The organism is Stutzerimonas chloritidismutans, from assembly GCF_038562055.1.
Lineage (GTDB): Bacteria > Pseudomonadota > Gammaproteobacteria > Pseudomonadales > Pseudomonadaceae > Stutzerimonas > Stutzerimonas chloritidismutans_A.
The window spans coordinates 1-57671 of sequence record NZ_JBCFXD010000003.1; the positions used below are offsets into that span (position 1 = coordinate 1).

At 57.2% G+C, this 57671-nt stretch carries 53 protein-coding genes, 3 tRNA genes and 2 pseudogenes (1 of these 58 running past the window's edge); 30 read left to right on the top strand and 28 right to left on the bottom strand.

Features of this window, described 5'->3' with window-relative positions; translation table 11 throughout:
- The 4 genes and pseudogenes from lnt to AAGW23_RS06610 form a co-directional block, all read left to right on the top strand.
- A partial coding sequence (gene lnt / locus AAGW23_RS06595) for an apolipoprotein N-acyltransferase (RefSeq protein WP_342405519.1) occupies positions 1-581 on the top strand: 581 nt, incomplete at its 5' end.
- Positions 582-688: 107 nt separating this feature from the next.
- Complete coding sequence (gene lspA, locus AAGW23_RS06600; RefSeq protein WP_028697018.1) at positions 689-1156, top strand: signal peptidase II; 468 nt, start codon at positions 689-691, stop codon at positions 1154-1156.
- 83 nt (positions 1157-1239) lie between these two features.
- Positions 1240-1383: a hypothetical protein gene (locus tag AAGW23_RS06605; RefSeq protein ID WP_342405520.1), complete on the top strand. Its 144-nt coding sequence runs from the start codon at positions 1240-1242 to the stop codon at positions 1381-1383.
- Between the two features lie 32 nt (positions 1384-1415).
- Positions 1416-2408: pseudogene (locus AAGW23_RS06610) on the top strand (ISL3 family transposase); the annotation flags it as partial.
- A gap of 35 nt (positions 2409-2443) precedes the next feature.
- On the opposite strand, the gene AAGW23_RS06615 reads toward AAGW23_RS06610, so the two are convergent.
- From AAGW23_RS06615 to AAGW23_RS06650, 8 genes are all read right to left on the bottom strand, one after another.
- Positions 2444-5413, bottom strand: a complete 2970-nt coding sequence (locus tag AAGW23_RS06615) for a Tn3 family transposase (protein ID WP_342405521.1) — start codon at positions 5411-5413, stop codon at positions 2444-2446.
- A 2-nt stretch (positions 5414-5415) separates the two neighbouring features.
- Complete coding sequence (locus AAGW23_RS06620; RefSeq protein WP_342405523.1) at positions 5416-5976, bottom strand: recombinase family protein; 561 nt, start codon at positions 5974-5976, stop codon at positions 5416-5418.
- A 129-nt stretch (positions 5977-6105) separates the two neighbouring features.
- Entirely contained in the window at positions 6106-7065 is a 960-nt protein-coding gene (locus tag AAGW23_RS06625) for a DUF3330 domain-containing protein (RefSeq protein WP_003090696.1), read from the bottom strand.
- 26 nt (positions 7066-7091) lie between these two features.
- Positions 7092-7328: a broad-spectrum mercury transporter MerE gene (gene merE, locus AAGW23_RS06630; RefSeq protein WP_003090697.1), complete on the bottom strand. Its 237-nt coding sequence runs from the start codon at positions 7326-7328 to the stop codon at positions 7092-7094.
- The gene (gene merD, locus AAGW23_RS06635; protein WP_003090698.1) at positions 7325-7690 is read right to left on the bottom strand and encodes a mercury resistance co-regulator MerD; all 366 of its coding nucleotides are present in this window, start codon (positions 7688-7690) and stop codon (positions 7325-7327) included. Before merD ends, merE begins: the two co-directional genes overlap by 4 nt.
- Positions 7691-7707: 17 nt before the next feature.
- Positions 7708-9393, bottom strand: coding sequence for a mercury(II) reductase (gene merA / locus AAGW23_RS06640; RefSeq protein ID WP_342405633.1), 1686 nt, complete (start codon positions 9391-9393; stop codon positions 7708-7710).
- A gap of 71 nt (positions 9394-9464) precedes the next feature.
- On the bottom strand, positions 9465-9740 hold the full coding sequence (merP, locus tag AAGW23_RS06645; RefSeq protein WP_000732290.1) for a mercury resistance system periplasmic binding protein MerP: 276 nt from the start codon (positions 9738-9740) through the stop codon (positions 9465-9467).
- A gap of 15 nt (positions 9741-9755) precedes the next feature.
- Positions 9756-10106 carry a mercuric transport protein MerT gene (locus tag AAGW23_RS06650; protein WP_001294666.1) on the bottom strand — a complete coding sequence of 117 codons (351 nt, stop codon included), beginning with the start codon at positions 10104-10106 and terminating at the stop codon, positions 9756-9758.
- A 71-nt stretch (positions 10107-10177) separates the two neighbouring features.
- Here AAGW23_RS06650 and AAGW23_RS06655 point away from each other — a divergent pair, with 71 nt between their 5' ends.
- Complete coding sequence (locus AAGW23_RS06655; RefSeq protein WP_000414383.1) at positions 10178-10612, top strand: mercury resistance transcriptional regulator MerR; 435 nt, start codon at positions 10178-10180, stop codon at positions 10610-10612.
- Between the two features lie 54 nt (positions 10613-10666).
- Positions 10667-10978 (top strand): annotated as a pseudogene (locus tag AAGW23_RS06660) (transposase); the annotation flags it as partial.
- A 290-nt stretch (positions 10979-11268) separates the two neighbouring features.
- On the opposite strand, the gene AAGW23_RS06665 reads toward AAGW23_RS06660, so the two are convergent.
- On the bottom strand, positions 11269-11454 hold the full coding sequence (locus AAGW23_RS06665) for a helix-turn-helix transcriptional regulator (RefSeq protein ID WP_138487292.1): 186 nt from the start codon (positions 11452-11454) through the stop codon (positions 11269-11271).
- 336 nt (positions 11455-11790) lie between these two features.
- On the opposite strand from AAGW23_RS06665, the gene AAGW23_RS06670 reads away from it, so the two are divergent.
- From AAGW23_RS06670 to AAGW23_RS06715, 10 genes are all read left to right on the top strand, one after another.
- A complete protein-coding gene (locus tag AAGW23_RS06670; RefSeq protein WP_342405653.1) occupies positions 11791-12693 on the top strand; it encodes a hypothetical protein in 903 nt (300 codons plus the stop codon).
- 105 nt (positions 12694-12798) lie between these two features.
- Positions 12799-15987, top strand: coding sequence for a helicase-related protein (locus AAGW23_RS06675; protein ID WP_342405654.1), 3189 nt, complete (start codon positions 12799-12801; stop codon positions 15985-15987).
- Between the two features lie 3 nt (positions 15988-15990).
- Positions 15991-16743, top strand: a complete 753-nt coding sequence (locus AAGW23_RS06680; protein WP_342405656.1) for a DUF4391 domain-containing protein — start codon at positions 15991-15993, stop codon at positions 16741-16743.
- A 134-nt stretch (positions 16744-16877) separates the two neighbouring features.
- Entirely contained in the window at positions 16878-18905 is a 2028-nt protein-coding gene (locus AAGW23_RS06685; RefSeq protein WP_342405657.1) for a site-specific DNA-methyltransferase, read from the top strand.
- Between the two features lies 1 nt (position 18906).
- Positions 18907-19542, top strand: a complete 636-nt coding sequence (gene darT / locus AAGW23_RS06690; RefSeq protein ID WP_342405658.1) for a type II toxin-antitoxin system toxin DNA ADP-ribosyl transferase DarT — start codon at positions 18907-18909, stop codon at positions 19540-19542.
- Positions 19543-19556: 14 nt separating this feature from the next.
- Positions 19557-20615, top strand: a complete 1059-nt coding sequence (gene darG / locus AAGW23_RS06695; protein WP_342405659.1) for a type II toxin-antitoxin system antitoxin DNA ADP-ribosyl glycohydrolase DarG — start codon at positions 19557-19559, stop codon at positions 20613-20615.
- A gap of 111 nt (positions 20616-20726) precedes the next feature.
- On the top strand, positions 20727-23741 hold the full coding sequence (locus AAGW23_RS06700) for a type III restriction-modification system endonuclease (RefSeq protein ID WP_342405660.1): 3015 nt from the start codon (positions 20727-20729) through the stop codon (positions 23739-23741).
- A 30-nt stretch (positions 23742-23771) separates the two neighbouring features.
- Positions 23772-25790 carry an ATP-binding protein gene (locus tag AAGW23_RS06705; RefSeq protein WP_342405662.1) on the top strand — a complete coding sequence of 673 codons (2019 nt, stop codon included), beginning with the start codon at positions 23772-23774 and terminating at the stop codon, positions 25788-25790.
- Positions 25791-26023: 233 nt separating this feature from the next.
- Positions 26024-27865 (top strand): ATP-dependent nuclease, encoded by a 1842-nt coding sequence (locus AAGW23_RS06710; RefSeq protein WP_342405663.1) that lies wholly within the window; start codon positions 26024-26026, stop codon positions 27863-27865.
- Complete coding sequence (locus AAGW23_RS06715) at positions 27862-29625, top strand: ATP-dependent helicase (protein WP_342405665.1); 1764 nt, start codon at positions 27862-27864, stop codon at positions 29623-29625. The genes AAGW23_RS06710 and AAGW23_RS06715 overlap by 4 nt, the downstream gene beginning before the upstream one ends.
- Positions 29626-30023: 398 nt before the next feature.
- On the opposite strand, the gene AAGW23_RS06720 is transcribed toward AAGW23_RS06715, so the two are convergent.
- The 10 genes from AAGW23_RS06720 to AAGW23_RS06765 form a co-directional block, all read right to left on the bottom strand.
- Positions 30024-30100 (bottom strand) — tRNA-Pro (locus AAGW23_RS06720).
- 80 nt (positions 30101-30180) lie between these two features.
- Positions 30181-30537 carry a MerR family transcriptional regulator gene (locus AAGW23_RS06725; RefSeq protein ID WP_025242142.1) on the bottom strand — a complete coding sequence of 119 codons (357 nt, stop codon included), beginning with the start codon at positions 30535-30537 and terminating at the stop codon, positions 30181-30183.
- On the bottom strand, positions 30518-30820 hold the full coding sequence (gene ihfA / locus AAGW23_RS06730; protein ID WP_003282572.1) for an integration host factor subunit alpha: 303 nt from the start codon (positions 30818-30820) through the stop codon (positions 30518-30520). The genes AAGW23_RS06725 and ihfA overlap by 20 nt, the downstream gene beginning before the upstream one ends.
- A gap of 3 nt (positions 30821-30823) precedes the next feature.
- Positions 30824-33202 carry a phenylalanine--tRNA ligase subunit beta gene (gene pheT / locus AAGW23_RS06735; RefSeq protein ID WP_342405676.1) on the bottom strand — a complete coding sequence of 793 codons (2379 nt, stop codon included), beginning with the start codon at positions 33200-33202 and terminating at the stop codon, positions 30824-30826.
- 37 nt (positions 33203-33239) lie between these two features.
- Positions 33240-34256: a phenylalanine--tRNA ligase subunit alpha gene (gene pheS, locus AAGW23_RS06740; RefSeq protein WP_342405677.1), complete on the bottom strand. Its 1017-nt coding sequence runs from the start codon at positions 34254-34256 to the stop codon at positions 33240-33242.
- Between the two features lie 165 nt (positions 34257-34421).
- Positions 34422-34778, bottom strand: a complete 357-nt coding sequence (gene rplT, locus AAGW23_RS06745) for a 50S ribosomal protein L20 (protein ID WP_019339387.1) — start codon at positions 34776-34778, stop codon at positions 34422-34424.
- 27 nt (positions 34779-34805) lie between these two features.
- Complete coding sequence (rpmI, locus tag AAGW23_RS06750) at positions 34806-35000, bottom strand: 50S ribosomal protein L35 (protein WP_019339386.1); 195 nt, start codon at positions 34998-35000, stop codon at positions 34806-34808.
- 62 nt (positions 35001-35062) lie between these two features.
- Positions 35063-35614, bottom strand: coding sequence for a translation initiation factor IF-3 (gene infC / locus AAGW23_RS06755; protein WP_019339385.1), 552 nt, complete (start codon positions 35612-35614; stop codon positions 35063-35065).
- Positions 35614-37536, bottom strand: coding sequence for a threonine--tRNA ligase (gene thrS, locus AAGW23_RS06760; RefSeq protein WP_342405683.1), 1923 nt, complete (start codon positions 37534-37536; stop codon positions 35614-35616). Before thrS ends, infC begins: the two co-directional genes overlap by 1 nt.
- 223 nt (positions 37537-37759) lie before the next feature.
- Positions 37760-37836 (bottom strand) — tRNA-Val (locus AAGW23_RS06765).
- A 171-nt stretch (positions 37837-38007) separates the two neighbouring features.
- Here AAGW23_RS06765 and AAGW23_RS06770 point away from each other — a divergent pair.
- Positions 38008-39291 (top strand): FAD-binding oxidoreductase, encoded by a 1284-nt coding sequence (locus AAGW23_RS06770; RefSeq protein ID WP_342405684.1) that lies wholly within the window; start codon positions 38008-38010, stop codon positions 39289-39291.
- Between the two features lie 4 nt (positions 39292-39295).
- Here the strand turns inward: AAGW23_RS06770 and AAGW23_RS06775 are convergent, their stop codons facing one another.
- Positions 39296-40243 carry a PA2778 family cysteine peptidase gene (locus AAGW23_RS06775; protein WP_342405685.1) on the bottom strand — a complete coding sequence of 316 codons (948 nt, stop codon included), beginning with the start codon at positions 40241-40243 and terminating at the stop codon, positions 39296-39298.
- Entirely contained in the window at positions 40243-40644 is a 402-nt protein-coding gene (locus tag AAGW23_RS06780) for a PA2779 family protein (RefSeq protein ID WP_342405686.1), read from the bottom strand. Before AAGW23_RS06780 ends, AAGW23_RS06775 begins: the two co-directional genes overlap by 1 nt.
- 166 nt (positions 40645-40810) lie before the next feature.
- Here AAGW23_RS06780 and AAGW23_RS06785 point away from each other — a divergent pair, with 166 nt between their 5' ends.
- Complete coding sequence (locus tag AAGW23_RS06785; RefSeq protein WP_342405687.1) at positions 40811-41113, top strand: I78 family peptidase inhibitor; 303 nt, start codon at positions 40811-40813, stop codon at positions 41111-41113.
- 110 nt (positions 41114-41223) lie between these two features.
- Here AAGW23_RS06785 and AAGW23_RS06790 read toward each other — a convergent pair whose 3' ends face one another.
- Positions 41224-42252, bottom strand: coding sequence for an acyltransferase (locus AAGW23_RS06790; RefSeq protein WP_342405688.1), 1029 nt, complete (start codon positions 42250-42252; stop codon positions 41224-41226).
- Between the two features lie 407 nt (positions 42253-42659).
- Between AAGW23_RS06790 and mobA the strand changes: the two genes are divergently transcribed.
- From mobA to AAGW23_RS06805, 3 genes are all read left to right on the top strand, one after another.
- On the top strand, positions 42660-43262 hold the full coding sequence (gene mobA, locus AAGW23_RS06795) for a molybdenum cofactor guanylyltransferase MobA (RefSeq protein ID WP_342405689.1): 603 nt from the start codon (positions 42660-42662) through the stop codon (positions 43260-43262).
- Between the two features lie 45 nt (positions 43263-43307).
- Positions 43308-43529 carry a YgdI/YgdR family lipoprotein gene (locus AAGW23_RS06800; protein ID WP_342405690.1) on the top strand — a complete coding sequence of 74 codons (222 nt, stop codon included), beginning with the start codon at positions 43308-43310 and terminating at the stop codon, positions 43527-43529.
- A 100-nt stretch (positions 43530-43629) separates the two neighbouring features.
- A tRNA-Pro gene (locus AAGW23_RS06805) sits at positions 43630-43706 on the top strand.
- A 172-nt stretch (positions 43707-43878) separates the two neighbouring features.
- Here AAGW23_RS06805 and AAGW23_RS06810 read toward each other — a convergent pair.
- Positions 43879-44121, bottom strand: coding sequence for a glutaredoxin family protein (locus AAGW23_RS06810; protein WP_102836248.1), 243 nt, complete (start codon positions 44119-44121; stop codon positions 43879-43881).
- A gap of 406 nt (positions 44122-44527) precedes the next feature.
- Between AAGW23_RS06810 and AAGW23_RS06815 the strand changes: the two genes are divergently transcribed.
- The 6 genes from AAGW23_RS06815 (at position 44528) to AAGW23_RS06840 (ending at position 49720) form a co-directional block, all read left to right on the top strand.
- Positions 44528-45772: an OprD family porin gene (locus AAGW23_RS06815; protein WP_342405691.1), complete on the top strand. Its 1245-nt coding sequence runs from the start codon at positions 44528-44530 to the stop codon at positions 45770-45772.
- Positions 45773-45991: 219 nt separating this feature from the next.
- Positions 45992-46396: a DUF883 family protein gene (locus AAGW23_RS06820; protein WP_342405692.1), complete on the top strand. Its 405-nt coding sequence runs from the start codon at positions 45992-45994 to the stop codon at positions 46394-46396.
- Between the two features lie 20 nt (positions 46397-46416).
- On the top strand, positions 46417-46797 hold the full coding sequence (locus AAGW23_RS06825; RefSeq protein ID WP_148926190.1) for a phage holin family protein: 381 nt from the start codon (positions 46417-46419) through the stop codon (positions 46795-46797).
- Positions 46794-47096: a hypothetical protein gene (locus AAGW23_RS06830; protein ID WP_342405693.1), complete on the top strand. Its 303-nt coding sequence runs from the start codon at positions 46794-46796 to the stop codon at positions 47094-47096. The genes AAGW23_RS06825 and AAGW23_RS06830 overlap by 4 nt, the downstream gene beginning before the upstream one ends.
- A gap of 192 nt (positions 47097-47288) precedes the next feature.
- Positions 47289-48620 (top strand): deoxyguanosinetriphosphate triphosphohydrolase, encoded by a 1332-nt coding sequence (locus AAGW23_RS06835; protein ID WP_342405694.1) that lies wholly within the window; start codon positions 47289-47291, stop codon positions 48618-48620.
- 5 nt (positions 48621-48625) lie between these two features.
- Positions 48626-49720, top strand: a complete 1095-nt coding sequence (locus AAGW23_RS06840; protein WP_342405695.1) for an FUSC family protein — start codon at positions 48626-48628, stop codon at positions 49718-49720.
- Here AAGW23_RS06840 and AAGW23_RS06845 read toward each other — a convergent pair.
- Positions 49710-50054, bottom strand: coding sequence for a YggL family protein (locus AAGW23_RS06845; protein WP_342405696.1), 345 nt, complete (start codon positions 50052-50054; stop codon positions 49710-49712). The genes AAGW23_RS06840 and AAGW23_RS06845 overlap by 11 nt on opposite strands.
- A 333-nt stretch (positions 50055-50387) precedes the next feature.
- Between AAGW23_RS06845 and dacB the strand changes: the two genes are divergently transcribed.
- Complete coding sequence (dacB, locus tag AAGW23_RS06850; RefSeq protein WP_342405953.1) at positions 50388-51797, top strand: D-alanyl-D-alanine carboxypeptidase/D-alanyl-D-alanine endopeptidase; 1410 nt, start codon at positions 50388-50390, stop codon at positions 51795-51797.
- Between the two features lie 133 nt (positions 51798-51930).
- Here dacB and rlmKL read toward each other — a convergent pair whose 3' ends face one another.
- Positions 51931-54111 (bottom strand): bifunctional 23S rRNA (guanine(2069)-N(7))-methyltransferase RlmK/23S rRNA (guanine(2445)-N(2))-methyltransferase RlmL, encoded by a 2181-nt coding sequence (rlmKL, locus tag AAGW23_RS06855; RefSeq protein WP_342405697.1) that lies wholly within the window; start codon positions 54109-54111, stop codon positions 51931-51933.
- Positions 54112-54463: 352 nt separating this feature from the next.
- On the opposite strand from rlmKL, the gene rmf reads away from it, so the two are divergent.
- A complete protein-coding gene (gene rmf, locus AAGW23_RS06860; RefSeq protein WP_082082129.1) occupies positions 54464-54679 on the top strand; it encodes a ribosome modulation factor in 216 nt (71 codons plus the stop codon).
- Positions 54680-54769: 90 nt separating this feature from the next.
- Here the strand turns inward: rmf and AAGW23_RS06865 are convergent, their stop codons facing one another.
- Together AAGW23_RS06865 and AAGW23_RS06870 are read right to left on the bottom strand one after the other, a co-directional pair.
- Positions 54770-55810, bottom strand: coding sequence for a quinone-dependent dihydroorotate dehydrogenase (locus AAGW23_RS06865; RefSeq protein ID WP_342405698.1), 1041 nt, complete (start codon positions 55808-55810; stop codon positions 54770-54772).
- A 107-nt stretch (positions 55811-55917) separates the two neighbouring features.
- Positions 55918-56139: a DUF2835 domain-containing protein gene (locus tag AAGW23_RS06870; RefSeq protein WP_102836239.1), complete on the bottom strand. Its 222-nt coding sequence runs from the start codon at positions 56137-56139 to the stop codon at positions 55918-55920.
- Positions 56140-56307: 168 nt separating this feature from the next.
- Between AAGW23_RS06870 and AAGW23_RS06875 the strand changes: the two genes are divergently transcribed.
- Positions 56308-57231, top strand: coding sequence for a DUF6685 family protein (locus tag AAGW23_RS06875; protein WP_342405954.1), 924 nt, complete (start codon positions 56308-56310; stop codon positions 57229-57231).
- A 132-nt stretch (positions 57232-57363) separates the two neighbouring features.
- Here AAGW23_RS06875 and AAGW23_RS06880 read toward each other — a convergent pair whose 3' ends face one another.
- A protein-coding gene (locus tag AAGW23_RS06880) for an NAD-glutamate dehydrogenase (protein WP_342405699.1) crosses the window boundary here: on the bottom strand, positions 57364-57671 show its 3' portion. It continues 4540 nt past the right edge of the window; only the last 308 of its 4848 coding nucleotides appear in the window; the start codon falls outside the window, past its right edge; its stop codon occupies positions 57364-57366.

Genomic DNA, 57671 nt, shown 5'->3' on the forward strand with positions numbered 1-57671 from the left:
ACGCCGTGGTAAGCCTCTCCGATCCCTCAGGCTTCTACTACAAACGCCACCTGGTGCCCTTCGGTGAATATGTTCCGTTTCGGGATCTTTTGGGGTCGGCCCTCGACGTGCTCGGGGCGCCCATGTCCGACTTCACACCGGGACGGGAAGCGCACGTCCTGAATGCAGCAGGGGTGCCCGTAGGGGCACTCATCTGCTACGAGGCGGTCTTTGGTGCCGAAGTCACAGAACTTCTGCCCGAAGCGCAGTTACTGGTGAATGTCAGTAACGATGCCTGGTTCGGCAGCTCGCTCGGCCCTTTCCAGCACTTCCAGATGGCACGCATGCGTGCCATCGAAACCGGCCGAGACCTTCTTCGAGCCACGAACACCGGTATCACAGCAGCCATCAATCATGAGGGCAAAGTGCTCAAGCGTGCTCCGCAGTTCGAAGTGGCCACCCTCAGCGCCGAAGTGACACCGCGAACTGGCGCGCCCCCTTATGTGCGCTGGCGGGATTGGCCTGTCCTTGGCCTGACCGCACTCGGACTCGGCCTGCTCCTGCTCCGTCGAATTCGTCGGCATCATCGGTTGGGTACATGACGCTTGTTATTTAGCAGCGAGCAAATTCTAGATTGGGTCAGGAGGAAGGGGATATGTCTACTTATGGCAGTCGGCTCGCAGAGAAAGCCCACGAGCCGGGAAAGGCGATGCGCTGGCTGTGGCTCTCGCTCCTGTTACTGTTTGTCGATCAGGCGAGCAAGTACCTTGCCAGCACCATGCTAGCGCATGGTGAAAGCGTGCCTGCCGCACCCTTCTTCAATTGGGTCCACCGCCACAATACGGGGGCGGCCTTCAGCTTTCTCGCCGATGTCGGCGGTTGGCAGCAGCCGCTTTTCATCGGACTGGCCCTGGTTATCTCGATATTACTGGTGTACTGGCTTTGGCGTTCACCACGCGTACTGAGTTATCGGCTCGCCCTCAGTGCGATCCTCGGCGGCGCGTTGGGCAATGTCGCAGATCGCTTGCGGTTAGGCTACGTAGAGGATTTTCTCGATTTTCACTATGCCCAGTGGCACTGGCCATCGTTCAACCTAGCGGACGTATGGATCTTCCTCGGTGTCGCCCTCTTTATTTGGGCGGAAATACGACATCAACCAGGCAGCCGCCGCCGCTGAATCGCCTAGCGTCTTCGCTATCGCATGCTTGACTTCCGGAATAGGCGCGTCCTGGGTAAAGCCATTGAGTTGTTTGCTAAACCGTGAGTAAAAAGGAATTCAGCATTGCTGCTGCTTTTGTGGTCGCATCCGGTATGCCATTAGAAATAGCGATTCCAGCCGCATTTTTTGCAGTGATCCAGATGATCACCTCACCTATTGCGGCCAAGATTCTCGCACCAGGCTGAAAAGCTCCAGAAAAACGACTGAAGAATGTTTGATGACTAATCTACCTGTCAATATATTGCACCTTCATGAGTATAACGTTTGTGATATTACAGAGAGCGAGCATGACTTTCATTTCCAAGTGGAAGCTAAAACTCCTCTTGCTTGCGAGGAATGCGGCGTAGAAGGTGAGTTCGTCAGGTTCGGGAAGCGCGACGTGGCTTACCGTGACATGCCTATTCACGGAAAGCGGGTTACGCTCTGGGTGGTCCGTCGTCGCTATACCTGCCGGGCGTGCGGGAAGACGTTCCGGCCTGAGCTACCGAAAATGGCGGACAACCACCGCATGACACGGAGGCTTTACAATCACGTTGAAAAGGAGGCTTTCAACCACCCCTACGCCTACGTGGCTGACACCACGGGCCTCGACGAGAAGACCGTCCGCGAAATCTTCAAGAAGAAGGCCGAGCTCCTGGCGGCCTGGCACCGCTTCGAGACACCCCGTTGCCTGGGGATCGACGAACTGTATCTGAACCGCCGCTACCGCTGCATTCTGACCAACCTGGAGGAACGTACCCTGCTGGATCTGCTGCCTGGTCGCCAGCTGGAGGCGGTGACAAGGCGCCTCATGTGCATGACCGACCGCCATCAGGTGGAGATCGTCAGCATGGACATGTGGAAGCCCTACCGTCGTGCCGTCCAAGCGGTGCTGCCTCAGGCCCGCATCGTGGTCGATAAGTTCCACGTCGTGCGGATGGCCAATGAGGCCTTGGAGAAGATCCGCAAAGGCCTCAGGAAGGAGTTGACAATCGGTCAGCGTCGAACTCTCAAAGGAGACCGGAAGATACTCCTGAAGCGGGCTCACGACGTCTCAGACTACGAACGGCTCATCATGGAGACCTGGACCGGGGGCTTCCCCCATCTCCTGGCGGCCTACGAGCACAAGGAGCGGTTCTTCCACATCTGGGACTGCACCAACCGACGTGATGCAGAGAAGGCTCTAGCTTCCTGGATTGACGGCATCCCACAAGGGCAGAAGGAGGTCTGGAAGGGGTCGCCTCAGAAAACGGAAAATAAAGCACGCTAAGCCGGTTGCAACGGTCGTAGCGGCCTGAACTTGCCCGCGCCGATCTTGGCGCTGCTGCGCCAGAGGTAATCGCCGGTCAGGTTGATGTGTTCCCAGCCGAGCGGCGACAGGTATTGCAATAGCGCGTCATCGACAGCATGCCCGTTGCCACGCAACGCATGTGCTGCGCGCTCCAGATAGACCGTGTTCCACAACACGACGGCCGCCGTCACCAGGTTGAGGCCGCTGGCCCGGTAGCGCTGCTGCTCGAAGCTGCGGTCGCGGATTTCGCCCAGACGGTTGAAGAATACGGCGCGGGCCAGCGCGTTGCGCGCTTCGCCCTTGTTCAGTCCAGCGTGGACGCGGCGGCGCAGCTCCACGCTTTGCAACCAGTCCAGGATGAACAGCGTGCGTTCGATGCGCCCCAGCTCGCGCAGGGCGATGGCTAAGCCGTTCTGGCGCGGATAGCTGCCGAGTTTCCGAAGCATCAGCGAGGCTGTCACCGTGCCCTGCTTGATCGAGGTCGCCAGCCGCAGAATTTCATCCCAGTGGGCACGAATAGCCTTGATGTTCAGCTTGTCGCTGCTAATCATCGGTTTGAGCGCATCATAGGCGGTATCCCCCTTGGGGATGAACAGCTTGGTGTCACCCAGGTCGCGGATGCGCGGCGCGAAGCGGAAGCCCAGCAGGTGCATCAGGGCGAAGACATGATCGGTGAAGCCCGCCGTGTCGGTGTAGTGTTCCTCGATGCGCAGGTCGGACTCGTGGTACAGCAGGCCGTCGAGTACATAGGTCGAGTCGCGCACGCCGACATTAACCACCTTGGTGTGGAACGGCGCGTACTGGTCGGATATATGGGTGTAGAAGGTTCGCCCAGGGCTGCTGCCATATTTCGGGTTGATGTGGCCGGTACTCTCGGCCTTGCTCCCGGTTCGGAAGTTCTGGCCGTCCGACGATGACGTGGTGCCGTCACCCCAATGTTCGGCGAAGAGATGCCGGCATTGGGCGTTCACCAATTCAGCCAGCGCTGTCGAATAGGTTTCGTCGCGGGTATGCCAGGCTTGCAGCCAGGCGAGCTTGGCGTAGGTCATGCCGGGGCAGGACTCGGCCATCTTGGTCAGGCCCAGGTTGATCGCGTCGGCCAGGATGGTGGTCAGCAGCAGGTTTTTGTCCTTGGCCAGGTCGCCCGATTTCAGGTGTGTGAAATGGCGGGTGAAGTCCGTCCACTCATCGACTTCGAGCAGCAGTTCGGTGATCTTGACGTGTGGCAGGATCATGGCTGTCTGGTCGATCAGCGCCTGCGCGGTGTCGGGTACCGCCGCATCCAGCGGCGTGATCTTCAGGCCCGACTCGGTGATGATCGCATCCGGCAGGTCGTTGGCCGCTGCCATGCGGTTGACCGTGGCAAGCTGCGCTTCAAGCAGCGTCAGGCGGTCGTGCAGGTACTGGTCGCAGTCGGTGGTCACGGCCAGCGGCAATTCACTGGACTGCTTGAGATTGGCGAATTTCTCAGGCGGCACCAGGTAGTCCTCGAAGTCCTTGAATTGGCGCGACCCCTGCACCCAGATATCGCCCGAGCGCAGCGAGTTCTTCAGCTCCGACAGCGCGCACAGTTCGTAGTAGCGCCGGTCGATACCCGCGTCAGTCATCACCAGCTTCTGCCAGCGCGGCTTGATGAAATCGGTCAGGGCATCAGCGGGCACCTTGCGGGCGTTGTCGGTGTTCATGCCACGCAGTACCTCGATGGCATCGAGCACGTTCTTGGCGGCGGGTGCGGCCCGCAGCTTGAGCACGGCAAGGAATTCCGGCGCGTAGCGGCGCAAGGTGGCGTAACTTTCGCCGATGCGGTGCAGGAAATCGAAGTCATCGGGCTGAGCGAGCTTCTGCGCCTCGGTGACGCTTTCGGCGAAGGCATCCCAGGACATGACGGCCTCGATGGCGGCGAACGGATCGCGGCCAGCTTGCTTGGCCTCGATCAGCGCCTGGCCGATGCGCCCGAACAGCCGCACCTTGGCGTTGATCGCCTTGCCGGATGCCTGAAACTGCTGCTGATGCTTGTTCTTGGCGGCGTTGAACAGCTTGCCCAGGATGCGGTCGTGCAAGTCGATGATTTCGTCGGTGACCGTGGCCATGCCCTCGATGGCCAGCGCCACGAGGGTGGCGTAGCGCCGTTGCGGCTCGAACTTGGCTAAGTCGGCGGGCGTCATCTGGCCACCCTCACGGGCGATCTTGAGCAGGCGGTTCTGGTGCACCGACCGCTCGATACCGGAAGGCAGATCGAGCGCCTGCCACGCCTTGAGGCGTTCGATGTGTTCCAGCATGTGCCGCGAGTTCGGTTTAACCGGCGACTGGCGCAGCCAGGCCAGCCAGGTCGTCTTGCCGTTGTCCCGGCGCCTGAGCAGATCGTCGAGGCGGCGGCGATGCGTGTCCGACAGTGGTTCGGCCAAGGCGTCATAGATGCGCCGGTTGGCGCGAGTGATGGCCTCGGCGCTAGCGCGCTCGATGGCGTTGAGCGCGGGCAGGATGATCGACTGTCGCCGCAGATGCTCAACCAAGGTGCTAGCCAGCACGATGCCTTTGTCGGTTTGCATGGCCAGGTCGGTCAGCGTGTGCACGGCCTGCCGGTAGTGGCTCATGGTGAACGGCTGGAAGCCAAACACCGTTTGCAGCTCGACCAGGTGCTCGCGCCGGGTCTGCTCCCGCTGCCCGTACTCATCCCAGCTTTCGACGCCGACCTTGAGTTGGTCGGCGACCAGCTTCAACAAGGGCGGGAACGGCGGCTGATCGACCCCAAGGATGACGCCGGGAAAGCGCAGGTAGCAGAGCTGCACGGCAAAGCCCAAGCGATTCGCAGGCCCGCGCCGCTGGCGGATGATGGAGAGATCGGTATCGCTGAACGTGTAATGTCGAATTAGGTCGTCCTTGGTGTCCGGCAACGCCAACAGGCTTTCCCGCTCGGCGGCGGACAGTATGGAACGACGAGGCATATTTATTGATCCAATTTCAAGTATTGATACAGGGTCTCCCGGCTGACACCAAATTCACGGGCCAGCTTCGCTTTTTGCTCGCCCGCCGTGACGCGCCGTTTCAGTTCAGCAATCTGTTCACCGCTCAGAGACTTCTTTCGGCCTCGGTAGGCTCCGCGTTGCTTAGCGAGCGCGATGCCTTCGCGCTGCCGCTCACGGATCAAGGCCCGCTCGAATTCGGCGAATGCCCCCATCACCGACAACATCAGGTTTGCCATCGGTGAGTCCTCGCCGGTGAAGGTCAGGCTTTCCTTGACGAACTCGATGCGTACGCCGCGCTTGGTCAGTTTTTGTACGAGGCGGCGCAGGTCATCGAGGTTGCGCGCCAGCCGATCCATGCTGTGCACCACCACGGTGTCGCCTTCGCGCACGAAGGCCAGCAGCGAGTCGAGTTCAGGCCGCTGGGTGTCCTTGCCCGATGCCTTGTCGGTGAACACCCTGCCAACTTCGACCTGCTCCAATTGCCGTTCCAGGTTCTGGTCGAAGCTGCTGACCCGGACGTAGCCAATGCGTTGACCCTGCAAGATGCCTCCCAACCTCAAAATGTCAGGAAGAACTCTATGACTTTTAGTCGCAGGTGTCAATAAACGCGAAAGCTAACTCTATTCTGACGTTGCAGAGTGGTCTATCCTGACATCAGGATAGGGTATGCCTCAGTCTGACAGTGATGAGTCGCAGGCGTTCGGATCGGCATCGGTTTCGCTCCCGGTCTTGGCGCGCGCCTGGAAGCGCTGATAGCACTCCAGCCCGCAGAAGTGCTCGACGTATTCCGCGCCTTCCGGGGTGAAGGCGGCATCGAGCGGGATTTCCTTGCAGCACACGCAGCAACTGGTGGCAGTCGGATCATTTGCATTCATGGTGGCACCCCTCCATTGACTGACGAAGACGGCGAATGCCGCCGCCGGCATCGGCTTGGCGAACAGGAAGCCTTGTCCTGTGTCGCAGTCCGCTTGTCGCAACAAATCAAGACTCGCCGATGTTTCCACGCCTTCGGCCACTACTTCCATGCCAAGCCCATGCGCAAGCTGAATCACGGTGCGCACGATGGTCTGGTCGCGGTGGTCGTTGGCGAGTCCGGCGACAAACGATTGGTCGATCTTGAGCGTGCTGATGGGGCAGCATTTCAGGTGTTGCAGGCAGGAATAGCCGGTGCCGAAGTCGTCGGCGGCGAAGCGCACACCGATCTGTCGCAAAGCTTCCAGGGCGGGGAAGATCGCCGGATCACCGAACGCAACCGATTCGGTCAGCTCAATTTCAAGATACGCGGCGGGCAACCCGGCATCGGCCAGCACGCCCTTTACCCACTTGTCGAAATCTGGCCCCACTTGGCTCGCCGAAACATTGACGGCCAGCCGGAACGGTTGCCATGCCAGCACCCGCCAGTCGCGCATTTGACGGCAGGCTGCGCCCAGCACCCATGCGCCGATTTCCGGCATCAGGCCGGACGATTCGATCACGGGCAGGAACTGGCCCGGCGGCAACAGTCCGAGCGTCGGATGACGCCAGCGCAACAGGGCTTCCGCGCCGACAATCTGCTCACTGCGCAAATCGACAATCGGCTGGTAGTGCAGCTCAAGCTGCCCGCGCTCGACCGCCTGCGCCAGTTGCGCCACTGTCCATTCAATTGGCTGGGAAGCGCTCATGATCGACCTCTGAAGGCCCGCAGCAGCCGCGTCACAGACAGGACAAACAAGCCGGTCAGCGTGAGGGCTGCAATACCCCAGTGCTCGCCGATGAACGCGCCGGCCGTCGTGCCGGCCAGCACAATGGCGAGAATCGGCAAATGACAGGGACAGGTGAGCACCGCCAGCGCACCCCACAGGTAGCCGGTGAACGGCTTGTGTGTCTCGGTCGGCAAGCGCTCGGGGCTGTTCATGGCAGACTCTCCGCTTGCTGGGCCGGCGCGGTCGGCATCGCGGCCAACTGCACTTCCAGATCGGCCAACGCTTCGCGTCGGCGTTCGACGAACTGACTCAGCACGGCAAGCTGTGCGGCTGTTTCATCGCAGTCCGCCGCATCCAGCGCCCGGCACAACCGCGCCAATGCGTCCAGGCCGATGCCCGCCTCAAAAGCGGCCCGCACAAAGCACAGCCGCTGCAAGGCGGCGTCATCGAACAAGCCGTAGCCGCCCGTGGTGCAGGCGACTGGCCGCAGCAATCCGCGCAGCAGGTAGTCGCGCACGATATGCACGCTCACCCCGGCCTCAAGGGCCAGTCGGGACACTGTGTAGGCGTTCATCGAACACCTCCTTTTCCTTATCCGGCGCAGCAGGACAGTTGCTTCACGTCCTTGCTGAAGGTCTGCGCCGCGAGCTTCAAGCCCTCGACCATCGTTAGGTAGGGGAACAACTGGTCGGCTAGTTCCTGCACCGTCATGCGGTTGCGAATGGCGAGAACAGCCGTCTGGATCAGTTCGCCCGCTTCCGGGGCCACCACCTGTACGCCAATCAGCCGTCCGCTGCCTTCCTCGATGACCAGCTTGATGAAGCCGCGGGTATCGAAGTTGGCGAGCGCACGCGGCACGTTGTCGAGCGTCAGCGTGCGGCTGTCGGTTTCGATGCCATCGTGGTGCGCTTCCGCCTCGCTGTAGCCCACGGTCGCCACTTGCGGGTCGGTGAACACCACGGCCGGCATCGCGGTCAGATTGATGGCGGCGTCGCCGCCGGTCATGTTAATGGCCGCACGAGTGCCGGCCGCTGCCGCCACATAGACGAACTGCGGCTGGTCGGTGCAGTCGCCGGCCGCGTAGATGTTCGGGCTACTGGTGCGCATGCCCTTGTCGATGACGATGGCCCCCTGCGCATTGACGGCTACCCCCGCCGCTTCCAATGCCAGGCTGCGCGTGTTCGGTGTCCGGCCGGTGGCGACCAGCAGCTTGTCGGCGCGCACTTCGCCCTGTCCAGTGGTCAGCACGAATTCGCCGTCCACATGGGCGACTTGGCTGGCTTGCGTATGTTCCAGTACCTTGATTCCTTCGGCACGGAAGGCGGCTGTGACGGCCTCGCCGATGGCAGGGTCTTCGCGGAAGAACAGCGTGCTGCGCGCAAGGATCGTGACCTGGCTACCCAGCCGGGCGAAGGCTTGCGCCAGTTCCAGCGCCACCACCGACGAGCCGATGACGGCCAGGCGTTCGGGAATGGTGTCGCTGACCAAGGCCTCGGTCGAAGTCCAGTAGGGTGACTCTTTCAGGCCCGGAATCGGCGGCATGGCCGGACTGGCACCCGTGGCGACCAGGCAGCGGTCGAACATCACGACGCGCTCACCACCCTCGTTCAAACTAACGATAAGGCTCTGGTCGTCCTTGAAACGCGCTTCACCGTGCAGAACGGTGATGGCTGAATTGCCGTCCAGGATGCCTTCGTACTTGGCATGACGGAGTTCTTCGACACGGGCCTGCTGCTGGGCCAGCAGCCGCTCGCGCAAGATCGTCGGCGGTGTGGGTGGCATGCCGCCGTCGAATGGGCTTTCCCGGCGCAGATGGGCGATGTGGGCGGCGCGGATCATGATCTTGGACGGCACACAACCGACGTTGACGCAGGTGCCGCCGATGGTGCCGCGCTCAATCAGCGTGACCTGCGCGCCTTGCTCGACGGCCTTCAGTGCTGCCCCCATCGCGGCTCCACCGCTGCCGATCACGGCGACTTGCAACGGGCGCTCGCCGCCGCTGCCCTTGTCGGCGGCACCCATCCAGCCGCGCACCTTGTCGAACAGCCCAGTGCGGTTGTCGGTCGGCGGGGCATCGGCGAGCATCGCTTTGTAGCCCAGGCCAGCCACGGCGGCGGTCAGTGCGTCCGGCGCTGTGCCTGGATCAAGGGCGAGCTGGGCCGCGCCCTTGGCATAGGACACTATGGCAGATTGGACGCCGGGTACTTTTTCCAGCGCTTCCTTGACGTGCGCCGCGCACGAGTCGCAGGTCATGCCGGTGATTTTTAGATGGGTCATGCGACAGATCCTTTTTCGTTTGTGGTAGCAGACAAGGGCGTCAGATGTGCTGCGCTGCCGTTTTCAGTGCCTCACTTCTTGACGCTGGACGGATAGCCTGCGTCTTCGGTGGCCTTGGTCAGCTTCTGCACGCTGGTCTTGGCATCATCGAAGGTGACAACCGCTTCGCGTGTCTCGAAGGTCACGTTAACTTTGCTGACGCCTTCGACCTTGGAAATCGCCTTCTTGACGGTGATCGGACAAGCGGAGCAGGTCATGCCCGGTACGGACAGCGTGACGGTCTGGGTGGCGGCCCACACGGGGGCAACAACGGCAGCGATGGCGAGAGAGGCAAACAGTTTTTTCATGATGAACTCCTGTGATTAATAGAAAAATGGCATGACGTAGGGAAATCCGAGCGCGACCAGAACCAGCGCGGCCACGACCCAGAAAATGAGCTTGTAAGTAGCGCGCACTTGGGGAATCGCACACACATCCCCTGGTTTGCAGGCTTGCGCCGGTCGGTAGATGCGCCGCCAGGCGAAAAACAGCGCCACCAACGCCGCGCCGATGAAGATCGGGCGATAAGGTTCCAACACCGTCAAGTTGCCGATCCAAGCGCCGCTGAACCCCAGGGCGATCAGAACCAGCGGCCCCAGGCAGCAAGCCGAGGCGAGGATGGCGGCTAGCCCGCCAGTGAAGAGCGCCCCGCGCCCGTTTTGAGGTTCAGACATACGCTTGTCCTTTCAAATCTGGATTGGATAGCTTAAGCTTACTTCCGTACCAATGTACGGAGTCAAGCGATATGGAAAAAAATTTGGAGAATCTGACTATTGGCGTTTTCGCCAAGGCGGCCGGGGTCAACGTGGAAACAATCCGGTTCTATCAGCGCAAGGGCTTGTTGCCGGAGCCGGACAAGCCCTATGGCAGCATCCGCCGCTATGGCGAGGCGGATGTGACGCGGGTGCGCTTCGTGAAATCAGCCCAGCGGCTCGGATTCAGCCTCGACGAGATCGCAGAGCTGCTGAGGCTGGATGACGGCACCCACTGCGAGGAAGCCAGCAGCCTGGCCGAGCACAAGCTTCAGGACGTGCGCGAAAAAATGACCGACCTGGCGCGCATGGAAACCGTGCTATCCGAACTTGTGTTCGCCTGCCATGCGCGGCAAGGGAACGTTTCTTGCCCGCTGATTGCTTCGCTGCAAGGGGAGAAAGAGCCGCGTGGTGCCGACGCGGTGTAGCCGAGGGTAGTTACGCCTTAGCGTGCTTTATTTTCCGTTTTCTGAGACGACCCCTGGAAGGATCTCGTCAGTGCTGTCAGTGGCTGGCGTGAAGAGATGCTGACCTACTTCGAGACTGACATCCCGATCACCAACGCCTTCACGGAGTCGATCAACCGCCTGGCTAAGGACAAGAACCGCGATGGCCGAGGCTACTCATTCGAGGTGATGCGGGCCCGGATGCTCTACACCACCAAGCACAAGAAGAAGGCGCCGCAGACCAAGGAATCCCCGTTCCTGGGCAGGGCTACAATGACCTACAGCATGGGCCTCCCCGAGCCCGAAAAGAACTTCGGCGTCGATCTATCAACCTTCTGGGAGGATTAAGGGTTCGAGGGGGCAAGGAAGCTCTATCTACCACTTAATCCGGATACCCCATTTTTTTTGCCCCGCGGCCAACTAACGCTTCCTGGCTGACTGGTAAACCGCTTCCCGCTCACGCTTGCCCACGCTCACGACCAGCACAACCACCCGCTCATTCTCGACCCGAGACCAATTGATAGCCAGCTGTGCGCAGCTTGATCTTGTAGTTTCCCGGCAACTGAGGGCACCGGCCTGAACCTTGGGTGTTTCAAGACGCTCACCCACGGTATGGCTGCTTAGGAGGGCCGAGCCAATCAGACCCTACCGCGCTCTTCGATTCTCGACTGGATCCACGCGTTTACCTCGCATTCAATCCAGCCAACACATCGCCCAGTGAGGGGCACAGGTCTAGGAAACTCGCCTGAGCCAATGAGCTTATAGATTGTTGATCTGGCGAGCCCCGTAGTGAGAATAACCGCACTCAACCGCAACACTTTCATGACAAACCATACTCCGATTGTTACTTTCAGAGCAGGTTGGACTAAGTTCCTGCATTCAAGCCACAAACCACCTGGAAGGCTTAAGCAAAGGGCATGCACGAGACCAAAATCCCTTTCGGTGAGCGTGACGGCATTCTCTATCGGGCGCGTGAGGTCGAGAACGGGCTTCGGTGTGGCTGCGTATGCCCGGGCTGTAAGCAGCCGTTAAACGCAGCCAACAATGGCGAGAAAGTCATTCCACACTTCCGCCATGCGAAATCGAACGACTGCTTTGATGGCTTCCGCGAAGGCGTCAGACGCGCTGCGGTCGCGCTAATCGCTCAGCACAAACAGCTCATGCTCCCAGCGCTGATAGAAACAGTCAGAGTGGCTACACAATGTGGCCGGCTGCTGGAGGAAAAGGTCGAGCTGCAGCCGGTGGTCACCACTGCAGAGAGCGTTGAGCGGTTCGTCGACTTGGACGGCATGAGAGGTCATGCCGTCCTGCATCAATCCGATAGGCGACTGATCATCCGAATCAAGCTCTCCTCACGGATGGAGCATGAGCGTTATCGCCTGCTCAAAGGCCTTGATCACTCCAGCATGGAGATCGATCTCAACCACCTGACACTGGAGCAAATCAATGATCCGGCCAGCTTCGAGCACGCTGTTCTACACGACCCAGAAAACCGAAATTGGATCCGATCTATACGCGGCGAAAGGCTCGCGGCAATCGCGCAGCAAAAGCTTCAGTCACTTGCGGTCGAACTGAATGCTCAGTGGCAACTCGAACAGGCCGAGCGCGATGCTGCAGAGAAAGCCCGACAAATTGAGCACGACAAAGAGAAAGCCGAATTGCTGCTTGCACTCGAAGCCCATAGAGCCAGGCAGCTTCAAATCGCGGTCGAGCAATCGGCCACAGAGCAGGACAACACTGCGCAGGGCCGAGCTGAGCTGATCGCGGGAACCATGCTGAAAGCTCTACAGGTCTGGGGAGGGAAAGCCGTTGAATGCACAGCCTGCCATTTGCTCAGCCCACCTGAGTCCCAGTTCTGCCTTTACTGCGACGCGTCTACCAGCAAGGTAAACCCCGTGACGTTATCGCCGGATATACCCTCAACCATTCACAAACGTATGCGCTGCTCAGCGAAGCCCACCATGTCGATGAAATCGGTGCCTCGCCTACTCCTAAGGCCCGACTTGAAGGCCAGTGCAGACATCCTAATCACACCCGTCTTACAGAAAGATGCCACGCAGTAGCCGCTGACCACATGCTGGCGCGCTGCCATACAGACACTGCGCCACGCATAGAAACCCGTTTATGATGCCTCGCAAACTGTGAATCACTGCGCAAGGGAGCACGCAATGAGGTTGATTCAGAACGCTGGCCAAGACCGAGTTATCGATTTGCTCAATGAGCGAATGAAACCGGATCACCAGCTGGCCTGTGCATCCCCGGCGCTGTCCTTGTTCGCTTTCTCTGAGCTGGCCAAATCCCTCGGCCAGCTCCACAAGGTCCAACTGATCCTGCCATCCGGCAGCGAGAGCCTGGAGTTGCTTGGCGGTGAAGCGGACCGCGCTACACGCAATCGCCTCATTGCCCGAAGTCTGGCCCGTCGCTGCCACCAGTGGCTGCACGCCAAGGTCGAACTGAAGCGCGCAAGCTCAGTCATTCCGCAAGGTATCGGTTTGCTGAGAGATGCTGCTGGCACTCCCGACCAGGTGGTCATGGGCTCCTTCGCCCTGACCACCGATGGCCTCGGTATAACGCCGGGCAATCCCATGAGCCTGATCCAGGCCAGCGAGTCGCCCCAGGAAGCAGCCATGTTTGCGCCTTGGTTTGATAACCAATGGCAAACCCTGAACACCCGCCCCAGCGATAAAACCGAGCTGCTGAATGCGCTGCGCGAAATTGCCGAGCAGCGCTCACCGGCCACACTGTACAACCTGGTTCTCCATCAGCTCTTCAAAGAAAAGGACGATGGGCTGGATGAAGAGCGCGTTGTGAAGTCCGCCACCGGCATCCGCAATACGGTGGTCTGGAACAAGCTCTTCAAATTTCAACGCGATGGCGTCGTGGGGGCCATCGACAAGCTCAACCGCTTTGGCGGCTGCATCATTGCCGACAGTGTGGGCCTGGGTAAAACCTTCGAAGCACTTGCCGTCATCAAATACCACGAACTGCGCAACGACCGTGTGCTGGTGCTGTGTCCAAAGCGCTTGCGTGACAACTGGACGCTCTACAAGGCAAATGACCGGCGCAACGTGCTGGCGTCAGACCGGTTCAACTACGACGTCCTCAATCACACTGACCTTTCTCGCGAGGCCGGGCTCTCCGGCGACCTCGATTTGTCCCACATCAACTGGGGCAACTATGACCTGGTCGTGATTGATGAGTCGCATAACTTCCGCAACAAGAAAGCCCCGCGCCAAGGGCAGGAAACACGCTACGACCGCCTCATGCGCAGAATCATCCGCGAGGGTGTAAAAACCCGAGTCCTGATGCTGTCCGCCACCCCGGTCAACAATCGCCTGGCTGACCTGCGTAACCAGATCGCGTTCGTGACGGAGGGCGATGACAACGCCCTGTTTGAACACGGTATCAGCAGCATCGAAGCCACCACCCGCAAAGCCCAGCTGCAGTTCAATCGCTGGCTGGATCTGGATGAGCGCGAGAAGACCCCGGAGCGCCTGGTCGAAATGCTCGGCTTCGACTACTTCACCCTCCTCGACCTGCTGACCATCGCCCGCTCGCGTCGGCATATCGAGAAGTACTACGGCACCACCGAAACCGGCCGTTTCCCCACACGCCTGCCCCCGATCAACATCAAAGCTGACGTGGATGCTGCTGGGCAATTTCGCGCCATTCGTGAAATCAACCAAGAGATTCGCCGGCTCAACCTCGCAAGCTATGCGCCGCTGCGCTACGTCCTGCAGCACAAACAAGCGGCTTACGACGCCAAATACAGCACCGAGATCCGCGGTGGCGAAAGCTTCTTCCGCCAGGCAGACCGCGAGGAGAGCCTGATCCACCTGCTGCGCATCAACGTCCTCAAGCGCATGGAAAGTGCGGTGTCGTCGTTTGCGCTGACCCTCGAACGACAACTCAGTGATGTCGAACGCACGCTCGAACGTATCGAGCAACACGCCCACGAAATTGAAGAAATCGATATCGCCGATGTCGACATCGACGATCCAGCGTTCGAAGCACTGTTGGTCGGACGCAAGGTCAAGGTGCTGCTGAGTGACGTCGACCTGGTGCGTTGGAAGCAAGATCTGCTGGAGGATCGCAATCGCCTGGCCACGCTGCTATCTGCAGCACAACAAGTACAACCCCAGCGTGATGCCAAACTGGCAGAGCTGCGCAAGATGCTCGCTGAGAAGTGCCAGAGCCCGATCAACCCAGGCAATCGTAAGGTCATCATCTTCACCGCCTTTGCCGACACGGCACGCTACCTGTACGACCAGCTCGCCTCCTGGGCCAATGAAACCTTGGGTGTGCAAACGGCCTTGGTCACCGGCTCCGGCCGCAACCAAACCACGATCCCCGGCCTGCGTACCGATCTGGCATCCATACTGACGACCTTCTCTCCACGCTCGAAAGAGCGTCCTGCCGACCTGGCCGAGGAAGGCGAGCTGGATCTGCTGATTGCCACCGACTGCATTTCCGAAGGCCAAAACCTGCAGGACTGCGACTGGCTGATCAACTATGACATCCACTGGAACCCGGTGCGGATCATCCAGCGCTTTGGTCGAATCGACCGTATCGGTTCACCCAACCAGCACATCCAGTTGGTCAACTTCTGGCCCAATATGGAGCTGGAGGAATACATCAACCTGGAGCAACGCGTCAGTGGTCGTATGGTTCTGCTAGACGTATCTGCCACCGGGGAAGAGAACCTGATCGAAGCGCAGTCCGGCGATGCGATGAACGATCTGGAATACCGCCGCAAGCAACTGCTCAAGCTGCAGGATGCCGTCATCGACCTGGAAGACCTGTCCAGTGGCGTATCGATTACCGACCTCACCCTCACCGACTTCCGTATCGACCTTGCCCAGTACCTCAAGGCCCATCCAGGGGTGTTGGAGAACATGCCGCTGGGTGCCTGTGCCATTACTACAACGCGTGACGAGGACATACCGCCCGGCATTATTTTTTGCCTGCGTGCTGAGGGAGAAGCTGCCGACAAGATTAGCGATGGCTACCCACTTGCGCCCCACTACCTCGTCCATGTGGCAGAAGATCAAACCGTGCTACTGCCCTTCACCCAGGCCAAGCGCATTCTGGATCGACTCAAGCGCCTGGCCCTTGGCCGCGAACTGCCTGATGCCACCGCTGGCAACCGGTTCGATGAGCTCACCAAGCAGGGCGAAGATATGCGCTATGCGCAGAGCCTGCTGGCAGCTGCAGTGTCATCTGTAGCCGGCAAAAGCGAAGAGCGCGCCATTGCCAGCCTGTTCAACCCAGCCGGTAGCCATGCGATGAAAGGCGAGTTCGCCGGCAGCAACGACTTCGAAGTGATCGCCTTCATGGTCATACTGCCCCAGGAGTGAGCCGTGGTTGCCGAGGACATCATTGCAGCCCTGCAACTGCCTGAGCAGGCACGGGTCAATCAGCGCGTATCCAAAAAGCTGCTGATCGATAATCTGGCTCCGACAGCAACGGATCGCCAGCAGATCAATGAAGGCATTGAAGAGGTCCGGTGGGTTGCCGCGCTAAAGCCCGGCAATTGCGGCATACCCGCTTACCGCGACACCCAACGTGAATACGTGGAAGTCGCCGTGCTGCACCTCACCCTGCGCCCGTCAGCTCGACCAGCCAGGCTCATAGAACTGCTGCACCGCGCTATACCTCACCCAACCCTACTAATGATCAGCACGCCGGAGTCGGTACAGCTCTCCCTGAGCCACAAACGTTGGGCTCAGAACGAAGCCGGCAAGACCGTGCTCGATGGTGAAATCACCACTGCTACGGTGCCAGCCTCCCCTCAGATCACCACAGCTCTTCTCGATGCGGTAAGCCTGGAGCGTCAACCGCGTAGTGACATGAGCGTTTTTTATCAGGGCTGGATAGATACCCTGCTGGCCCTACAGGCAGCGCAGCATACGGGAGGTTTTCGCACGGCCAACAGCCCGCTTGATGCCACTGCCAGACGCCAAGCCCTGCAAGCCTGCATCGAGCTGCAAGGACAGATCGCCACATTGCGCGCCCAGGCGCAAAAGGCTCAGCAGATTGCCCGTCAGGTGGAGCTAAACCTGCAACTGAAGCAGCTACAGCAAGCGCTCAGCGAAGCCCAAGCCAGACTGTAGGGCGATGGTTTCAGCCAGTAGCAAAACCTGGCCAACAAGCCTTAAAAGGCTGTCGAAATGGAATACCATGCCAGCCAGCATTACACCGCGCCTGCAAACACGTACATGCAGGTAGATCGTGAAGGAAATAGCGAATGACCATGCAAATAATCGACGCACAGTCGCCGGAAGCGCACAGCGCCGACCTCAAGGCCGAAAACATCGACAAACTCAAAGCCTTGTTCCCTGAGCTGATCACCGAAGGCCCCAATGGCGTGGCCATCAACCAGGACGTGCTCAAACAGCTAGTCGGCGACGCCACCGTAACGGACGCCGACGAAAAGTACGGCCTGAACTGGCACGGCAAGCGCGCAGCACGCCAACTGGCGCTCACGCCCAGCACCGGTACGCTACTGCCCTACCCCGATGAAAGCGTGGACTGGGACAGTACGCAAAACCTGATGATCGAGGGCGATAACCTCGAAGTCCTAAAGTTGCTGCAAAAGAGCTATGCGGGCAAGGTCAAGCTGATCTATATCGATCCGCCATACAACACTGGTGACGACTTTGTTTATCCAGATAATTTCGAAGATAGTATCTCTAGTTATCTAGAACTAACCGGACAAGTTGAGTCCGGAAGAAAAATAACCAGCAACACCGAAGCTAGTGGTCGATTCCATACTGCATGGTTAAACATGCTCCACCCTAGACTCAAGCTAGCCAGAAATCTGCTTCAATCAGATGGCTACATTGCGGTTAGCATAAATGATCGCGAGCTAAGCCACCTTCGCCAAATAATGAACGAAATTTTCGGCGAAGAGAATTTCATTTCTGTATTGGTCTATGACAAAAATAGAAAGAACGACGCGAAACTTGTATCCAACGGACACGAATACATGGTGATTTATGGAAAAAATAAATCACTACTAACAGAGCTTGACGTGCGGCTGCGCGCCCCAAAAGAAGGCGCAGATGAAGTAAAAGAAATCTTTGAGAAACTCAGAAAAGAACTCAATGACGACTGGAAAAAAATTGCTGAGGAACTAAAGAAATTCTATTCTACATTTAGCGAGGATGACCCTCGACTTCCTCTAGCAAGATTTACCAAAGTTGATGAGCGCGGCCCATATCGAGATGACGGAGATCCAAGTTGGCCTGGCGGCGGCGGGCCTCGCTATAAAGTTCCTCATATCAAAACAGGTAAGCCATGTAAAATTCCAAGCAGGGGGTGGGTATGGCCAACCTACGAGCGCATGAAGGAAGAAATTGACGCAGGCAATATAGCCTTTGGGGAAGACGAAACAACCATCCCATCAGTACGAAGAAATCTTTTCGAGAAAAACGATCAGGTTATGCGTAGCGTGCAGTTCAGCTATGCTCAAAAAGCAAGCCAAGATTTTGCAGAAATTTTTGATGGCAAGAGCATTTTTCAGAATCCTAAAAGCTACTTGGACATGAAGAAGATAGTTGAGTACTTCTCTTCAGGTAACGACGTCGTTTTAGATTTTTTTGCAGGATCAGGTACCACCGGACACGGCGTAATGCTTGCAAACGCCGATGGCAATCAGCGCCGGCGGTTCATACTTGTGCAGCTACCCGAGCCACTAGATCTAGAAAACAAAGACCAGAAAAACGCTGCAGAGTTTTGTTTGGAATCAGGCTTTCAGATGAAACTCTCTGAAATAACAAAAGAACGCTTACGCAGAGCAGCAATCAGAGTAAACACTGAATTTCCTAGCCAGCAGGGCGATCTTGGCTTCCGCGTTTATAAACTTGACTTCTCCAACATCCGGGCTTGGAATCAAAATCCAGAAGATATTGAACGCAGCCTTCTTGATCACCAGGATCACCTTATTGAAGGCCGGAGCGAGTCCGACATTCTCTACGAACTGCTGCTGAAGCTCGGTCTAGACCTGTGCGTACCCATCGAGCAGCAGCAGATCGCCGGCAAAACGGTGCACAGCATCGGCGGTGGCGTCCTGCTGGCCTGCCTTGCGGAGCGAATTACTCGCGATCAGGTGGAAGACCTGGCTCAGGGCATTGTTGCATGGCACAAGGCGCAAGCCCCAGCCAGCGACAGCACCTGCGTGTTCCGTGACAGCGCCTTTGCCGACGACATTGCCAAAACCAACCTGGCCGCCATCCTCAACCAGGCCGGCATCAAGAACGTGCGGAGCCTGTAAAATGGCCGTGCCTGCGCAGCCCAAGATTTATCACATCTGTCATGTGGACCGTTTGCCGTCCATCATCGCCAGCGCCAGCTTGCTGTCCGATGCGGTACTGTTGAATCAGGCGTTGCCAGGCACTGTCATTGGTATGAACCACATTAAGCAGCGTCGCCTGCAACTGGAGCTAGATAGTCATCCGGGCCTACATGTCGGTGAATGTGTGCCGTTCTACTTCTGCCCGCGCTCGGTGATGCTGTTCCTGATCAGCCGGGGCCATCAAGACCTTGCCTACAACGGCGGCCAAGGGCCTATCGTACATTTGGAGGCTGACCTGCATGCGACCGTACAGTGGGCTAATGTCCAAGCTAGGCGCTGGGCATTCACATTGTCCAATGCAGGCTCGAACTACTTTGAGGATCGTGCAGATCTGGCACAACTGAACGAGATCAATTGGGATGCTGTAGCAGCGCGGATCTGGCACCAGTGCAAAGAGCCTAAGCAAGCAGAGTTCCTGCTCGAACAGAGCTTTCCATGGCACCTGGTCGAGCGCATCGGTGTACAGTCGCGGCAAATTTATACGCAGGTAGCGAATGCACTGCCTGCACAGGGGCACAGACCAACGGTCGAGCTGCGCCCTGAGTGGTATTACTGAGTGAAGAGCCAGTCATGATCGAATTTACCAGCGGAGACATCCTGCGGGATGACTCTGAAGCCATCATCAACACCGTGAACTGTGTCGGTGTAATGGGCCGTGGCATTGCCTTGCAGTTCAAAAATATGTGGCCGGAGAACTTCAAAGCATACGCGGCGGCCTGCAAGCGTGAAGAGGTGCAGCCTGGCCGGATGTTCGTGTTCGAAACCAACCAGCTCACATTGCCACGCTACATCATTAACTTCCCTACCAAGCGCCACTGGCGCGGCAAAAGCCGCCTGCAGGACATAGACGCAGGGCTCAGTGCCCTGGTGGCCGAGATTCACAACCGAGGTATCCGCTCCATCGCCATCCCACCGTTGGGCAGCGGTTTGGGTGGGCTTGATTGGGCTGAGGTGCGACCGCGTATTGAAGCAGCCATGGCCGACCTGCCGGATGTGCACGTGCGCGTCTACGAACCCAAGGGTGCCCCCGCTGCTGACACGATGCACCACAGCCGCGAAGTACCAAGCATGACCGCTGGGCGCGCCGCACTGGTGGAACTGATGAATCGCTATGTGCGCGGCCTGCTTGACCCGACGATTAGCCTGCTGGAAGTACACAAGCTGATGTACTTCATGCAGGCAGCGGGCGAGCCGCTGCGCCTCAAGTACGTCCAAGCCGCCTATGGCCCTTACGCCGAGAATCTTCGCCACGTACTGCGCGCGATTGAAGGTCACTTGGTAGCGGGCTATGCCGATGGCGGCGATGCACCCGACAAACCCCTAACGCTGGTGCCTGGCGCAGTCGATGACGCTAACGCCTTCCTGGAAGCGAATGCCGAAACCCGCGCCCGATTTGACCGGGTCGGAGAGCTGGTAGAAGGCTTTGAAACGCCCTTCGGCTTGGAGCTGCTTGCGACCGTGCACTGGATCGTCAAAGAGGGTGATCCTGTTTCCAGTGTCGACGAGGTAGTCGCCCGCACCTACGCCTGGAACGCTCGCAAGAAGCAATTCACGCCACGCCAGATCGGTATCGCCGTAAATGTACTGGCAAGCAAAGGCTGGATCGAGCCCATAGCCCTGAGCGCCTGAAAGACACCCTGAATCTGACTCCCCATGCCACCTCGCAGCATGGGGGAGTCGAGCGGCTAACTGACAGAATTCTCGCCCTTGCCTGAAGGCGAGCTTGAAAATGGATTGAACATGAAACTGCACTTCGAGCCGGATCTCGACTATCAACTACAGGCTATCGAAGCGGTATGCGATCTGTTCCGTGGCCAGGAGGCGTGCCGTACCGAGTTCACGGTCACCATGAAGGCCCCTGCCCCGGCCGAAAGCGACCCGAGCGACGCACCACAGCAGTACGCCCTAGGCATTGCTGAATCCGACCTGGGCGTCGGCAACCGCCTGACGCTGCTTGACGACGAACTGCACAAGAACCTCAGTGACATCCAGTTGCGCGGTGGGCTACCGCCTTCCGGCATGCTCACCTCTGGCGACTTTACCGTCGAAATGGAGACAGGTACTGGGAAGACCTACGTTTATCTGCGCAGCATCTTCGAGCTGAATAAACGCTACGGCTTTACCAAGTTCGTCATCGTGGTGCCGTCGGTTGCGATCAAGGAAGGCGTCTATAAGTCCCTGCAGATCACCGAGGAACACTTCAAAAGCCTTTATGCCGGCGTGCCCTACGACTACTTCCTGTACGACTCGAACAAGCTCGGCGAAGTACGCAACTTTGCTACCAGCTCAACCATCCAGATCATGGTGGTGACCGTAGGTGCGATCAACAAGAAGGACGTCAACAACCTCTACAAGGACAGCGAAAAAACCGGCGGCGAAAAGCCCATCGACCTGATCAAGGCAACCCGCCCGATCCTGATTGTCGACGAGCCACAGAGCGTCGATGGCGGCCTTAAAGGGGCCGGCAAGACCGCACTGGATGCCATGAACCCGCTGTGCACCTTGCGCTATTCCGCAACCCATGTAGATAAACACCACATGGTCTACCGGCTGGACGCGGTTGACGCCTACGAGCGCCGCCTGGTCAAACAGATCGAAGTGGCCTCGGCAACGATTGAGGATGCCCACAACAAACCGTTTGTTCGGCTGGTAGCGGTCAGCAACAAGCGCGGCACGATTTCAGCCAAAGTCGAGCTGGATCTGGGCACAGCCACAGGTGGCGTATCTACCCAAGAGGTCACGGTCTACGACGGCGACGATCTGGAGCAGGCAACCAAGCGCGCCGTCTATAAAGATCTTCGCATCGGCGAAATCAACACCGCCAAAGGCGAGGAGTTCGTCGAGCTGCGCTACCCAGGTGGCGAGAAGTACCTGCGCATTGGTGAGGTCCATGGCGGCGTGGAACCGTTGGCGATTCAGCGCGAAATGATCCGCCGCACGATCAAGGAGCACCTGGACAAGGAAAAGCGCTTCCGCCCCATGGGCATCAAAGTGCTGTCGCTATTTTTCATCGATACGGTCGAGCGTTATCGCCAGTACGACGCTGACGGCAATCCAGTGAAAGGCGTGTACGCGACCATCTTCGAAGAAGAATACAAACGTTTCGCCAAGCACCCGGACTACCAAAGCCTGTTCAGCGAGGTCGACTTCAACCACAGCGCTGAAGAGGTGCATAACGGTTACTTCTCCATCGACAAAAAGGGCGGCTGGTCTGACACCGCTGAGAATAACGCCGGCAACCGAGAAAACGCTGAGCGCGCCTACAACCTGATCATGAAGGACAAGGAAAAGCTGCTCACCTTCAGCACGCCGCTGAAGTTCATCTTTTCCCACTCGGCACTCAAGGAAGGCTGGGACAACCCCAACGTGTTCCAGATCTGCACTCTGCGTGACATTCAATCCGAGCGTGAACGCCGGCAAACCATAGGGCGCGGCCTGCGCCTATGCGTCAACCAGAGCGGCGAGCGGGTGCGTGGCTTCGAGGTGAACACGCTCACCGTGATTGCCACCGAGAACTACGAAACCTTCGCTGAAAACCTGCAGAAAGAGATCGAAGAAGACACCGGCATCCGCTTCGGCGTCGTCGAAGAACACCAGTTCGCGGCTGTTGCCATCACCAGCGCTGATGGCGAGTCCAAGCCGCTTGGTTTTGATCAGTCAAAGGTTCTTTGGGACTTCCTGAAAGCCCAGCATTACGTCAATGCCAAAGGCCAAGTGCAAGACTCACTGAAGCAGGCACTCAAAGAAGGCCTGCTTCAACTACCACCGGAGTTCGAGGCTCAGCGCTCACAAATAGTTGAGCTGCTAAAGAAAGTCTCCGGCCGCCTGGAGATCAAGAACGCTGACGAGCGCCGCGCCGTCCCGACACGCCAGGCAGTGCTGCAGAGTGAAGAGTTCAAGGCCCTGTGGGATCGGATCAAGCACCAGACCACCTATCGCGTTGACTTCGATAACGAAAAACTGATCGGCGACTGTATCGACAACCTGCAGAAAGCTCCAGCCGTGTTCCGCCCTCGCCTGCAATGGCGCAAGGCGGACCTGGCCATCGGCAAGTCGGGGGTGGAAGCCAACGAGAAGAAAGGTGCCTACACCGTCACCTTGGATGAAAGCGACATCGAGCTGCCAGATATTCTGACCGACCTACAGGATCGCACGCAGCTGACTCGCCGCACCCTGGTGCGCATCCTCACGGAAAGCAACCGCCTGGACGACTTCAAGCGCAACCCCCAGCAGTTCATTGAGCTGGCCGGCGAAATCATCAATCGCGGCAAGCGCCTGGCGCTGGTAGACGGCATCAGATACGTAAAACTGGGTGACGACAACTTCTACGCTCAGGAGCTTTTCGAGCAGCAGGAGCTGACGGGCTACTTAAAGAACATGCTGCTCAACACCGAGAAATCCGTCTACGAGCATGTGGTCTACGACTCAGCCATCGAGCGAGACTTCGCCCAAGCGCTCGAACACAACGACGCCGTGAAGGTTTACGCAAAGCTGCCCGGCTGGTTCCGCATCCCTACCCCGCTCGGCAGCTACAACCCCGACTGGGCAATACTGGTCGAGCAAGACGGCGCCGAACGCCTCTACTTCGTGGTGGAAACCAAAAGCAGCCTGTTCAATGATGACCTGCGCCCGATTGAGCAAGCGAAAATCGACTGCGGCACCGCTCACTTTGATTTGCTTGCAACGGATGAGGCTAGCCTGCGCTTCGGCCGGGCGAGTAGCGTGGATGATGTGATTGCGGGCAGGCTAAATTAACGGAATAGGACAAACATAATGGAGCAAGCGATGACCGAGGAAATGGCAGCACCACTGAACGGGACAAAATACGTTCACGTGCAAGCACAGGCCGATCATCTGGAATCACTTGCTCGTGGCAAGCCCGTTAATGCTCTGGCTGAACTCATCTGGAATGCACTGGATGCCGATGCAGACCAGGTGCACGTCCGAATCACGGACAACGACTTAGGCAACCCAGCGGAAATTGAGGTGCTAGATAATGGCAACGGCATTACAGTCCACGATGCCGAACAAGCCTTTGGCAATCTGGGTGGCTCTTGGAAGCGGGAATATAGAGCATCTGCCGGTTCTCAAAAGAAACTACATGGCCGTAATGGCAAGGGCCGATTCAAGGCTTTTGCTCTAGGGCATGATGTCATCTGGGATACAGCTTTTTTTGAGAGTCCAGACAGGCTGTTCCAGCAAGCCATCAAAGGAAGTGCGAGCAACCTTCAAGACTTTGAGATCAAAGAGGCTCAACCCGCCCCCACTGGCCGCTTCCGCGGCACAAGAGTCCAGATCACTAACCTTCAGGACTCCCTGGGAGTACTTGCACAGGATGGAGCTGCAGCCAAGCAGCTGGCTGAGATTTTTGCACTCTACTTGCGCAATTATCCCGCCACAAACATCACCTTTCGAGACGAGCGCATTGATCCGAAGTCAGTGCAAAAATCACACGACTCTATTGAGTTACCAGCATTTCATGCAATAGATGGCACCGAGATACAGGCCAAGCTAGACATTGTTGAATGGAGCTTTTCTAAGAAAGAGCGGCGGATCTGTCTTTGTGATAACGATGGCTTTGCACTCCACGAGGTTGAAGCCGGCATCCGCCCCGGAAGCGAGTTCAACTTTACGGCGTTCCTCCGCTCCGACTACATCGCAAAGCTGAACCATGAAAATTTACTTGCTCTTGATGATCTAAATGCCGACCTACGTCGGCTTGTCGACAATGCACGTACGGCAATGCGCTCACACTTTCGCCGCAGAAAAGCGGAGACCGCATCAGAGCTGGTTCAGCAGTGGAAAGATGAAGGCGTCTACCCATTCGAGGGAGATGCAGGCAGCGAGCTAGAACAAACGCGAAGAGAAGTCTTCGATATCTGCGCCCTGAACGTGCATCAGTATCTGGACTCGTTTCGCGAGGGACACACCAGGAATCGCCAATTCACGCTTCGAATGCTCAAAACCGCTCTCGATGAGAACCCCGAGGCCTTGAAGCGCATTCTCACGGAGGTTTTGGATCTTCCTAAAGAGAAGCAATCCGAGCTTGCCGACCTACTTCAGTACACCACGCTTGCAGCCATCATTGAAGCCAGCAAACTAGTCACGGATCGACTGCAGTTCCTTGCCGGGTTAGGAGAGCTTCTATTCGACGCCGAATCTAAGCGAGAGCTGAAAGAGCGCACGCAACTACACCGGATGCTGGAGAGCGAGACTTGGATCTTCGGGGAAGAATACCTACTGACCAGCAGCGACGAGAACCTGAACACGGTTTTGCGCAAACACCTGGCCAAACTGCGTCCTTCCGAGAAAAAAACCAGAAAGCCCAAAGCAGTGGTAAGAGATGACGGCTCCCAGGCAGTGATCGATTTGCTACTGGGTCGGGAAATACCCGCGTATGCGAAAAAACGCCGGGAATACCTGGTCGTAGAGCTGAAGCGCCCGTCACAGAAAATCGATCTTGCGGTGAAATCACAGATTGAGAGTTATGCAATGGCGGTAGCTGCAGATGAACGCTTCGATAAGCACAACACCTTCTGGACATTTCTCGCCGTATCGAACGAAATGACTGAGGAAGCGGCGCGCTCAGTACGCCAACAGGGGAAGGCATTCGGCTTTTTCCATGATGATCCAAACCTGAAGATCGGACTGGCTACCTGGAGTGAAATACTCGGAGCTTCCCGCGCCCGCCTGGAAGCTTTTCGCGAAAAGCTGGATTACACAGCTACAAAAGACGAGGGCGTAGCGCTGCTGCACAGCAAGTACTCGCAATATCTCCCCCAGTCACTAAAAACAAAACAATAACGCAACAAATACAACGTCACCTCAAAGCATGGGCGGTGACTTGATTCACGCCGTTGAGGCCCGCCGGACGCCCAGATAACGAGCTCTATTAGAATAAAACGATAAAGCAGGTGACGGTAGACCAAATAAACTTTCTGCCATTACGCCAAAAGGCATAAAGCGAAAAAATTAAACATTGCCATGTCTGCATCTGAGTTCTGCGAGCACCCAGCATCTATGGAAGGAATGTCTAAATGCGGCTGACCCGAATCACGATAAAGAACTTCAGAAACTTCAAGCACCTCGACGTGCATTTAGGCCAGCATGCTGTCGTCCTAGGCGAGAACAAGGTAGGCAAGACGAATCTGCTATTCGGCCTACGAATGATCTTGGATCCGACTCTCCCTGACTCAGCTCGAAGGCTGCGTCTTGATGATTTTTGGGATGGCCTGCCCAGGCCGCTGAAGGCCGATGATGCCATCGAAGTTTCTGTAGAGTTCAGCGACTTCGAAGGCAGCGAAGAGCTGCTAGCAGTTCTCGCCGACCACCTGATCCGACCCTCGCCCATGGTGGCGAAGATCACGTACCGCTTCCAACCCATCGCGGGCATTGATCGAGCGCCACGCAGTGAAGCGGATTATGAGTTTGTGCTCTTTGGCGGTAATCGCCCAGAGAACTCGGTCGGTTACGAATTGAGACGCTGGATGCCAATGGACCTATTCCCCGCACTTCGTGACGCGGAGTCGGACCTTGCTCGGTGGACGCGCTCCCCGCTGCGGCCTCTGCTGGATCGAGCGGCGCAGACCATTGACGAGGAAGAGTTAAAAGCTATCGCCGAAGAGGTGCATACAACGACATCAAGGATTGCTGCTTTGCCCGAGCTCGCTGATGTGGTGAAGCAGGTCAACGGCCAGCTCACAACAATGATCGGTGAAAAGCACACGATCGAAACGGCACTGGGCTTTGCGCCAACGGAGCCTGAACGGTTGCTCCGCGCACTGCAGATGATGATCGATGGTGGCAAACGAAGGATTGCAGAGGCAAGCCTAGGCTCCGCAAACGTGCTTTATCTAGCGTTGAAGCACTTGGAGCATCAGTACCTGGTGGAAGAAGGAGAAAGGCAACACACATTTCTGGCGATCGAAGAGCCCGAGGCACACCTGCACCCACACCTGCAACGCCTGATCTACCGAAACTACCTGAAGACGCGCGATGAGGAGGAGCAAGGTCGGGAGTTGCGCAGCATCCTGCTGACAACGCACTCGCCCAACGTCGCCAGCGTTGCCCCGCTCACCAACGTCGTAGTACTAAAAAATGTCCCCAAGGAAGGCCATACGGTTGCTCGATCACTCACGGGGATCAAACTCAAAAAGGCTGACCGAGAGGACCTCGAGCGCTACATCGATATCACGCGCGGTGAGTTGTTCTTTTCGAAGGGCGTCATCCTGGTAGAAGGCGATGCAGAAAAATTTCTTCTGCCTACTCTGGCCAAGCTGTACGACAAGACCTTCGATCTCGATGCCATGGGCATAACCGTTTGCTCGATCGCCGGAACCAATTTCGCTCCGTACGTGAAACTACTCGGCCCCCAAGGGCTCGACATCCCATTCGCCGTGCTCACTGACTTTGACCCGAAGGGAACAGAAGTAAGCCAGGAAGACGACGATCCGGAATGTAAGGGTGTGACTGACAACTACGGGGAGAACCGCGTGGTAAACCACATCATGCAGGGAGTGCTCCCCGAAGCCCAGTGGGCCGAACTCGAATTTGAAGAGATTCTCGAACTCGCCACGCAGTATGGCATTTTCCTTAATGAGTTCACCTTCGAGATCGATGTCTTCAAGGCTGGTGCCGAAGAGCACTTCCAGAAAGCCGCCCTTGCACTGTCAACCAACAAGAAGATGCACGCTCGCTTCAAGGAGCTGGCTGATGACCCTACGACCTTGGATGAGAAGCAGTTCCTCAAAGACATCGACTCTATCGGAAAAGGACGGTTTGCCCAGCGATTAGCCTCAGTACTGCTCGCGGCAAATGCTGATGTATGTCCCGACTACGTCAAAGATGCCTTGGAATACTTGAGGGAAAAATTGGGATGAATACCGCCAAACCCGCCTATCTCGTTGCTGCTGAGGATCTGCGCGGTAACGAGGATCAATGGAGTGCCTACGAGTCGACAGGCAACTGCGCCATCCTGGCTGGGCCTGGCAGCGGTAAGACCAAGACCATCACAGTCAAGATCGCAAGGTTGCTCGCGGAGACTGTGCGTCGCCCGCAACGCATCGCCTGCATCACCTTTAGCAACGCCTGTGTCGGCGAGCTGAGATCGAGATTGAACAAGCTCAGTGTTGACGATGGATATCGCATTCTTATCTCCACCGTACACTCGTTCTGCCTGACGGAGCTAGTCCTACCTTACGCAGCAATGGCCGGTGTTGCCGTCCCGGACCCGTTGAAAGTAGCAACACCAGCAGACTCTCGCAGGCTTTTCGGTGCGGCTTACAACTCAGTGTGCGGCGGAAACCCAAGCAGCTCATTTCGCACATCGTGCGATAAGTTACGACGTACCATTCCAGATCGAGACTCTGACGAATGGAAAGCGTGGACTACGCGCGAGACACGAGTTGTCAAAGCCTATGAAGACCTGCTCCTGGCAAGGGGCCTGATCGACTTCGACGGCATAGTGCTCGCTGGCCTAGAACTGATCGAGAAACACGAGTGGGTGCGCAGTGCCATACGAGCGAAATATCCCGTCGTGGTGATAGACGAATATCAGGATCTCGGCCTACCACTACACCGCATTGTGCTGGCATTGCTCGATGCGGGGGGCAGGATCATTGCCGTAGGTGACCCGGATCAATCGATCTATGGGTTTACCGGCGCCAATCCGGCCCTGCTAAAAAACCTTGCACAGGACAGGCGTATGGAGGCCATTACACTCCGATTGAACTACCGCTGCGCTGATCGAATCATTACAGCATCAAGGTCACTCTTTCCCGACCGCGCAGACTTCCAATCTCATGACGACAGGCAAGGTGAAATTCGCATTCACAAGTTGGAGCGCGACCTCTCGGGGCAGGCAAAGTATGCGCTCGAAACGCTGGTGCCAGCTCTACTCGACGCCAACCCGACCTGGACATCAGGCGACATAGCCCTGCTGTATAGATCTATGGCTGAGGGTAAGCAAATCGCCCTGGTGGCTGATCGTTTGCATATGCGCTACTTTCGCCTCGACAACGGGTCGCCGATCAAGCGCTCACGTTTCACAGAGTGGCTGACGGAGGCTGCGCAATGGTGCGCGGGCGGATGGACAACAGGGCAAGTGCAACTTTCGCAGCTGCTCAAATCCTGGCAACGAATGCAACGTTCAGGGAAAAGCGAGGCCCAGTGGCTCGCGTCTCGCAAGCGGCTGATTGCAGCGCTTTTCTCACTACGGGATGGCCATCTACCTCTTCATAAGTGGCTGAAATCGCTAGATAACGCTATTCTCGACGAAATGCTGCGCAGCGAACCAGGTCTGAGCGATGAAGTCGACATTCTCGCTGAGCTTATCGACGAAGCCGATGCAGGCGGAGCGCTGGAAGAGTTCACTGTCGAGATTTTCGGCAACCAGGGAAAGAGCCCAGATCAGATTAACCTGATGACACTTCACAGTTCGAAAGGGCTGGAGTTTCAGGCTGTCCTCATGCTCGGACTTGAGGAAGGTGTGTTCCCAAGCAAATACGATAAGACGCTCGAGCAGCTGGATGAGTCCACACGCTTGTTTTACGTAGGGGTGACTCGCGCCAAAGCCCAGGTCCACCTGACGTTCGACACCAAAGAGTCCTCACTGATCAGCAGAATTCGGACAGCGACATAAAGACCCTCGATCTGGCACAGCTAGCCAAACAAACAGACCAATGAAAATGATTACCCCGAGCGCCGCGACCTGTCGCCCCAAGCAAGCCGGTGGAATCCTTTGTATGTGGCTGGCAGCGGACGCAGGTGGTCTTGTGAGCCGTATTGTCACACTTACCCGTTACCTCATGGCTCGCACGCAAGCTGCTGAATGCCAACGACAGCGCCAGCTTTCAAACAGCTAACCAGCCTAAGCCTTCGCGGGTCGATGAGATTGAGCGCATCCGCCTCGCACTGCTAAGCCAATCTCAATTGGCAACCAATTGGCAACCAGAAAGCTATTTTTACGCAGGCGGCTGAAAACCATCAGGCATAAAAAAATCCAGTCACCGCTAAGTGACTGGATTTTCTAGGGATTTTTGGTCGGGACGGAGTGATTCGAACACTCGACCCCTTGCACCCCATGCAAGTGCGCTACCAGGCTGCGCTACGCCCCGACAATGCCTTCAGCTCTGCTGAAAGCGAATCGAACTATACACTAAGCGACTGAATATGTGAAAGTTTTTATGCCAGGCATTTAATTTTTAAGCACCTGAAGCACATCCTCAAGCTCGGTGATCATCTGCCGAATAAGCTGCTTATATTGGGTCGTATCCTCACGTGCCTCATCACCTGACATCCGCTGGCGAGCCCCACCAATCGTAAAGCCCTGCTCGTAAAGCAACGAGCGAATCTGCCGGATCATCAGCACGTCCTGGCGCTGATAATAGCGTCGATTACCACGACGCTTCACAGGGTTCAGCTGGGGAAACTCCTGCTCCCAATAGCGCAACACGTGCGGTTTTACAGCACACAGCTCGCTAACTTCACCGATGGTGAAATAGCGCTTGCCAGGTATCGTTGGCAGTTCGTCGTTATGACTTGGTTCCAGCATAGGCTTCGACTCTGGCTTTAAGTTTTTGCCCTGGCCGGAATGTCACGACACGACGCGCCGTGATCGGAATTTCCTCACCGGTTTTCGGGTTGCGCCCTGGGCGCTGTCGCTTGTCGCGCAGGTCGAAGTTGCCGAAACCGGACAACTTCACCTGCTCGTTATGCTCGAGCGCCTGTCGGATTTCCTCGAAAAACAGTTCGACCAGCTCCTTGGCCTCGCGCTTATTCAAGCCTAGCTCTTCATATAGACGTTCCGCCATTTCAGCTTTCGTCAGAGCCCCCATACGCTATTTCCTTAACGTGGCGTTGAACCTTTCTTCCAGGGAGGAGAGGATTTGCTGCATAGCACCACTCACCTCATCGTCGTTTAGAGTGCGCGAAGGGTGTTGCCAGGTCAAGCCGACTGCCACACTTTTGCTAAGAGGATCAATACCTTTACCTTGGTACACATCAAATAGCTTGAGGTCCGTCAGGTTCTCGCCTGCCGCGCCGCGAATGCATAGCAACACGTCGTCAGCCGGGATATCACGCGCCACCAAGATGGCCAGATCACGGCGCACCTCAGGGAAGCGAGACAGTTCACTGAAGCGCGGCAGTCGGCCTTCACTGATCTCAGATACGAGCAGCTCGAACAGATAGACCGGCTGATCGATTCCCAGCGTCGCAGCCAATTCCGGATGAAGACTCCCGATATAACCAACCAAGCGCCCATCCCGCTCGATTCGAGCCGTCTGACCGGGGTGCAGGGCTGGATGTTCAGCAGCGACAAACCCATACGAGACAGCATCGCCGGCAAAACCAAGCAAGGCCTCGACGTCGGCTTTCATGTCATAGAAGTCTGCGGCTGCTCGTTCATTGCTCCAGGCCTCTGGCAGGCGGCTCCCAGTAATGGCGCCCGCCAGCATCGACTCCTGCATCAACGCGCCCAGCTGGCCGACGAAACGCAGCCCGGTTTCGAACAGCCGTATGCGCGTTTGCTGACGATTGAGGTTGTACTGCAGCGCCTTGATCAACCCCGGCCAGAGCGTGGCGCGCATCGCCGCCATGTCCGAGGAAATCGGGTTGGCCAGCTGCAGCGGCTCGACACCAGGGCTGAACAGCTCGAACATTTTCGGATCGATAAAGCTGTATGTGATTGCTTCCTGGTAGCCACGAGCGACTAGCAACCGGCGCAAGGCGGGCAGTCCAGCGAGCGATTCAGGGCTGGCCTCCGGCGCGAGTCGTGCCTGGGGGTAGCGAACCGGCAAGCGATCGTAGCCATACAGGCGCCCCAACTCCTCGATCAGATCCACCTCTAGACTGATGTCGAATCGGTGACTGGGCACGCTGATTTCCCAAGAATCTGGACTCAGCTCAACTACCCCAAGCCCCAGGGCCGACAACAGACAGACGACCTGATCGGCCGCCATGTTCAACCCGAGCATCTGCTCGATTCGATCCTTGCGCAGCAGGATTGGGGGAACAGTCGGAAGATCGACTTCACTGGCAGCTTCGATGACAGGGCCTGCGCTGCCACCCACAACCTCCAACAATAGCGCAGTAGCCCGCTCCAGGGCTCGACGTGCCAACTGAGAATCAACCCCGCGCTCGTAACGATGCGACGCATCGGTGTGCAAGCCGTAGGAGCGAGCCTTGCCGGCGAGCGCAATGGTGTCGAAAAAGGCGCTCTCAAGGAACAGATCTTGAGTCGAGCCGCTGACACCGCTGTGCTCACCGCCCATCACACCCGCAATCGCCAGGGCGCGTTGATGGTCAGCGATGACCAGCGTATCGCTCCGCAATGTTACTTCCTGCCCGTCGAGCAATACGATCTTTTCCTGCTCCTCTGCCATCCTCACCCTGATTCCGCCATTGATTTCGGCTAAATCGAAGGCATGCAGCGGCTGGCCAAGCTCGAGCATTACATAGTTGGTGACGTCCACCACCGCGTCAATATTGCGGATATCGGAGCGACGCAACCGCTCGACCATCCACAGCGGCGTAGATCGCGACAGGTCAACGTTACGAATTACGCGCCCGAGATAGCGCGGACAGGCTTTCGGCGCGAGCACCTCTACGGGGCGCACCTCATCATGGCTCGGGGGCACGGCAGCGATTTCGACCACGGTTACTGCTGCGTCATAGATCGCGCCAACTTCGCGTGCAAGCCCAGCGATTGAGAGGCAATCGCCACGGTTCGGCGTCAGCCCTATCTCGATGCTCGCATCGTCCAGACCGAGATATGATCGCAGATCGCTACCAATCGGAGCGTCGTTAGCTAACTCCATCAGTCCACTGTCATCGGTACCGATCTGCAATTCGGTTTCCGAGCAGAGCATGCCGTTGGACTCGACGCCGCGAAGCTTCGCTTTCTTAATCTTGAAGTCACCCGGTAGTTGGGCGCCAATCATCGCGAAGGGGACCTTCAGACCAGCGCGAACGTTCGGCGCGCCGCAGACCACCTGCAACACCTCACGTCCATTACTGACCTGGCACACCCGCAGCTTGTCTGCATCGGGATGCTGTTCGGCTGTCACCACCTCACCCACGACAACGCCGCTAAACTCGCCGGCGACCGGGACGACCGCGTCAACTTCAAGGCCCACCATTGATAGCCGGGCCACCAGTTCCTCACTGGAAACCTGCGGATTGACCCACGTACGCAACCACTGCTCGCTGAATTTCATCCTGCTCTCCTAATGATTCTTTGACTGGACTCTGAACCTAGCGAAATTGCGCCAGAAACCTCAGGTCGTTATCGAAGAACAGGCGTAAGTCGTTGACGCCATATCGCAACATGGCAAGCCGCTCGGCTCCCATACCGAATGCGAAGCCTTGGTACTTTTCTGGATCAATACCGGACATGCGCAGCACGTTTGGATGCACCATGCCGCAGCCCATCACCTCAAGCCAGCCGGTATGCTTGCAGACGCGACAACCTTTACCGCTGCACATCACACATTGCATGTCCACTTCAGCCGACGGCTCGGTGAAAGGGAAGAACGACGGCCGAAAACGTACGCCCAATGGCTTCTCAAAAAACACTCTCAAAAACTGCTCAATTGTGCCCTTCAGGTCAGCAAAGCTGATGCCCTCGTCGACCAGTAAGCCCTCGACCTGGTGAAACATAGGCGAATGAGTGATATCCGAGTCACATCGGTAGACACGCCCGGGACAGACTATACGAATGGGCGGCTGCTGCGACTCCATCGTGCGGACCTGAACTGGCGAGGTATGGGTACGCAACAGCATGTTGGCGTTGAAGTAAAAGGTGTCATGCATCGCCCGCGCTGGGTGATGGCCGGGGATATTGAGCGCTTCAAAGTTGTGGTAGTCGTCTTCGACCTCCGGCCCTTCGGCAACGCTATAGCCGATATGACTGAAGAACTGCTCGATCCGCTCTAGCGTACGCGTCACCGGATGCAGCCCGCCGGAGGCCTCTCCACGGCCGGGTAATGTCACATCGATCCGCTCAGCAGCGAGCTTGGCGCTCAGTGCAGCTTGCTCAAGTCCAGCCTTCTTGGCATTCAACTCATCCTGAACACGGCTCTTCGCTGCGTTGATGAGCGCACCGGCCTTTGGGCGCTCTTCCGCAGACAATTTACCCAGGGTCTGCATGACCTGAGTCAGCTCGCCTTTCTTGCCGAGATACTGAACCCGGATCTGCTCCAGGGCGGTGATGTCTTGACTATGTTGCACCGCCTCAAGCGCTTGCGAGACCAGTGCATCCAGGTTTTCCATGTACAACCTCCAGAGGTTCTTGCAGAACCGCACCAGGCGATCAGCTTGGGCTTTACGCGACGTGCACTTTTGCAAATGCCCCTTCAGATACGAAATAGGGGAAGAGCACAAGGCTCTTCCCCTATCGGTGACGCTACGAATCCGAAGATTCGATTGTCGATGGGCTTAGGCCAGAGAAGCTTTGGCTTTTTCGACAATCGCAGCGAAAGCTGCTTTTTCATTCACTGCCAATTCGGCAAGAACCTTACGGTCAATCTCGATGGCCGCTTTCTTCAGGCCAGCGATGAAACGGCTGTAAGACAGACCGTTTACACGAGCACCAGCATTGATACGAGCGATCCACAGAGCGCGGAACTGACGCTTCCGCTGACGGCGGTCACGGTAGGCATACTGGCCAGCCTTGATCACCGCTTGCTTGGCAACGCGGAACACGCGCGAACGAGCGCCGTAGTAGCCTTTAGCGAGTTTCAGAATTTTCTTGTGACGGCGACGAGCGACGACGCCACGCTTAACACGAGCCATGAGTTATTCCTCTGAGTCTTGACCGAATTAACGAACGCGCAGCATGCGCTCTACTTTTGCATTGTCAGACGGGTGCATCAGAGATGTACCACGCAGCTGACGCTTACGCTTGGTAGACATTTTGGTCAGGATGTGGCTCTTGAAAGCGTGCTTGTGCTTGTAGCCATTCGCCGTTTTTTTGAAGCGCTTCGCAGCGCCACTTTTAGTCTTCATCTTTGGCATGTTCGGTACTCCACAGTGTGGGTGATTTCAAATAACCGCAAGGCCTGCCAGTGCCCTGGTGGTTACTTCTTCTTCTTGGGAGCGATGACCATGATCAGCTGGCGTCCTTCCATCTTTGGATGCTGTTCGACCGAGCCGTATTCAGCCAGGTCACCTTCGACCCGCTTCAACAGTTCCATCCCCAGCTCCTGATGGGCCATCTCACGACCGCGGAATCTCAACGAAACCTTGGCCCTGTCCCCGTCACTCAGGAAACGTACCAGGTTGCGTAGCTTGACCTGGTAGTCGCCCTCTTCCGTCCCTGGACGAAACTTTACTTCTTTAACTTGGATCTGCTTCTGATTCTTCTTCGCTGCAGCGACCTGCTTCTTCTTTTCAAAGAGGTGCTTGCCGTAATCCATGATCCGGCATACAGGAGGAACGGCATCGGCGGAAATTTCCACCAGATCCAATTTGGCTTCTTCAGCTATACGAAGCGCTTCATCAATCGAGACGATGCCAACCTGCTCGCCATCAGCACCAATCAAACGGACCTCACGAGCCGAGATATTCTCGTTGATCGGGGCCTTGGGTGCAGCTCGTTTATCCTGTCTCATTTCACGCTTAATAGTCATTACTCCAATTCTTGGCGACCACGCCGGGAAACCGCTTGTGCCAGCAACTGCGTGAAGTCATCCAAGGGCATGGAGCCCAGATCAACGCCTTCACGGGTGCGCACAGCAACGGCTCGTGTCTCTACTTCCCTGTCTCCAATAACCAAGAGATAGGGAACCTTGAGCAAGGTATGCTCGCGGATTTTAAAGCCGATCTTTTCGTTTCTCAAGTCAGACTTGGCACGGAAGCCGCTTTGACTGAGTGTTTTCTCCACATCAAGAGCGAAATCCGCCTGCTTGTCAGTGATATTCATCACCACAGCTTGCGTCGGAGCCAACCAGGCCGGGAAAGCACCCTCATAGTGCTCGATCAAGATACCGATAAAGCGCTCGAACGAACCTAGAATCGCGCGATGCAGCATGACCGGCGTTTTTCGGCTGTTATCCTCCGCAACATAGCTCGCATCGAGACGCTGGGGCATGTTCGGATCGTACTGCAAGGTACCGCACTGCCAGGAACGCCCTAAGCAGTCGAGCAACGTAAACTCGATCTTCGGGCCGTAGAAGGCGCCCTCACCCGGCAAATACTCCCAAGGCAAACCGGCCGCGTCCAGCGCACCCGCCAACGCAGCTTCGGCGCGATCCCAGAACGCATCGTCTCCGACACGCTTCTCAGGGCGCGTTGACAGCTTTAGCTTGATGTCACTGAAGCCGAAATCAGCATAGACCTGCATGGTCAGCTTGATGAAATCAGCTGCCTCGGCACTGACCTGCTCTTCAGTACAGAAGATGTGCGCGTCATCCTGAGTAAAACCACGAACGCGCATGATCCCGTGCAGCGCACCGGAGGGCTCATTGCGATGGCAGGAGCCAAACTCAGCAAGACGCAGCGGCAACTCTCGGTAACTCTTGAGCCCCTGATTGAACACCTGAACGTGGCAGGGACAGTTCATCGGCTTGATCGCGTAATCGCGGCTTTCCGACTCAGTGGTAAACATGTTTTCCGCGTAGTTGCCCCAGTGCCCGGACTTCTCCCACAGACTGCGATCCACAACTTGCGGTGTTTTGATCTCCTGATAGCCGTTCACACGCTGCACACCGCGCATGTACTGCTCAAGCACCTGATAGATTGTCCAGCCATTCGGGTGCCAAAACACCATGCCCGGAGCCTCTTCCTGGGTATGGAAGAGATCAAGACGCTTGCCGATCTTGCGATGGTCGCGCTTTTCAGCCTCTTCAATGCGCTGAATGTAAGCCGCGAGCTGCTTCTTGTCCGCCCATGCAGTGCCATAAACGCGCTGGAGCTGTTCATTTTTCGCATCGCCACGCCAATAGGCGCCGGACAGCTTGGTCAGCTTGAAGGATTTGAGGAAACGGGTGTTAGGCACATGAGGACCACGACACATGTCGACGTATTCTTCGTGGTAATACAACCCCATTGCCTGCTCATCGGGCATGTCCTCAACCAGACGCAGTTTATAGTCCTCCCCGCGCGACTGGAAAACACTGATCACTTCTTCACGCGGCGTAACCTTCTTGATCACGTCGTAGTCAGTGTCGATCAGCTCTTTCATACGCTGCTCGATTGCAGCCATGTCGTCCGGCGTGAACGGCCGTTCGAAAGCGATATCGTAATAGAAGCCCTCGGCGATGACCGGGCCGATAACCATCTTCGCGGTAGGATAGAGTTGCTTGACTGCGTGCCCAACCAGATGTGCGCATGAGTGACGAATGATCTCCAGCCCCTCGTCATCCTTCGGAGTGATGATCTGCAGACTCGCATCGCGCTCAATCAGATCACAAGCATCGACCAATCGACCGTCTACCTTGCCCGCAAGGGTAGCCTTGGCGAGACCTGCGCCAATTGACTGAGCTACCTCAGCCACGGAAACGGGATGATCGAATGAACGCTGACTACCGTCAGGAAGAGTGATTATGGGCATGGCGCCTCCTCTCCTAGTGGTGACCCCTACCAAAGGCCACGTGGGTTGGGATGAGCCAGGAAAGCGACCCCTCGAATAACCTGCCGCACAGTGGCAGGAGCCTAAGCTGATCAATAGGGATCGAAGTCACTGGAGATATACGGAGCACGGATGCTTTCAGAAAGCCGCCGCACTGACAAGCAAGGCATAAAAAAAGGGTCGCAAACGCGACCCTTTTCGGAATTGGTAGGCACAATTGGATTCGAACCAACGACCCCCACCATGTCAAGGTGGTGCTCTAACCAACTGAGCTATGTGCCTCCGATGGACGCGCATTCTAGAGATTCGCCTGGGAGAGTCAAGCGCTTTTTTCGCCAAGCTACTGATATTCGTAATTTTTGTATAAGCAGGCCGTAAGCTGTCGTTGCTATGGCGCTCTGCCGCGCTCTCGCGATAGCATCTGCGTAAAGTATTTTAAACGGGACAGCCAGAATGTCGCACACACCTTACCCCGCCTCCTACTATGCTGCCTCGGCAAATCCGGCACCTGCTCGCGACCATCTGAGTGGAGATACCGAGACTGACGTTTGCATAATCGGTGCCGGCTATACCGGACTGTCGACTGCGTTATTTCTTCTCGAGTACGGCTTTCGGGTCGTCGTGCTTGAGGCCGCTAAGGTTGGCTTCGGCGCATCGGGACGCAACGGCGGTCAAATCGTCAATAGTTACAGCCGTGATATAGACACTGTCGAGCGCAGCTCTGACTCAGAAACTGCGCGGTTGATCGGAGCCATGGCGTTCGAGGGTGGCCGCATCATCCGCGAGCGGGTGGCGCGTTATGGCATCAATTGCGACTTGAAAAGCGGAGGAGTATTCGCCGCATTCAATGCCAAGCAGATGCATCACCTCGAATCACAGAAAGCCCTCTGGGAGCGTTACGGCTACGATCAACTCGAGATGCTTGATCAAGGCGGCATCAGAAACGTCGTAGCGTGCGAGCGATACACTGGCGGGATGCTGGACCACGGCGGTGGCCATATCCATCCTCTCAACCTCGCACTAGGCGAAGCTGCAGCCGTCGAATCGCTCGGCGGAGTCATATACGAACAAACGCCGGCAGTCCGGATTGATAGAGGAAGCCGTCCGCGGGTCCATACACAGCACGGCCAGGTATCGGCGAAGTTCGTTGTCGTTGCGGGAAATGCCTATCTCGGAGCACTGGTTCCGGAACTGGCAGCCAAATCCATGCCCTGCGGCACTCAGGTCATCGCTACAGAACCTCTCGACGCCGAGCTTGCTGCAGCCCTCCTCCCCCAGGACTACTGCGTGGAAGACTGCAACTACCTGCTTGACTACTTTCGCCTATCTGCGGACAAGCGATTGATCTATGGAGGCGGAGTGGTCTACGGCGCTAGGGATCCGTCCGATATTGATTCGATAGTCCGACCGAAAATGCTCAAGACCTTCCCACAACTGCGAGACGTCAAGACAGAGTTCGCCTGGACAGGCAACTTTCTGATGACGTTGTCGCGCCTGCCGCAGGTCGGCCGCCTTGGAGACAATATCTATTACTCTCAGGGATGCAGCGGACACGGCGTGACCTACACCCATGTAGCAGGGAAAGTTATAGCCGAAGCGCTACGAGGGCAGGCCGAGCGCTTTGATGCCTTTGCCAGCTTGCCGCACTACCCCTTTCCTGGCGGACAGACATTCAGCGCGCCATTGAGCGCTCTCGGGGCTCTCTATTACAGCCTGCGCGACAGATTGGGCTTTTGAGCGTTCACTGCGCCGGACATGCTGGCGGCGCTTCACAAGCGCCGCGCTTTTGGGGCCCTGAGGGCAACGCCACCCGGAATCGTGCATCCTTCGGCGCCAACAGAACCGCACAAGCGCGGGCTGTAGATGCATGCATAGGGCATCCACGCTCCGCCAATATATGCGAAAGATTAAACCAGCTAGGCGCGAATGAATTGTCCAGCTGCACACTGGTTCGCAGGGCTTGCTCCGCTGCGCCCTCCTCGCCTGCCGCGTACCGAGCGTTCGCCAGTACGAACCAAGACAAGCCCGTGGACCACCGTTGCGCAGCCGTTTCATAAGCATCCCGAGCGGCACCAACGTGGCCCGTCTGCTCAAGGTCATTTGCAGCCTTTAACCAGACCGTTTCCTGAGCAGTACGTGGCAGTTGATCAGGCGCGACGGTCACCACGGCCCATCGATTGCCCTTACCCCAGCTTCTCTCGAACAGGCTAAAACTTCCGGTCCAGCGCCGTGTAGTCCCAGAGCGCAGCACGATGGTCTGCGCAGCTAGGTCATACCCCACCACAACCGCAAAGTGCCATTGAGGCCAGCGATCAAAAGCAAGATTCTGCAAAACCAGAACGGGGTTTCCCGCCGCCACTTCAGTCAGCACCGCTTCCAGTCGTCGCTCCAATGGGTAGACCAGCAACTCGTGAGATCTAGCAGCCGCAACCATCTCGACCTGCAGACTGCCTTTGCGCTGCGGAAGATAAACCCGCTCCACAAGCTCTTCCGGCTCAATAGCGACGCCACGCTGGGTAAGCATAGTAGCGAGCGCTGCCGGCCCGCATTGATAGTCCTCCTGCGGGAAGAATGGCACTTCATCCAGCTCAACCCGGTCGGGAAGTCCTGAAGTTCCAACCGGGACGATTGGCGTTCGCGCGCACGCCCCGAGAAGGATTACCGCACACAGCAGTATCAATCGCGCCATTAACGATTGATACAGTTGACGAAGTTGAAGATGTTGGTGGCGCAAAGCAGATCGGTCACTATGAAGATGACGAGAAACAGCACGATGATCCCAACGACTCCAGCACCGGCAGGCGCTTGATCCAACTGCTGATTGAATTGCGCAAGTTCTGCTGGTGTCAGGCTGTTGATGCGCTGCTCGACCTGCTCTTGCTTAACGCCCATCGACACCAATTTCTTCTGGACGTCTTCATTCTCAAGCATTGTCAGCAATTGCTGGCGATCCACCTGCTGCTGTTGCTCAGCGATTACTTCCGGGCTACCGATCATCGCCGCCTGGGCCAGTGGTATCTGTGCGAACAGCATGAAATGCATCGCTGCCAAAAGAGTGGCTACACGCTTCATCACGGAGGAATTAAACATGGCGGAGTTCCTTTTTTATTTGGCGGCCCAGTGCGGTGCGCAATGTGCCCTCAACGGTAAGACGGGGCAGCTGTTCCGCCAGTTCCCTTGTTCGCTATGGTTTAGCCATCAGCGGACCCAACATGCCACCCCAGATCGATTTCAACGATACAGAAGGAGAACGCGTATGAACCTCGTCCGGCCTGCCGCGTTGATAGCATGCAGCAGCATTTTGATTGGCTGTCAGCCATCGCCCATCACACCGCTGGCAACTGGAGGCAGCGCGAGCCAATGCGACGCTTCTTTAGCTCAGACATTTGTTGGGGAGCAGGCAAGCCCGGAGCTACTCGATCAGGCGCGTCGAAAAAGCAGAGCCGCGACGGCTCGTATTGTACGACCCGGAGAAGTAGTTACGCTGGAATACAACGCGCAACGGTTAACGCTGACGACAGACGAATCACTGAAAATTCAACGAATCAGCTGTGGTTGAGCAAAACCACCTTTCTCAGCTAAGACCCGCTGAAGCCGTTCGGATTCGTGCATAAAAACGATACGGGCGGCAGCAGGCAGACCAGCCGTCATGCCTGCCGATCGCCGCGCTCAATGCGCCATTGCCCTCGTCCGCAAGCGGGTTGCGGAAAACGATTTCGGTGGGGCTAACAGGAAGTACAGGTCGTACTTCTTGATGATCATCTGAGCCAGCAACGGGGCTGCAAGCCCGACCAACGTTCCGACAATCAAGTGTACAGCGATGGAATCAATACCCATGAAGCTTCCGAGGATAACCCTAACGCCGCTTCCCGCGAGAATATGCATCAGGTAAATGGTCATTGATGAGGCGCCGATAAATAGCAGCCAGGCCATGCGAAGCCGACCGAGCCACATTGATAGAGCTACCACAAAAAGGATGGAAACAGTCGCGAGCGAGAGCACGGGCCATCCTCCCACCTCCCAGCTCAAGCCGAACGTCACGTGAAACAGGTATTGCCCGGCGACAAACGAGGCGCCGAGCAACAAGGTGAGCGGGACATGTCGGGCGAGAAAGTACGCCTTGATCTCGTTAAACCAGATACCGAGCGCAAAAAACACGGCATTACCAAAGATAAATTTGCCGACACTGCCGACAGTCAGATCAGTACTGAGCACGTAAAGCACACCAAAAACCAGCAAAAGCGGTAAAAAGTAGCGACGGCTAGCCTTGGCATAGACAAAAGAACAGACAACGAAAACCAAAAACAGCGCGTACAGAAACCAGAACTGCGCCCGTGGTGACCAAAGCAATGAAAATACCTGCCCTAACGTGACATCACCGTTTGTGTAATTCGACAACACCACCTCTATCAGCCCCTGCAGAAGTGACCACACGATAAAGGGGTAGATGATGGTGTCTACTTTGTTGATGATCAGACCGGCTTTACCGCGTTTTACAAGCGAGTCGTAAAAAAACAACCCCGACAGAAAGAAGAACAGGGGCATGTGGAAGCTGTAGATGACACTGTCGACTAGCAGGTACTCGTCCTGATCCATCGGCAATCCGGCATTGAAGACCCCACGCGCAACATGCCCGTAGACGACAAGAATGATCCCGATGGCTTTGGCATAATCAACCCAGGCGTTTCTCTCCTGCATCATATTTCTCCTTGGTTATGGGCAAGATCAGACACATCACAGCCAGATTCACGAAGACGGGGAAAATAGACAGTGAAAAGATCGATCAGTTTGTCCATCGCGTCGAGCAGGCCACATTAGCCGACGTAATGCACCAGCTGGCGTAGCTCTGACTGGTAGCCAATGGATCAAAAACAAACCTATTGGGCTCCCTGTACGGCATCACCTGAAGAGATTGACTGCAGACGCGCTCCACTGAATTTCATGCCTTGACTGCTCCCGCAAGAGGCCTGAAACCATACACTCCCCGCTCGTTGGCTAATCAATAAAACAAACGGCGCAGGACAGACAAGAAAGTAATTCGACCGGGCTTCCAATGGGTCGACAGAGCGTTCGGGTCTACAGACCGGCTTATAGAGGAGTATTTGATGGCGCAGAGCTGGCTGGCGAATTGTTCAATCCTGCTACTGGCGGGCGGGCGCGGACAACGCATGGGCGGACGAGATAAGGGACTCGTGGAGTGGCATGGCAAGCCGCTTGTAGCATGGCCGCAGCGCATCGCCCGCCCCCTTACGGATGACCTCCTGATCTCGTGCAATCGCAACCAGTCACGTTACGCAGCACTTGCCGACCGACTGGTTGGTGACGACGTCGCGGATTTTCAGGGGCCACTTGCAGGTATACGAGCGGGCCTCGCAGCAGCCAGGCATCCGTGGCTCATGGTTCTGCCCTGCGACGCCCCCCTGGTCGACGAAGCACTGCTTAGACAACTGTACGCTAAGGCAAAGCTTGAGCCTGAGACGCCACTGATGGCGCGACGAGGCGCCCAATGGGAGCCACTGTTCTGCATCATACCGGTCAGCCTCGCCCCCGCCATTGAGCACGCTTGGCAGAAGGGAGAGCGAAGTAACCTGAAGATCTTGCTGACATTGCAAGCGCGAGCACTTGATCTAGGTATAGACGATTCGCGCCTGGCCAATATGAATTCGCCGGAGCTGCTATTGACGCAGACACCTTCGGCGGGAACTTAGCCCCGTCGGCCGCCGTCACAGACGCAACTACAGAGGAGAATTATTATGCGCGCAATGACCGGCCCCGCACTGGCAGTTCTGGTAGGGATGGCACTCCTTACCGGCTGCTCAAGCCCCAGCGTCATCACGCTCAACGACGGCCGCGAAATTCAAACACTGGACCAGCCTGAATATGATGACGAGGCAGGATTCTACGAGTTTGAAGGAATCGACGGAAAACCGGGCCGAGTAAACAAGGACCAGGTTCGCACCGTACAAGAGCTCTAGCCCATTGTTTCCTCCAAGCTAAGCTCGTGTTTGGCCTCAGAAAAGGCCTTCGCTAAACGCTTGTGAAACAAAACTTTTTCTGTAAAATGCCAGCCACCTTCGGAGCGTAGCGCAGCTTGGTAGCGCGTCTCGTTCGGGACGAGAAGGTCGCTGGTTCGAATCCAGTCGCTCCGACCAAATCCCGCAAAGGCTTATCAAGCCTTAAAAAAACCGGCCCATAAGCCGGTTTTTTGATTTATAGGTTTAGACTGAGTTTTGGAAAGCGAATCTAAATCGCCTGGCTAACATGTCCCCGCACTACCAACGCTCACTCCAGGTTTTGAGCTCAAGTTAGCGGACAGCTTATATCTTAGCGCCGCAAGAACCAGACGACCTGCTCTACCTCGAACGGCCAATCCAGTTCGGCGCCTGTGTCGACACGACGGAGCACCGGTATCCGAAGGCCATAATCGTCTACCCAGTCCGAGCGCTCCGCAATATCTAGAAGCTCTACCAGCAACCCATTCTCCACGAGCGGCAGTACTACCGCCTCGGCCTGCTCACATAAGTGGCAGCCCAACGTTCCGAACAATTGGCATTCCGGCAAATGCATAGTCAAGCGCTCAACCTATATGGCATGCCAATTCTAGCAGGCCGATCACGGTGCGGCAGCAGCCCGTAAAATATCCAGTTCTTTCGGACTACACCGAATAAAAAATGTGACCTTGAGCCCACTCAAACAAGGGTTTGATTTTGCGAATCGACGCGCCGTTGGCAAACGGCTAGGATGCTGCAGCCCAAGCGACCAAAGAGTCACAGGGCTGGAGGCTGAGGCACGTAACGGAGGTGGCGCTTAGGCCACGTCAAGTTGGTCGAAAACAACTTCCCGAATAGTCAACCAAGGCCCCGCGGTTATGCCTCAAAGACTAAGGTCTAAGGGCTCAAATACTGAGGTAGTGTTTTATTACACGGCGCCAAAGAGCGACTTCAGAGCATCATCCAACGAGGAGAAATAAGAAATGCTCAAGACCCCAATCGCCCGGGGCGTGGCCCTTGCCACTCTGGGAGCAACACTGGCTATTCCAACTATGGCTCAAGCGGCCTTCGTTGAAGACGCCAAAGCTGGTTTGGAACTGCGAAATTTCTATATGAATTCGGACAATCGTTCCGTTCCTTCGTCGTCTCAATCTAAGAGCGAAGAATGGGCGCAAGGTTTTCTGCTCAGAGCAGAGTCTGGTTACACAGAAGGTACGGTCGGTTTCGGCGTAGATGCACTAGGCCTCCTGGGTGTGAAGTTGGATTCTGGGCGCGGGCGTACTGGGACGGGTCTACTGCCTACGGACAACGACGGTTCCGCCCCAGATGAATATTCTGAACTTGGCCTAACAGCTAAGGCGAAGATCTCGAACTCGATACTGAAAGTAGGCACACTCGAGCCGAAGAACATGGCAGTTGCAAGAAGCGACTCTCGCTTGCTGCCACAAACTTTCAAGGGCGGACAGCTAGTCTCTAACGAGATCAAAGGGCTGACGCTTGACCTTGGTTATCTGACCGAAGTCAACGAGCGCAACGACTCCCATTACGATGACCTGAAAGCGCAGCTGAGGGGCGGCACAACTGCCAATGAAATTGACAATTTCATTTTTGCAGGCGCTAGCTACAAGCTTCTGGATAACCTGACCGGCAGCTACTACTACAGCAACCTGGAAGAGGCTTACAAACAGCACTCATTCAACGTTGTGCACGTGCAGCCGCTTGGAGAGGGCCAGTCGCTGAAGACTGATCTTCGTTACGCGCACTCGAGCGATGACGGCTCCTCAACCGTTGACAACAAAGCGCTCGGCGGAATGGTAACTTACTCCGTGAGCGGCCACAGCTTCGGCCTTGCCTATCAGGAAATGAGAGGCGACACGGGTTTCGCCTATCTTGACGGGACCGACCCGTTCCTCGTCAACTACGTCATGATCGCTGCCGATTTCGCGAAAGCTGATGAAGAATCTTGGCAGGCGCGTTATGACTACAACTTCGCTGCGATTGGCATTCCCGGCCTGACCTTTATGACCCGCTATGTAACTGGCGACGACTTCGGTGCAGGTGGCAACGGTAAAGAATGGGAGCGAGACACAGATATCGCTTATGTCTTCCAGGACGGCGCCTTGAAGAACTTAGGCGTGAAATGGCGCAACGGTACTTATCGCAGCAATAGCACTCGCGATATCGACCAGAACCGCCTGATCGTGAGCTACACCATCCCGCTGATGTGATAGCGAATGCTGCAGCAAACTGAGTAGAAAAAGGAAAACCCGCTGACGCGGGTTTTCCTTTTTCCGGAGTCTGATCATGCTGAGGAGGCGATATGACCGCTAGCGCAGCGTGAGTGCTTCAATCTCATTCAAACGAAACGGGAACCTTGCACCAACTGCACGCTCGAAACCCTAAGCGCCGGGACCTATCGTTCCTGCGAGTCTCAAGAGGAACTGCAGATGTCTACCGAATCGACTTTTGGCACCAGCGACAACACGCCCATCCCTGATGGGCCAGCTGGAACCGACACCTCGTCTCTAATCAATAAGTCAGCCCACCGCCGCAACCTGCAGGCGGCTCAGAATGCACTCATTGAAGAATTCCACACCCTTATCGGTGATACCGAGCGCCTGTTGAAACACACTCAGGATACGGCAGGCACTCAGACCGAAGAGCTCCGTGGCAAGATCAACGCTAACCTCAGTCGCGCCCGTCAAATGCTCAAGGATCAGGAAGGCAACCTGAAAGAACAGGGCCAGGCGGCTATCCAGTGCACCGAGGAGTATGTGCATACTCACCCGTGGCAATCGATCGGGATCGCAGCGGGAGTTGGCTTTCTCTTCGGCCTGATCACCCGCCGTTAATAATGTGGGGAACGGATCCAATGGAAACCAGACACGCTGACGACGCCCCGACGCCGTCCATCAAGAAGATGGGCAGCGCGCTTGCTGGCCTCGTACAAGGGCATCTGGAGCTCATCGGAATTGAGATTCAGGAAGAGCGAGCCCGGGTTTTCAAGCTGTTCCTTCTTGCCAGTATCAGCTTGATCCTCGGGCTGCTGATTCTTGTTGGGCTATCAGCTGCCATCGTGATCGCCTTCTGGGACAGCAACCCTATCGCCGCAATTCTGGTTCTCTGTGCTATCTACGCCGTTGTGCTGGCCGTTTGTATCAGCCGCGCCGTGCGCATCGTCAAAGAAAGCGTCTCGCCTTTCCAGGCGACGGTCGAAGAACTGGCCCGCAACCGGGAGCGTTTACTGCCATGAGCCTACCGCTAAGTAGCTCCGGCGATTTAGCTATGCGCAAGGACCTTGTTCGCTTGCGCATGGAAATGAACCGCCAACAAGTTTTGTATCATTCACAGCCTTTGGTTCACCCCTTCCAGCGAATCAAGGGAATGATCGGGAGCCGTAGCACTAACTCAGAGCACCATAACGGGAAGGGTCCGCTGATGATTGCAGCAACTGTCGGGCTTACCCTGTTTGGCCGTCGACTGGGCAAGGTCGGCAAACTGGCCAGGGTGGGCATGATGCTATACCCCCTCATCCGACGGCTGCGACACTAGCGGCGCCAACCTGTTTAGCAGGGGAAGCGCAGCTGATCCACATAGCAGCAAATGCGGATGGTCTCGCGACCAGCAACTCTGTAGGCTGACAGCCAGTTACCGATTGGTCACTGGGCGGTTTGGTTGCGTGCATCGAGGAAGCTGCTGCACTGGCAAAGCGCCTCCACCTGGCGACATCAAGGAGATTGCTCTTTGGACTGGCACACGCTGCTGAATCGAGAGCGGCTCGGAAAATCCGTACACAGCAATGAAGAGCTTGGTCGAAGTCCGTTTCATAAGGACCACGACAGAATCATCTTCTCTGGAGCGTTCCGGCGGCTTGGACGCAAGACTCAAGTGCATCCAGTCTCAAGCAACGATCACATTCATACGCGCCTGACCCACTCGCTGGAAGTCAGCTGCGTTGGCCGCTCGCTTGGCATGCGTGTAGGTGAAGTGCTCCGGGATGATATGCCAGAGTGGTGCAGTCCGGCAGACCTTGGCATGGTCATCCAGTCCGCGTGCTTGGCGCACGACATTGGCAATCCACCATTTGGACACTCTGGAGAAGATGCAATACGGCACTGGTTTCAACAGGCGGCGGCGCGTGGCTGGCTGGACGATATGAGCGACGCCGAACGCACCGATTTTCTCAATTTCGAAGGCAATGCCCAAGGCTTCAGGGTACTTACACAGCTCGAATATCACCAGTTCGATGGCGGAACGCGCCTCACCTACGCGACGCTAGGCACTTATCTCAAGTACCCCTGGACATCACGCCATGCAGAAGCGCTTGGCTATAAGAAACATAAGTTTGGTTGCTACCAGAACGAACTGCCGCTGCTGGAGCAGATAGCAGCCAAACTTGGCCTCCCAAAGCTGGACGAACAACGCTGGGCGCGTCACCCTCTTGTGTATCTGATGGAGGCTGCGGACGACATCTGTTACGGGCTCATCGACCTCGAAGATGGGCTTGAAATGGACCTTCTGGAGTATGCCGAGGTGGAAGCCCTACTGCTGAATCTGGTGGGAGATGACGTACCTGAAACATACAGGCAGCTCGGTCCCGAAGGCTCACGTCGGCGCAAGCTGGCTATCCTCAGAGGCAAGGCCATCGAACACCTGACTAACGCTGCTGCAGAAGCCTTCGTCGAGCAACAGCAAGCGCTGCTGACAGGATACCTCACCGGGGATCTGGTTGAGCATATGCATGGGCCAGCCAAACAATGCGTTCTGCAGGCCAAGGCGCTGGCCAGGGAAAAGATATTCCAAGACAAGCGCAAAACGCTGCATGAGATTGGCGCCTACACCACACTTGAGATCCTGCTTAACGCTTTCTGCGGTGCAGCGCTCGAGCAACATGGCGGTCGAACGCCGTCGTTCAAGAATCGCCGCATCCTGGATCTGCTTGGCAACAACGCGCCAGACCCCCATTGGCCGCTGTATCAGGCGTTTGTTCGCATGATCGATTTCATCGCAGGCATGACCGACAGCTATGCGACCGAGATGGCCAGCGAAATGACCGGACGCTCGAGCCCGACGTGAGCCTGATGAAGAGGTCGCCATGGAAGTTTATCGGTTGGCAACCAGGCCGCCCCGCCTGGGGCGCTGCCGCCGTCGCAGGCCTGGGCTGTGCGCTCCCCCTGCTGCTCGGTTTATTTAGCGGGCATCCGGGTTTTCTTTGGGCGACGGTTGGCGCGTTCCAGGCAGCCAAAGCGAACCCGCTCCACCGCCTTGGCATGCTGCGAATGCTACTGCTGATCGGGCTTGGCGCCGGGAGCGCTGGGCTCGGCTTTTGGGCAGCCACCCACCCACTTGTCAGCCTCGGTCTGTTTGCCTTTTACGGCTTGCTGCTAGCGTGGCTGCAGCGATATGGCAGCGAGGCCGGCAAGCTCGGCATAGGCCTGGCAATCTGCTTATGCCTGGGCCAAGGTCAGCATGGCATTGGAGACTTCAACAATCCTCAGGCCATTGCGGCGCTGTTCGCCTTGGGAGGCCTTTGGGTCACCCTCCTGGCGTTCGGTCTCCGAGGCATGCATGGCCTGCGCATGTGGCCTTACATGCCACGACTGTTGAGCCTGTTGAAAGTGTTACGTCGCCGTGCGCGGCGCACGCCTATTCGCCAATGGCGGCTGCACGCGATTACTTACATTCTGGCTGCGGCGACTGGCGGCCTGATCGTGACTCTGGCAGATCTACCGCGCGGCTACTGGCTGACACTAGCGGTGTTCACTACGCTGCAGATGGACCTGCAACGCAGCCTCATTCGTGCTCTACAGGCCGGCATTGGGATCTTTTGTGCAGCAGCAATACTGATTTACATGGGCCACAGCCTGGCCGACCCGCCCATGATGGTGATGATCATGTTGCCGCTGGTAATGCTCAGCAGGGCATTCCAGGCACATCACTATGGATTGTTTGTCCTGCAGACAACCTTGAGTTTTCTTCTGCTGGCCGAAACGTTGGCGCAAGATTGGGAATTGCCACAGCTGCGCCTGATTAACGCCGCCCTAGGGGTCGGTGTGGCGCTGTCTGTTACCTTACTGATGTATCTACTGCGTCGGCTGGTCACCCGGATTGCATTGCGCAGATCCAGGCAAACAACCGTAACCGATCAGGGCAAGGATGACTCGATCATGCCTTAGCGTTGATCTCGTTTTCCGGGTACCAAACGTCCATCAACGGGCTTACGTTGAATTCTGACAGTTCGTTGCGGCTCTTGAGCCAGGCCTCGACCTGACCGCGCTGCTCTTCGTTGACCGAGCCGCGGCTCGCGAGGCAGACGAAACCGTAATCTTCGCCACCAACATAGCCCAAACCATTGGTTTCGATGGCTTCGTTCAGGAAAGCTTCAAGAAACGCATCAATTGCCTTGGCCTCAAGGCCGTCACGGTAGGTCAGACTGACCTCGAAACCCAATTCCTGAAATTCGTCGACACACAGTTTTTTGCGCAAACGACGCGAGCGATTGGTAGCCATTGATTCGGTCCTTAGATAACGATGATGACGGCGCGCACTCTAACAGCATCGGGAGGCTTGTGCGATTGCAGGGCAGGCCTGATGGCCGACTCTCCGGAACGGTGATCACTTGCTTATCTTTGTTTGCAGGGAGACGAGCCAGACGTCTACGCTTGTCGGATGAGAAGCATGTCACTTCTCGGACGTGGGCATAATAGCCCGCCCTCTTTTCCCTGAACGCTGTAGGGAACCGCTATGTCATTGATTTCGAGCCTGTCCGCACCAGCCAACCGGAGCCGCGCGACCCGTCAGTTGCGGTCCCGCCTCGCCGCTGCCGCGCTGACGCTGCCACTAATGATTCCGGCCTTCGCCGAAACGGTCAATCAGACCTTACCAACCCGCGTGGTACAGGCGCTCAAGACAAACAAGATCGAAACCAGCGCCCTTTCCGTGGTCATGCTCCCACTCAACGGCACCGGATCGCCCACCTTTGTTAATGCGGATGTCTCAGTTAACCCCGCTTCGACCATGAAGCTGGTCACGACGTACGCCGCGCTGGAACTGCTCGGGCCCAACCATCAGTGGAAAACAGAGTTCTATGCTGACGGGCCGATTGAGAACGGCACGCTGAACGGCAACCTTTACCTCAAGGGCGGCGGTGATCCGAAGCTCAACATGGAGAAGCTCTGGTTGTTGCTGCGGGACCTGCGGGCCAATGGCGTTGAAACCGTTACGGGTGACCTTGTCCTCGACCGCAGCCATTTCGTGCAACCCACGCTGCCGGTATTCGACGACGACGGCAACGACAAGAACAAGCCTTTCCTGGTCGGGCCGGATGCATTGTTGGTCAACCTCAAGGCACTTCGTTTCATTGCCCGCAACGATGGCGGGAATGTGAAGGTTCTGGTTGAACCGCCAATCGCCACCGTGGAGATCGACAACCGCATCCAGGCGCTACCCAAAGCAAAATGCCCGGGATGGCCTGACATCCGTTACAACCCGATCGAAAACGGTAAAGGGGTGACCGTGGTGGTCACGGGCAAGCTCCCTGCTGGATGCAGCGGACAAACCTATCTTTCAGTATTGGACCATCAGCGCTACGCAGCCGGTGCCGTTCGCGCGATCTGGAAAGAGCTTGGCGGCACCATTCTCGGTGAGGATCGAGTAGCACCGGTGGCCGCTGACGCCAAGATGATCGCGCGAGCTTATTCGCCAGATCTGGTGGAGATCATTCGCGACATCAACAAGTACAGCAACAACACCATGGCACGACAGTTGTTCCTGAGCTTGGGTGCTGAGTTCCGTAACGAAGCGGATGCAGATGACTCCATGGCCGCGCAGCGTGTGATACGCCAATGGCTGGCAAAAAAGGGGTTGATTTCGCCGCATCTGGTCATCGAGAACGGATCTGGCTTGTCGCGGGCCGAACGCGTCAGCGCGCGAGAGTTGGCCAGCTTGCTACAAGCTGCATGGAAAAGCCCATACGCCGCCGAGTTCATTTCATCGATGCCCTTGGCAGCGGTGGACGGCACCATGCGCAAGCGGCTTCGTAATACAGGGGTTGCCGGCAAGGCGCACGTCAAGACCGGAACGCTGAACACGGTGCGTGCGATCGCTGGGTATAGCCGCGACAACGACGGCAATACCTGGGCTGTCGTCGCGATACTCAACCATCCTCGTCCGTGGGGCGCTTCCTCGGTGCTGGACCAGGTGTTGGTCAGTCTCTATAACCGTCCCGGCAACGAAAACACCGCGCAACGCTAGTCCATTTAGTGCCGCCGTCGCGACACCACGCCGGCACTGAATTGAAACAGCAACGCTGGATCACTGGCGCAGCGAATCAGCTGCGTGATGGCGATGCCGGTGGATACCGAAACGCGGCACCTTTCCTAACAGATCAGCGCGCTTGGAGTTTCCAGGCGCGGTGAATCTTGCTGTTGCGGCGGAAATCTTCATCCAGAGTGGCGCCGGTAATTTCCTCCACGGCGTAGCGCTCGGCAACGCCCGGATCGAGGACGAATTTGCGAAAGTTGTTGGAAAAATACAGCGTGCCGCCAGCGGCGAGTCTTGCCATCGCCAGGTCGAGCAAGGCGACATGATCACGCTGGACATCGAACACCCCTTCCATGCGCTTCGAGTTGGAGAATGTTGGCGGGTCGATAAAAATGAGATCGTATTCGCCACGGTCCTCCTCCAACCACGCCATGACATCGGCCTGCTCCAAACGCTGTCGATCCGACAGGCCATTGAGCGCCAGATTGCGCCGCGCCCAATCCAGATAGGTTTTTGAAAGGTCGACACTCGTCGTGCTGCGAGCGCCGCCCTTGGCCGCGTGTACCGTCGCGGTTGCGGTGTAGCAATACAGGTTCAAGAAGCGCTTGCCTGCCGCTTCGCGCGCAATGCGCTGGCGCATCGGCCGGTGATCGAGAAACAACCCGGTATCGAGGTAATCGGTGAGATTCACCAACAACTTGACGTCACCCTCTGTGACCTCAACAAAAGCGCCTTGAGTGGCTTGGCGCTCGTACTGCCGTGTGCCGCTCTGGCGCTCACGACGCTTGACCACCACCCGGTCCTGGGGAATACCCAAAGCTTGCGGGATAGCGCCTAGGGCATCGTAGAGTCGTGCTTGGGCTTTCTCGGGATCAATCGAGCGCGGTGGCGCGTATTCCTGCACATGCACCCAGTCGCCGTAGAGATCAATGGCCAAGGCATACTCAGGCATGTCTGCATCGTACAAGCGATAGCATTGAATGCCTTGCTTGCGAGCCCATTTACCGAGCAGCTTCAGATTCTTCTGCAGCCGGTTGGCGAACATCTGCCCGCCCTCACTGAGGCGCGCCAGCTCCGCTACGGGCTTCTCTTCGTTCTTGCTTTCAGCGGTGGCCGCTCGCTGACCGGTGACAAACTGATCCAGTTCGACCTTGATCAACAAGAGTTTGCAAGGCAGTGCACCGTTCCAGAAAGCGTATTGCTTGTGGCTACGGATGCCCATGCGCTTGCCCAAGTCTGGCGCCGATGTCAGCACCGCAGCTTCCCAGCCGAGACAGGCCTGACGCAGTCGCTCTCCGAGGTTTTGATACAAATAGACAAGACTCGCCTCATCGCCCAGGCGCTCGCCATACGGTGGGTTGCAGATGACCAAGCCCTTCTGATGTTGATCCGGTCTAGGCTCGAACGTCGCTACATCGCCTTGGTAAACACGGATCCAACTCGCCAGCCCAGCGCGTTCGATGTTGTTTTTTGCCGGCTGGATCAGACGCGGGTCCGCCTCGTAACCTCGAATCCACAGCGGCGGTCGAGCCATGCCCGCCTCGGCACGCGCCTGGGCTTCGGCATGTAGGCGACTCCAGAGTGCCGGCACATGGCCAAGCCAGGCACTGAACCCCCAGCGCTCACGGCGAAGATTGGGGGCGATGTCCGCCGCCATCATCGCGCCTTCGACCAGGAAGGTGCCGACACCACACATCGGATCGGTCAGAGCGCCGCCAGCAGCAGCGATGCGGGGCCAACCCGCACGGATCAGTACGGCCGCCGCAAGATTCTCCTTGAGCGGCGCCGCGCCCTGCTGAAGACGATAGCCACGCTGGTGCAAGCTATGCCCGGACAAGTCCAGCGACAACACTGCCTGCCCCCGATCAAGACGCAGATGGATGCGCAGGTCGGGGTTCAGCTTGTCGACACTGGGGCGCTCGCCGCTTGCCGTGCGGAGCCGATCAACAATGGCATCCTTGACCTTCAGAGCCCCGAAGTGAGTATTGTCGATCCCCGAACCATGGCCGCTGAACTCGACCGCCAGGCTGCCTGTTGCTGCGAGATGCTCCGCCCAGTCGACCTGATGCACTCCCTCGTAGAGGGTTTCGGCATTCACTGTGGCGAAGCGCTCGACGACCAGCAGTACTCGGTTGGCCAGCCGAGACCAGAGGCACAACCTATAGGCAACCTCCATGCTGGCAAAGCCGCGAATCGCGGCGGTCTGCTCACGCGCCTCCTCGAGCCCGAGCTCCTTGGCTTCTTCGAGCAACAGGCCCTCGAGCCCTTTTGGGCAGGTGAGGATAAGTTCGTGGCGATCAGTCATGGCATGTCCAGTCAATTTGTTCGATCCGGTTGAGCACTCTCCCAGATCTCGTGTCGATGTTCGGGCGGTTTGCGGCTGTCTTTCGTCGCGAAGCAGACGCTGCGGTACCACTTTGGCAGTGCGGGGAGCGCTCCCTGCCTGCCTTATGGGCGGCACCGCGGTTTGGTGACTTACTTATTACAAAACGATCATTCCCGCTTGGCAGTCATTGGGTTAGAACTCGACTCAGTCCGGCATCGCAACGATGCCGGAAGAACCCGCCACGCCGGCAGCGGGCTTCACTGGCAGTCTATCTGCCGACCTCGCCATGAGGACAACGGAAACACCAGTCAACCACTGAGGGCAATACCCAATGAGAAGACTCAAGCGTGATCCGATGGAACGAGCATTTCTACGCGGTTATCAGCATGGCATACACGGTAAATCTCGCGATCTCTGTCCTTTTTCTCATCCCGAGGTACGCCAAGCCTGGATTAACGGCTGGCGGGAGGGTCGCGGCGACAACTGGGACGGTCTGACCGGCGCAGCCGGCATTCATCGATTGAACGAACTTCACGCGGTCGGCTGACACAATCACACCGACTTCGACTAGCACGCCCCATCCGGGCGGCGGGCTTGAAGCCCGGGGCTCCCATCGGGAGCCCCACCGCAGCACAGATTAACGATTCGCACCCTTCTGAGATTGCAGCGCAGCGATGGCGTCCACCGCCTCGCGAATCAGCGCTGGCCCCTTGTAGATGAACCCCGTGTAGAGCTGCACAAGACTTGCGCCGGCTTCGATCTTCTCTGCCGCATGCTGCCCTTGCGTGATACCACCGACGGCAATGATAGGCAGGCGGCCCGCCAGGGTTTGTGCCAACACACGGACGGTATGGGTGCTCTTTTCACGAACAGGGGCCCCGGAAAGCCCGCCCGCTTCGTCGGCGTGCGCAAGACCCGCCACGCCTTCACGGCCAAGCGTTGTGTTGGTCGCAATGATTGCATCCATGCCGGCCTGGAATACCGCTTCGGCAACCACTCGGGTTTCCTCGTCGGTCATGTCGGGTGCGATCTTGATGGCCAGCGGAACACGCTTTCCATGGAGCACTTCGAGGTCTTCGCGGCGCTGGCCAAGCGCATCGAGCAGTTGCTTGAGCGAGTCCCCGAACTGCAGGCTACGCAGCCCCGGTGTATTGGGCGAACTGACGTTCACTGTGACATAGCTCGCCTGGTGATAGACCTTGTCCAGGCACAGCAAGTAATCATCCTGAGCGCGCTCGACCGGGGTGTCGAAGTTCTTGCCGATGTTGATGCCCAAGATGCCCTTGAAACGAGCCGCGTCGACCCTTTCCAGCAGCGCGTCGACGCCATGATTGTTGAAGCCCATACGGTTGATAATAGCTTCGGCCTCGGGCAACCGAAAAATACGCGGTTTGGGATTTCCTGGTTGTGGCCTCGGCGTGACAGTACCCACCTCGACAAATCCAAATCCCAGCTGCGACATTCCGCAGATCGCCTCGCCGTTTTTGTCCAGCCCCGCCGCCAGCCCAACAGGGTTCGGGAAATCCAACCCCATCACCCGCACCGGCAAGCTCGCCGGAGACTTATTCAACATGGTGTTAAGGCCTAGACGGCCGCCTGCGCCAATAAGATCGAGCGACAGCTCATGAGACGTCTCGGGCGTAAACTTGAAAAGTAGCTGGCGGGCCAGGTTATACATACGCAGCCTAGATCCTGGAAAGTGTGGCGCGAGAGTATAGCAGGCGGGCATTGCGCGCAGCGGGCTACAACGTAGCGCCCGTGATCGAATCGCTCGACGAAGCGCGCCTAATCAACCCGTCGCAAGCGAATCAGTTTGCCTTCAGGCGCAAACTCCATCTCGAATGAACCAAACACGCCGGCCGTTGTCAGAAAGGGCCGCAGGTGATGTGCCGGCAAGCTGACGCTCGTCCCTTCCCGGCTTTTGATCAGGATACGATTGGCGCGCCCCTGATAGACCGCCAGCAGTTTTTCGGCGGGCAGTGCAATATCCAGCAAGAGGCTTGGCATGGAGGCTCCCTCATTGATCAACGCAGCGATGTTGCCATATCGGCTCTCGGACAGTGATCTGTCATTGAACCGAGATCCCCAATACGATAAACAAAAGCTCGGCAAATACGGTGCACGGGGCGCACGGCTCTGCCACACTTCGACCGTTGCCCTATGCGTTCGTCTTCCATGATGGGCCTGCCCGAGCCGATGCCGCCCGTGACTTCCCGAATCGTCAGATTTGCCCAACGCTTTGGATTAACCGGCAAATCACCGCGCCAGATCCTTGAGCACGCCAGCCAGATCAGCTTGCCATTTGCTCCCCTCTCGGAGCCGGCACCGAGCATCTTCTGGAACGACGGCCCTTGCCTGCAACGATTCGTCGATTTACCGAGAAGCGCTCTTTCCGGCCCCATTCAGGAAGATAAAGCCAAGGCTCATGCAGCGTTGACACAGCTCGTGCGCCAGGAGCGCAGCGCCTATCCGGCGCTCGATTTGCGACAGGTCGACGGCCTCGGCGGGCAAAGCCCCGACGAAGCGACCTATCCGACGTTCGAGGCGCTTGCCGCCACACCCGCCTGCCGTCAGCTACGGGTCATCAGTTACAAGGACTTCGTGCGGACCATCACCTCCGCATTGCCTGAATTCCAGACACAGGCCCCGATCGAGCTTCGCCAAGCCAGCTGGCTTGGCGAGCGGATTTACTGGAGCGGTGAGCACCATGCTGAAGCCTTCGCCAGCGCCATCGCCTATGCACGGTTGCGGGGGTTGGAGGTCAACCTGCCCTGCGAACTCACAGATTACCGGCTTGATGCAGCCGGACTACAGGCACTCGACAGCGAATACCATGCCGTCACGATGCCGGCACAAGCCTGGAGCGATCGCGCCTTCATGGGGCTGCTGCTTGAGGCAAAGATTCCCTATGCTCGCTTGACGCTGCTGCGCAACGCGAATAACTCAGAGCTACTTCTGCTGGACAAGCGGCAACCTGCTGCGAATGCTTTAGGAGAAGGGCTAAAGCTCGCCGGAGCTCCGGACATGGTGCGCTACTTGCGCGACCTGCCACAGATCACTCGGTTCCGCCTTGGCAACCGGGCCGTACATACCGACTGATCCAGCAACGCCACTGCCACGAAGCTCGCGAGCCCCTGCCCAACACCGCCTCCATGACGCAAAACGCCGATGCATAAACATCGGCGTTTCATTTCGCGTAACAGCCGCCAGGAAACCCAGCGGCATATCACACTAGCGTCTGGCGCTTTCCAACGCGAGGTCTTGCAGCTCGCGACCGGCGACAGCATACATGGCATAATCCACGCTACTGGCACTGCGCAGTTCGACCAGCATTCGCCGCCAACGCTCGACCTGATATTCCCGCTGCTCCAACCATAGCTGAACGCGAGCATCGAGATCCTCAGGCGCGTCGCTCATCTGCAACACCGACACGGTGATGGCGCGCTGCTGACTGTCCAGATCATCGCGGAAACCTTCCCTAGCCAGCGCTTGCCAATTGTTTTCCACCGGCAGGCCGGTGACCTGCTGCAGATACCAGG

Bases quoted from the DNA above. Each gene is read 5' to 3' on its own strand.
- lspA (WP_028697018.1), top strand. From the start codon at position 689: ATGCGCTGGCTGTGGCTCTCGCTCCTGTTACTGTTTGTCGATCAGGCG.
- AAGW23_RS06615 (WP_342405521.1), bottom strand. From the start codon at position 5,413: ATGCCTCGTCGTTCCATACTGTCCGCCGCCGAGCGGGAAAGCCTGTTG.
- merE (WP_003090697.1), bottom strand. From the start codon at position 7,328: ATGAACAGCCCCGAGCGCTTGCCGACCGAGACACACAAGCCGTTCACC.
- merD (WP_003090698.1), bottom strand. From the start codon at position 7,690: ATGAACGCCTACACAGTGTCCCGACTGGCCCTTGAGGCCGGGGTGAGC.
- merA (WP_342405633.1), bottom strand. From the start codon at position 9,393: ATGACCCATCTAAAAATCACCGGCATGACCTGCGACTCGTGCGCGGCG.
- merP (WP_000732290.1), bottom strand. From the start codon at position 9,740: ATGAAAAAACTGTTTGCCTCTCTCGCCATCGCTGCCGTTGTTGCCCCC.
- AAGW23_RS06650 (WP_001294666.1), bottom strand. From the start codon at position 10,106: ATGTCTGAACCTCAAAACGGGCGCGGGGCGCTCTTCACTGGCGGGCTA.
- AAGW23_RS06655 (WP_000414383.1), top strand. From the start codon at position 10,178: ATGGAAAAAAATTTGGAGAATCTGACTATTGGCGTTTTCGCCAAGGCG.
- AAGW23_RS06665 (WP_138487292.1), bottom strand. From the start codon at position 11,454: ATGAAAGTGTTGCGGTTGAGTGCGGTTATTCTCACTACGGGGCTCGCC.
- AAGW23_RS06670 (WP_342405653.1), top strand. From the start codon at position 11,791: ATGCTCCCAGCGCTGATAGAAACAGTCAGAGTGGCTACACAATGTGGC.
- AAGW23_RS06675 (WP_342405654.1), top strand. From the start codon at position 12,799: ATGAGGTTGATTCAGAACGCTGGCCAAGACCGAGTTATCGATTTGCTC.
- AAGW23_RS06685 (WP_342405657.1), top strand. From the start codon at position 16,878: ATGACCATGCAAATAATCGACGCACAGTCGCCGGAAGCGCACAGCGCC.
- darT (WP_342405658.1), top strand. From the start codon at position 18,907: ATGGCCGTGCCTGCGCAGCCCAAGATTTATCACATCTGTCATGTGGAC.
- darG (WP_342405659.1), top strand. From the start codon at position 19,557: ATGATCGAATTTACCAGCGGAGACATCCTGCGGGATGACTCTGAAGCC.
- AAGW23_RS06700 (WP_342405660.1), top strand. From the start codon at position 20,727: ATGAAACTGCACTTCGAGCCGGATCTCGACTATCAACTACAGGCTATC.
- AAGW23_RS06705 (WP_342405662.1), top strand. From the start codon at position 23,772: ATGACCGAGGAAATGGCAGCACCACTGAACGGGACAAAATACGTTCAC.
- AAGW23_RS06710 (WP_342405663.1), top strand. From the start codon at position 26,024: ATGCGGCTGACCCGAATCACGATAAAGAACTTCAGAAACTTCAAGCAC.
- AAGW23_RS06715 (WP_342405665.1), top strand. From the start codon at position 27,862: ATGAATACCGCCAAACCCGCCTATCTCGTTGCTGCTGAGGATCTGCGC.
- AAGW23_RS06725 (WP_025242142.1), bottom strand. From the start codon at position 30,537: ATGCTGGAACCAAGTCATAACGACGAACTGCCAACGATACCTGGCAAG.
- ihfA (WP_003282572.1), bottom strand. From the start codon at position 30,820: ATGGGGGCTCTGACGAAAGCTGAAATGGCGGAACGTCTATATGAAGAG.
- pheT (WP_342405676.1), bottom strand. From the start codon at position 33,202: ATGAAATTCAGCGAGCAGTGGTTGCGTACGTGGGTCAATCCGCAGGTT.
- pheS (WP_342405677.1), bottom strand. From the start codon at position 34,256: ATGGAAAACCTGGATGCACTGGTCTCGCAAGCGCTTGAGGCGGTGCAA.
- rplT (WP_019339387.1), bottom strand. From the start codon at position 34,778: ATGGCTCGTGTTAAGCGTGGCGTCGTCGCTCGTCGCCGTCACAAGAAA.
- rpmI (WP_019339386.1), bottom strand. From the start codon at position 35,000: ATGCCAAAGATGAAGACTAAAAGTGGCGCTGCGAAGCGCTTCAAAAAA.
- infC (WP_019339385.1), bottom strand. From the start codon at position 35,614: ATGACTATTAAGCGTGAAATGAGACAGGATAAACGAGCTGCACCCAAG.
- thrS (WP_342405683.1), bottom strand. From the start codon at position 37,536: ATGCCCATAATCACTCTTCCTGACGGTAGTCAGCGTTCATTCGATCAT.
- AAGW23_RS06770 (WP_342405684.1), top strand. From the start codon at position 38,008: ATGTCGCACACACCTTACCCCGCCTCCTACTATGCTGCCTCGGCAAAT.
- AAGW23_RS06775 (WP_342405685.1), bottom strand. From the start codon at position 40,243: ATGGCGCGATTGATACTGCTGTGTGCGGTAATCCTTCTCGGGGCGTGC.
- AAGW23_RS06780 (WP_342405686.1), bottom strand. From the start codon at position 40,644: ATGTTTAATTCCTCCGTGATGAAGCGTGTAGCCACTCTTTTGGCAGCG.
- AAGW23_RS06785 (WP_342405687.1), top strand. From the start codon at position 40,811: ATGAACCTCGTCCGGCCTGCCGCGTTGATAGCATGCAGCAGCATTTTG.
- AAGW23_RS06790 (WP_342405688.1), bottom strand. From the start codon at position 42,252: ATGCAGGAGAGAAACGCCTGGGTTGATTATGCCAAAGCCATCGGGATC.
- mobA (WP_342405689.1), top strand. From the start codon at position 42,660: ATGGCGCAGAGCTGGCTGGCGAATTGTTCAATCCTGCTACTGGCGGGC.
- AAGW23_RS06800 (WP_342405690.1), top strand. From the start codon at position 43,308: ATGCGCGCAATGACCGGCCCCGCACTGGCAGTTCTGGTAGGGATGGCA.
- AAGW23_RS06810 (WP_102836248.1), bottom strand. From the start codon at position 44,121: ATGCATTTGCCGGAATGCCAATTGTTCGGAACGTTGGGCTGCCACTTA.
- AAGW23_RS06815 (WP_342405691.1), top strand. From the start codon at position 44,528: ATGCTCAAGACCCCAATCGCCCGGGGCGTGGCCCTTGCCACTCTGGGA.
- AAGW23_RS06820 (WP_342405692.1), top strand. From the start codon at position 45,992: ATGTCTACCGAATCGACTTTTGGCACCAGCGACAACACGCCCATCCCT.
- AAGW23_RS06825 (WP_148926190.1), top strand. From the start codon at position 46,417: ATGGAAACCAGACACGCTGACGACGCCCCGACGCCGTCCATCAAGAAG.
- AAGW23_RS06830 (WP_342405693.1), top strand. From the start codon at position 46,794: ATGAGCCTACCGCTAAGTAGCTCCGGCGATTTAGCTATGCGCAAGGAC.
- AAGW23_RS06840 (WP_342405695.1), top strand. From the start codon at position 48,626: ATGAAGAGGTCGCCATGGAAGTTTATCGGTTGGCAACCAGGCCGCCCC.
- AAGW23_RS06845 (WP_342405696.1), bottom strand. From the start codon at position 50,054: ATGGCTACCAATCGCTCGCGTCGTTTGCGCAAAAAACTGTGTGTCGAC.
- dacB (WP_342405953.1), top strand. From the start codon at position 50,388: ATGATTCCGGCCTTCGCCGAAACGGTCAATCAGACCTTACCAACCCGC.
- rlmKL (WP_342405697.1), bottom strand. From the start codon at position 54,111: ATGACTGATCGCCACGAACTTATCCTCACCTGCCCAAAAGGGCTCGAG.
- rmf (WP_082082129.1), top strand. From the start codon at position 54,464: ATGAGAAGACTCAAGCGTGATCCGATGGAACGAGCATTTCTACGCGGT.
- AAGW23_RS06865 (WP_342405698.1), bottom strand. From the start codon at position 55,810: ATGTATAACCTGGCCCGCCAGCTACTTTTCAAGTTTACGCCCGAGACG.
- AAGW23_RS06870 (WP_102836239.1), bottom strand. From the start codon at position 56,139: ATGCCAAGCCTCTTGCTGGATATTGCACTGCCCGCCGAAAAACTGCTG.
- AAGW23_RS06875 (WP_342405954.1), top strand. From the start codon at position 56,308: ATGATGGGCCTGCCCGAGCCGATGCCGCCCGTGACTTCCCGAATCGTC.